65 protein-coding genes are annotated in these 55,182 nt (G+C 57.6%); 53 read left to right on the forward strand and 12 right to left on the reverse strand.

The window, feature by feature from the left end:
* Positions 1–160: 160 nt before the first annotated feature.
* The 43 genes from rpoB to truA all read left to right on the forward strand — a co-directional run bounded on the left by rpoB (position 161) and on the right by truA (position 32,150).
* Complete coding sequence (rpoB, locus tag EH55_RS02310) at positions 161–3,832, forward strand: DNA-directed RNA polymerase subunit beta (protein ID WP_037974436.1); 3,672 nt, start codon at positions 161–163, stop codon at positions 3,830–3,832.
* A 39-nt stretch (positions 3,833–3,871) separates the two neighbouring features.
* Entirely contained in the window at positions 3,872–8,902 is a 5,031-nt protein-coding gene (gene rpoC, locus EH55_RS02315) for a DNA-directed RNA polymerase subunit beta' (RefSeq protein ID WP_456243240.1), read from the forward strand.
* Between the two features lie 104 nt (positions 8,903–9,006).
* On the forward strand, positions 9,007–9,255 hold the full coding sequence (locus EH55_RS02320; RefSeq protein ID WP_037974437.1) for a ribosomal L7Ae/L30e/S12e/Gadd45 family protein: 249 nt from the start codon (positions 9,007–9,009) through the stop codon (positions 9,253–9,255).
* Between the two features lie 31 nt (positions 9,256–9,286).
* Positions 9,287–9,658: a 30S ribosomal protein S12 gene (rpsL, locus tag EH55_RS02325; protein WP_037974438.1), complete on the forward strand. Its 372-nt coding sequence runs from the start codon at positions 9,287–9,289 to the stop codon at positions 9,656–9,658.
* A 20-nt stretch (positions 9,659–9,678) separates the two neighbouring features.
* On the forward strand, positions 9,679–10,149 hold the full coding sequence (rpsG, locus tag EH55_RS02330; RefSeq protein ID WP_037974439.1) for a 30S ribosomal protein S7: 471 nt from the start codon (positions 9,679–9,681) through the stop codon (positions 10,147–10,149).
* Between the two features lie 42 nt (positions 10,150–10,191).
* Positions 10,192–12,258 carry an elongation factor G gene (gene fusA / locus EH55_RS02335; protein ID WP_141730481.1) on the forward strand — a complete coding sequence of 689 codons (2,067 nt, stop codon included), beginning with the start codon at positions 10,192–10,194 and terminating at the stop codon, positions 12,256–12,258.
* Positions 12,259–12,290: 32 nt separating this feature from the next.
* Positions 12,291–13,481 carry an elongation factor Tu gene (tuf, locus tag EH55_RS02340; protein ID WP_037974441.1) on the forward strand — a complete coding sequence of 397 codons (1,191 nt, stop codon included), beginning with the start codon at positions 12,291–12,293 and terminating at the stop codon, positions 13,479–13,481.
* 18 nt (positions 13,482–13,499) lie between these two features.
* Complete coding sequence (gene rpsJ, locus EH55_RS02345; protein ID WP_037974442.1) at positions 13,500–13,805, forward strand: 30S ribosomal protein S10; 306 nt, start codon at positions 13,500–13,502, stop codon at positions 13,803–13,805.
* A 31-nt stretch (positions 13,806–13,836) separates the two neighbouring features.
* Positions 13,837–14,463 carry a 50S ribosomal protein L3 gene (rplC, locus tag EH55_RS02350; RefSeq protein ID WP_037974443.1) on the forward strand — a complete coding sequence of 209 codons (627 nt, stop codon included), beginning with the start codon at positions 13,837–13,839 and terminating at the stop codon, positions 14,461–14,463.
* A gap of 18 nt (positions 14,464–14,481) precedes the next feature.
* Positions 14,482–15,105 carry a 50S ribosomal protein L4 gene (rplD, locus tag EH55_RS02355; protein ID WP_037974444.1) on the forward strand — a complete coding sequence of 208 codons (624 nt, stop codon included), beginning with the start codon at positions 14,482–14,484 and terminating at the stop codon, positions 15,103–15,105.
* Positions 15,105–15,401: a 50S ribosomal protein L23 gene (gene rplW, locus EH55_RS02360; protein ID WP_037974445.1), complete on the forward strand. Its 297-nt coding sequence runs from the start codon at positions 15,105–15,107 to the stop codon at positions 15,399–15,401. The genes rplD and rplW overlap by 1 nt, the downstream gene beginning before the upstream one ends.
* Before the next feature lie 19 nt (positions 15,402–15,420).
* Positions 15,421–16,245, forward strand: coding sequence for a 50S ribosomal protein L2 (gene rplB / locus EH55_RS02365; RefSeq protein ID WP_037974446.1), 825 nt, complete (start codon positions 15,421–15,423; stop codon positions 16,243–16,245).
* A gap of 26 nt (positions 16,246–16,271) precedes the next feature.
* Positions 16,272–16,565 (forward strand): 30S ribosomal protein S19, encoded by a 294-nt coding sequence (gene rpsS / locus EH55_RS02370; RefSeq protein ID WP_037974447.1) that lies wholly within the window; start codon positions 16,272–16,274, stop codon positions 16,563–16,565.
* Between the two features lie 12 nt (positions 16,566–16,577).
* Entirely contained in the window at positions 16,578–16,910 is a 333-nt protein-coding gene (gene rplV / locus EH55_RS02375; RefSeq protein ID WP_037974448.1) for a 50S ribosomal protein L22, read from the forward strand.
* 14 nt (positions 16,911–16,924) lie between these two features.
* Positions 16,925–17,596 carry a 30S ribosomal protein S3 gene (rpsC, locus tag EH55_RS02380; RefSeq protein WP_037974449.1) on the forward strand — a complete coding sequence of 224 codons (672 nt, stop codon included), beginning with the start codon at positions 16,925–16,927 and terminating at the stop codon, positions 17,594–17,596.
* 6 nt (positions 17,597–17,602) lie between these two features.
* Positions 17,603–18,022 carry a 50S ribosomal protein L16 gene (gene rplP / locus EH55_RS02385; RefSeq protein ID WP_037974450.1) on the forward strand — a complete coding sequence of 140 codons (420 nt, stop codon included), beginning with the start codon at positions 17,603–17,605 and terminating at the stop codon, positions 18,020–18,022.
* Between the two features lie 2 nt (positions 18,023–18,024).
* A complete protein-coding gene (gene rpmC, locus EH55_RS02390) occupies positions 18,025–18,240 on the forward strand; it encodes a 50S ribosomal protein L29 (RefSeq protein WP_037974451.1) in 216 nt (71 codons plus the stop codon).
* A gap of 6 nt (positions 18,241–18,246) precedes the next feature.
* Entirely contained in the window at positions 18,247–18,537 is a 291-nt protein-coding gene (rpsQ, locus tag EH55_RS02395; protein ID WP_037974452.1) for a 30S ribosomal protein S17, read from the forward strand.
* Positions 18,538–18,539: 2 nt separating this feature from the next.
* A complete protein-coding gene (gene rplN / locus EH55_RS02400) occupies positions 18,540–18,908 on the forward strand; it encodes a 50S ribosomal protein L14 (protein ID WP_037974453.1) in 369 nt (122 codons plus the stop codon).
* 13 nt (positions 18,909–18,921) lie between these two features.
* A complete protein-coding gene (gene rplX, locus EH55_RS02405) occupies positions 18,922–19,248 on the forward strand; it encodes a 50S ribosomal protein L24 (RefSeq protein WP_037974454.1) in 327 nt (108 codons plus the stop codon).
* Positions 19,249–19,266: 18 nt separating this feature from the next.
* Positions 19,267–19,809: a 50S ribosomal protein L5 gene (gene rplE / locus EH55_RS02410; protein WP_037974455.1), complete on the forward strand. Its 543-nt coding sequence runs from the start codon at positions 19,267–19,269 to the stop codon at positions 19,807–19,809.
* Between the two features lie 13 nt (positions 19,810–19,822).
* On the forward strand, positions 19,823–20,008 hold the full coding sequence (locus EH55_RS02415; RefSeq protein ID WP_037974456.1) for a type Z 30S ribosomal protein S14: 186 nt from the start codon (positions 19,823–19,825) through the stop codon (positions 20,006–20,008).
* 29 nt (positions 20,009–20,037) lie between these two features.
* Entirely contained in the window at positions 20,038–20,442 is a 405-nt protein-coding gene (gene rpsH / locus EH55_RS02420; RefSeq protein WP_037974457.1) for a 30S ribosomal protein S8, read from the forward strand.
* A gap of 15 nt (positions 20,443–20,457) precedes the next feature.
* The gene (gene rplF / locus EH55_RS02425; RefSeq protein ID WP_037974458.1) at positions 20,458–21,000 is read left to right on the forward strand and encodes a 50S ribosomal protein L6; all 543 of its coding nucleotides are present in this window, start codon (positions 20,458–20,460) and stop codon (positions 20,998–21,000) included.
* Between the two features lie 16 nt (positions 21,001–21,016).
* The gene (rplR, locus tag EH55_RS02430) at positions 21,017–21,382 is read left to right on the forward strand and encodes a 50S ribosomal protein L18 (protein WP_037974459.1); all 366 of its coding nucleotides are present in this window, start codon (positions 21,017–21,019) and stop codon (positions 21,380–21,382) included.
* 16 nt (positions 21,383–21,398) lie between these two features.
* Entirely contained in the window at positions 21,399–21,917 is a 519-nt protein-coding gene (gene rpsE / locus EH55_RS02435; RefSeq protein WP_037974460.1) for a 30S ribosomal protein S5, read from the forward strand.
* Positions 21,918–21,930: 13 nt separating this feature from the next.
* Entirely contained in the window at positions 21,931–22,113 is a 183-nt protein-coding gene (gene rpmD, locus EH55_RS02440; RefSeq protein WP_037974461.1) for a 50S ribosomal protein L30, read from the forward strand.
* Between the two features lie 12 nt (positions 22,114–22,125).
* Entirely contained in the window at positions 22,126–22,572 is a 447-nt protein-coding gene (rplO, locus tag EH55_RS02445; protein WP_037974462.1) for a 50S ribosomal protein L15, read from the forward strand.
* Positions 22,572–23,867, forward strand: a complete 1,296-nt coding sequence (gene secY / locus EH55_RS02450; protein WP_037974463.1) for a preprotein translocase subunit SecY — start codon at positions 22,572–22,574, stop codon at positions 23,865–23,867. Before rplO ends, secY begins: the two co-directional genes overlap by 1 nt.
* 17 nt (positions 23,868–23,884) lie before the next feature.
* A complete protein-coding gene (locus EH55_RS02455) occupies positions 23,885–24,520 on the forward strand; it encodes an adenylate kinase (protein ID WP_037974464.1) in 636 nt (211 codons plus the stop codon).
* Positions 24,521–24,541: 21 nt separating this feature from the next.
* Positions 24,542–25,312: a type I methionyl aminopeptidase gene (gene map / locus EH55_RS02460; RefSeq protein ID WP_037974465.1), complete on the forward strand. Its 771-nt coding sequence runs from the start codon at positions 24,542–24,544 to the stop codon at positions 25,310–25,312.
* Positions 25,303–25,629, forward strand: a complete 327-nt coding sequence (locus EH55_RS02465) for a KOW domain-containing RNA-binding protein (RefSeq protein WP_051682563.1) — start codon at positions 25,303–25,305, stop codon at positions 25,627–25,629. Before map ends, EH55_RS02465 begins: the two co-directional genes overlap by 10 nt.
* Positions 25,629–25,847, forward strand: a complete 219-nt coding sequence (infA, locus tag EH55_RS02470) for a translation initiation factor IF-1 (protein WP_037974466.1) — start codon at positions 25,629–25,631, stop codon at positions 25,845–25,847. Before EH55_RS02465 ends, infA begins: the two co-directional genes overlap by 1 nt.
* A gap of 51 nt (positions 25,848–25,898) precedes the next feature.
* On the forward strand, positions 25,899–26,024 hold the full coding sequence (rpmJ, locus tag EH55_RS02475; protein WP_037974467.1) for a 50S ribosomal protein L36: 126 nt from the start codon (positions 25,899–25,901) through the stop codon (positions 26,022–26,024).
* A 6-nt stretch (positions 26,025–26,030) separates the two neighbouring features.
* Positions 26,031–26,408 carry a 30S ribosomal protein S13 gene (gene rpsM / locus EH55_RS02480; protein WP_037974468.1) on the forward strand — a complete coding sequence of 126 codons (378 nt, stop codon included), beginning with the start codon at positions 26,031–26,033 and terminating at the stop codon, positions 26,406–26,408.
* 16 nt (positions 26,409–26,424) lie between these two features.
* On the forward strand, positions 26,425–26,817 hold the full coding sequence (gene rpsK / locus EH55_RS02485; RefSeq protein ID WP_037974469.1) for a 30S ribosomal protein S11: 393 nt from the start codon (positions 26,425–26,427) through the stop codon (positions 26,815–26,817).
* A gap of 24 nt (positions 26,818–26,841) precedes the next feature.
* Entirely contained in the window at positions 26,842–27,468 is a 627-nt protein-coding gene (rpsD, locus tag EH55_RS02490; RefSeq protein WP_037974470.1) for a 30S ribosomal protein S4, read from the forward strand.
* A 24-nt stretch (positions 27,469–27,492) separates the two neighbouring features.
* On the forward strand, positions 27,493–28,563 hold the full coding sequence (locus EH55_RS02495) for a DNA-directed RNA polymerase subunit alpha (RefSeq protein WP_037974471.1): 1,071 nt from the start codon (positions 27,493–27,495) through the stop codon (positions 28,561–28,563).
* Positions 28,564–28,566: 3 nt separating this feature from the next.
* The gene (gene rplQ / locus EH55_RS02500; protein ID WP_037974472.1) at positions 28,567–28,920 is read left to right on the forward strand and encodes a 50S ribosomal protein L17; all 354 of its coding nucleotides are present in this window, start codon (positions 28,567–28,569) and stop codon (positions 28,918–28,920) included.
* Positions 28,921–29,001: 81 nt separating this feature from the next.
* Complete coding sequence (locus EH55_RS02505; RefSeq protein ID WP_160170718.1) at positions 29,002–29,760, forward strand: ATP-binding cassette domain-containing protein; 759 nt, start codon at positions 29,002–29,004, stop codon at positions 29,758–29,760.
* Positions 29,741–30,589, forward strand: coding sequence for an ATP-binding cassette domain-containing protein (locus EH55_RS02510; protein WP_037974473.1), 849 nt, complete (start codon positions 29,741–29,743; stop codon positions 30,587–30,589). The genes EH55_RS02505 and EH55_RS02510 overlap by 20 nt, the downstream gene beginning before the upstream one ends.
* Positions 30,568–31,380: an energy-coupling factor transporter transmembrane component T family protein gene (locus EH55_RS02515; RefSeq protein WP_037974474.1), complete on the forward strand. Its 813-nt coding sequence runs from the start codon at positions 30,568–30,570 to the stop codon at positions 31,378–31,380. The genes EH55_RS02510 and EH55_RS02515 overlap by 22 nt, the downstream gene beginning before the upstream one ends.
* Entirely contained in the window at positions 31,377–32,150 is a 774-nt protein-coding gene (truA, locus tag EH55_RS02520; protein ID WP_037974475.1) for a tRNA pseudouridine(38-40) synthase TruA, read from the forward strand. Before EH55_RS02515 ends, truA begins: the two co-directional genes overlap by 4 nt.
* On the opposite strand, the gene EH55_RS02525 is transcribed toward truA, so the two are convergent.
* From EH55_RS02525 to EH55_RS02545, 5 genes are all read right to left on the reverse strand, one after another.
* On the reverse strand, positions 32,147–33,076 hold the full coding sequence (locus tag EH55_RS02525) for an NAD(P)-dependent oxidoreductase (RefSeq protein WP_037974476.1): 930 nt from the start codon (positions 33,074–33,076) through the stop codon (positions 32,147–32,149). The two genes, truA and EH55_RS02525, sit on opposite strands and share 4 nt — an antisense overlap.
* A 75-nt stretch (positions 33,077–33,151) precedes the next feature.
* Complete coding sequence (locus tag EH55_RS02530) at positions 33,152–33,658, reverse strand: TRAP transporter small permease (RefSeq protein ID WP_037974477.1); 507 nt, start codon at positions 33,656–33,658, stop codon at positions 33,152–33,154.
* Positions 33,659–33,711: 53 nt separating this feature from the next.
* Positions 33,712–34,740: a TRAP transporter substrate-binding protein gene (locus tag EH55_RS02535; protein ID WP_037974478.1), complete on the reverse strand. Its 1,029-nt coding sequence runs from the start codon at positions 34,738–34,740 to the stop codon at positions 33,712–33,714.
* 32 nt (positions 34,741–34,772) lie between these two features.
* Complete coding sequence (locus EH55_RS02540; RefSeq protein WP_037974479.1) at positions 34,773–36,047, reverse strand: TRAP transporter large permease; 1,275 nt, start codon at positions 36,045–36,047, stop codon at positions 34,773–34,775.
* A 28-nt stretch (positions 36,048–36,075) separates the two neighbouring features.
* A complete protein-coding gene (locus EH55_RS02545; RefSeq protein WP_037974480.1) occupies positions 36,076–37,197 on the reverse strand; it encodes a tyramine oxidase subunit B in 1,122 nt (373 codons plus the stop codon).
* Positions 37,198–37,533: 336 nt separating this feature from the next.
* Here EH55_RS02545 and EH55_RS02550 point away from each other — a divergent pair, with 336 nt between their 5' ends.
* The 7 genes from EH55_RS02550 to lat all read left to right on the forward strand — a co-directional run bounded on the left by EH55_RS02550 (position 37,534) and on the right by lat (position 45,907).
* A complete protein-coding gene (locus EH55_RS02550) occupies positions 37,534–38,475 on the forward strand; it encodes an AraC family transcriptional regulator (RefSeq protein ID WP_037974481.1) in 942 nt (313 codons plus the stop codon).
* Between the two features lie 132 nt (positions 38,476–38,607).
* The gene (locus EH55_RS02555) at positions 38,608–40,011 is read left to right on the forward strand and encodes a glycerate kinase type-2 family protein (RefSeq protein ID WP_051682565.1); all 1,404 of its coding nucleotides are present in this window, start codon (positions 38,608–38,610) and stop codon (positions 40,009–40,011) included.
* Between the two features lie 30 nt (positions 40,012–40,041).
* Complete coding sequence (gene eno, locus EH55_RS02560; protein WP_037974482.1) at positions 40,042–41,313, forward strand: phosphopyruvate hydratase; 1,272 nt, start codon at positions 40,042–40,044, stop codon at positions 41,311–41,313.
* 16 nt (positions 41,314–41,329) lie between these two features.
* Positions 41,330–42,622, forward strand: coding sequence for a nickel-dependent lactate racemase family protein (locus EH55_RS02565; RefSeq protein ID WP_051682566.1), 1,293 nt, complete (start codon positions 41,330–41,332; stop codon positions 42,620–42,622).
* A gap of 230 nt (positions 42,623–42,852) precedes the next feature.
* The gene (gene mreB, locus EH55_RS02570; protein ID WP_037974483.1) at positions 42,853–43,896 is read left to right on the forward strand and encodes a rod shape-determining protein; all 1,044 of its coding nucleotides are present in this window, start codon (positions 42,853–42,855) and stop codon (positions 43,894–43,896) included.
* Positions 43,896–44,318, forward strand: a complete 423-nt coding sequence (locus tag EH55_RS02575; protein WP_037974484.1) for a YkgJ family cysteine cluster protein — start codon at positions 43,896–43,898, stop codon at positions 44,316–44,318. Before mreB ends, EH55_RS02575 begins: the two co-directional genes overlap by 1 nt.
* A gap of 221 nt (positions 44,319–44,539) precedes the next feature.
* The gene (gene lat / locus EH55_RS02580) at positions 44,540–45,907 is read left to right on the forward strand and encodes an L-lysine 6-transaminase (RefSeq protein ID WP_037974485.1); all 1,368 of its coding nucleotides are present in this window, start codon (positions 44,540–44,542) and stop codon (positions 45,905–45,907) included.
* A 560-nt stretch (positions 45,908–46,467) separates the two neighbouring features.
* Here lat and EH55_RS13270 read toward each other — a convergent pair.
* The 6 genes from EH55_RS13270 to EH55_RS02610 all read right to left on the reverse strand — a co-directional run bounded on the left by EH55_RS13270 (position 46,468) and on the right by EH55_RS02610 (position 52,343).
* Positions 46,468–47,454 carry a CobW family GTP-binding protein gene (locus EH55_RS13270; protein ID WP_051682567.1) on the reverse strand — a complete coding sequence of 329 codons (987 nt, stop codon included), beginning with the start codon at positions 47,452–47,454 and terminating at the stop codon, positions 46,468–46,470.
* Positions 47,455–47,626: 172 nt separating this feature from the next.
* The gene (locus tag EH55_RS02590) at positions 47,627–48,637 is read right to left on the reverse strand and encodes a GGGtGRT protein (RefSeq protein WP_037974486.1); all 1,011 of its coding nucleotides are present in this window, start codon (positions 48,635–48,637) and stop codon (positions 47,627–47,629) included.
* Between the two features lie 14 nt (positions 48,638–48,651).
* Positions 48,652–49,344 (reverse strand): iron-sulfur cluster assembly scaffold protein, encoded by a 693-nt coding sequence (locus EH55_RS02595; RefSeq protein WP_037974487.1) that lies wholly within the window; start codon positions 49,342–49,344, stop codon positions 48,652–48,654.
* Positions 49,345–49,420: 76 nt separating this feature from the next.
* Positions 49,421–50,809 carry a phosphomannomutase/phosphoglucomutase gene (locus tag EH55_RS02600; RefSeq protein WP_037974488.1) on the reverse strand — a complete coding sequence of 463 codons (1,389 nt, stop codon included), beginning with the start codon at positions 50,807–50,809 and terminating at the stop codon, positions 49,421–49,423.
* A gap of 117 nt (positions 50,810–50,926) precedes the next feature.
* Positions 50,927–51,544 (reverse strand): nitroreductase family protein, encoded by a 618-nt coding sequence (locus EH55_RS02605; RefSeq protein WP_037974489.1) that lies wholly within the window; start codon positions 51,542–51,544, stop codon positions 50,927–50,929.
* Positions 51,545–51,569: 25 nt separating this feature from the next.
* Positions 51,570–52,343 (reverse strand): prepilin peptidase, encoded by a 774-nt coding sequence (locus EH55_RS02610; RefSeq protein WP_037974490.1) that lies wholly within the window; start codon positions 52,341–52,343, stop codon positions 51,570–51,572.
* Here EH55_RS02610 and EH55_RS02615 point away from each other — a divergent pair, their 5' ends adjacent.
* Positions 52,344–52,637 carry a tautomerase family protein gene (locus EH55_RS02615; RefSeq protein WP_081839404.1) on the forward strand — a complete coding sequence of 98 codons (294 nt, stop codon included), beginning with the start codon at positions 52,344–52,346 and terminating at the stop codon, positions 52,635–52,637.
* Positions 52,638–52,698: 61 nt separating this feature from the next.
* Here the strand turns inward: EH55_RS02615 and EH55_RS13275 are convergent, their stop codons facing one another.
* Positions 52,699–53,529, reverse strand: coding sequence for an IclR family transcriptional regulator (locus EH55_RS13275; protein ID WP_051682568.1), 831 nt, complete (start codon positions 53,527–53,529; stop codon positions 52,699–52,701).
* Positions 53,530–53,779: 250 nt separating this feature from the next.
* Between EH55_RS13275 and EH55_RS02625 the strand changes: the two genes are divergently transcribed.
* Positions 53,780–54,292 (forward strand): fumarate hydratase C-terminal domain-containing protein, encoded by a 513-nt coding sequence (locus tag EH55_RS02625; protein ID WP_037974492.1) that lies wholly within the window; start codon positions 53,780–53,782, stop codon positions 54,290–54,292.
* An 18-nt stretch (positions 54,293–54,310) separates the two neighbouring features.
* Positions 54,311–55,171, forward strand: coding sequence for a fumarate hydratase (locus EH55_RS02630; protein WP_037974493.1), 861 nt, complete (start codon positions 54,311–54,313; stop codon positions 55,169–55,171).
* Positions 55,172–55,182 lie beyond the last annotated feature (11 nt).

Below are 55,182 nucleotides of genomic sequence, written 5' to 3' on the forward strand. Positions count from 1 at the left end.
GTGGTACATAATAAAGACAGCGGGCTACCGCGTCAAACGAATATCCCTATAAGTTGAAAACAGGCGATGTCTGTCTATTGACAGTTGTCGCTTTTTTGCTATAATGTCCATTTGTACGACTGTACAATTTTATTAATTCTCAACTGGGGAGGTTGCTCCCGTGCACGTAAAAGAGACTTCGGGCAAGGCATTTGAGCGGCGCAGGGTTTTTGGCAGAGAGAAAAATCTTATCGCGCTGCCGGACCTGGTAGAGGTGCAGCGCAACTCTTACCAGTGGTTTTTTCAGGCTGACAGAGAACCCGCCAGCCGCGAATCACAGGGGTTGCAGGAGCTTTTCGACGAAGTTTTCCCTATCGAGAGCTTCGACGGCAAGTTCGTCCTCGAATTTGTAAAATATTACGTCGATTCCGTTCAGGTCAGCCTGGATGAGGCACGCAGCAGGGACCTTACATGGTCGAGACCGCTTCGTGCGACGATCCGCCTGATCAATAAAACGACCGGCGAAATTAAGGAAGAAGAAATCTATCTCGGCGATTTCCCCGCAATGACGGAGAGGGGGACCTTTATAATCAACGGGACGGAGCGCGTCGTCGTGAACCAGCTGGCGCGCTCGGCAGGCGTCTACTACAGCGCCGACCTTGGCATCCCCGGCCAGGAGAGCTTCCTCGCGAAGCTCATACCGGACCGCGGCGCGTGGATAGAATTCGACCTGGCTCCTGGGAACGTCGTATCCGTAAAGATAGACAACCGCAAAAAGATTCCCGTGACGATGATGCTCCGGGCGTTCGGAGTGCGCTCTACCGACGAGATCATCTCCCTCTTCGACGGCAGGGAAGAGGAGATGGATCTGATCGACGACGACGTGACCGGTATGCTGATAGCCGAGGACGTCGCAGCTAACGACGGCTCGAACGCTATACGCATACGCAGGAATACGCGCCTCACTAAGGAGCATATGGAAGAGCTCTGGAATCAGGGGCGCACAAAGGTCCGCATGTGGAACATAGACCCGGCGATAGCTGCGACGGTAGAAGGCGACAAGACCGATTCCGCCGAGACGGCGCGCCTTGAGATATTCCGCAAGCTGAAGCCGAACGAACCGGCGCGTATGGAGAACGCGAACGAATATTTCGAAAGCATTTTCCTCGACCCGCGCAGATACAACCTTGGGCGCGTCGGCCGCTATAAGATCAACCGCCGCCTGCAGCTCGACATAGCGCAGTCCGAGCGCCTGCTCACGGTAACGGACATAGTCGCGATAATAAAGGGGCTTATCCGCCTTCGCGACGGCAACGAGCATATAGACGACATAGACCACCTCGGCAACCGCCGTGTCCGCGCGGTAGGCGAGTTGCTGCAAAATCAGGTGCGCATCGGGCTGCTGCGCATGGAGCGCATCGCGCGCGAGCGCATGACGACGACGCAGGATCTTTCGACCGCTATGGCGAAGGACCTTATCAACGTGCGCCCGATATCTGCGGCTCTGCGCGAGTTCTTCGGCTCGGGGCAGCTTTCGCAGTTCATGGACCAGACGAACCCGCTCGCCGAGCTCACGCACAGGCGCCGCCTCTCCGCGCTCGGCCCGGGCGGCCTATCCCGCGAGCGCGCGGGGTTTGAAGCGCGCGACGTGCACCATACGCACTACGGCCGCGTCTGTCCGATCGAAACGCCCGAAGGCCCCAACATAGGGCTCGTAACGTCGCTCGCATCCTTCGCGCGCATCAACGAGTACGGATTCCTCGTCTGCCCGCGCAGAAAGGTCGTGAACGGCAAGGCGACGGACGAGATAGTCTACCTATCCGCCGACGAAGAGGACGAATACTACGTCGGGCGCGCCGATCTGCCGATGGACGGTGAGGGCAACGTGCTTCCGTCCGCGACGGGCGGCATCTATGTCCGCCACCAGGACAACACGATAGAGATCGATCCGAAGGATCTGGATTACCTCGACATATCGCCGAAGCAGATCGTTTCGATCTCGACGGCGCTCATCCCCTTCCTCGAACACGACGACGCGAACCGCGCGCTCATGGGCTCCAACATGCAGCGTCAGGCCGTCCCGCTCGTCTTCCCAGACTCGCCGATCGTGGGCACGGGCATAGAGCACCGCATCGCGAAGGACTCGGGCTCCTGCGTCGTTTCGCGCAGCGGTGGCACCGTGGCCTACGTCGATGCGGACAGCATCGTCATCGACGCCGAGGACGGCGCGCGCGACGAATACCGTATGCCGAAGTTCAGGCGTTCCAACCAGGGGACCGTCATACACCAGCGCCCGATCGTACGCACCGGGCAGCACGTCGACGCGGGCGAGATCATAGGCGACGGACAGGCGTGCAATGAAGGCGAGCTCGCGCTCGGGCGCAACGTCCTCGTGGCGTTCGTCTCGTGGGAGGGCTACAACTTCGAAGACGCTATACTGCTTTCGCAGAGGCTCGTAAAAGAAGATTTCTACACGTCGATACATATAGAAGAATATGAGGTCGAGTCGCGCGACACGAAGCTCGGCCCCGAGGAAATTTCCCGCGATATACCGAACGTCGGCGAAGACGCGCTGAAGCAGCTCGACGACGACGGGATCGTCCGCGTCGGCGCAGAGGTCAAGGCCGGCGACATCTTGGTCGGAAAGGTCACGCCTAAGGGCGAGTCCGATCAGTCTCCGGAAGAAAGGCTGCTGCGCGCGATATTTGGCGAGAAGGCGCGCGAGGTGCGCGACACTTCGCTGCGCGTGCCGCACGGCGAAGGCGGGACGGTGGTCGAGATAAAGCGTCTCAGCCGCAAGACCAACAGTGAGGACTTAAGCCCCGGCGTGAACGAAGTGGTAAAGGTATACGTCGCCCAGTTCCGCAAGATCACCGAAGGCGACAAAATGGCGGGACGCCACGGAAACAAGGGCGTCGTCTCCCGCATAATGGCGGAGGAGGATATGCCCTTCCTTTCGGACGGAACGCCGGTCGACGTCGTCCTCAACCCGCTGGGCGTCCCCAGCCGGATGAATCTCGGGCAGGTCCTTGAGACGGTGCTCGGCTTCGTCGCTATGCAGAGAGGATACAAGGTCGTAACGCCTGTATTCGATTCAGCGACCGCCGAGGATATAACGCCGGACATCAAATGGATTCAGGAGACCAAATATCCCGAGATGCGCGACGACTGCAAGATCACCGTTTACGACGGCCGCACGGGCGAGCCTATGGCGAACAAGGTCATGGTGGGCGTCATGTACATGCTCAAGCTGATACACCTTGTCGACGACAAGATTCACGCGCGTTCGATAGGGCCGTACAGCCTCATCACGCAGCAGCCTCTTGGAGGAAAGACGCAGTTCGGCGGCCAGCGCTTCGGAGAGATGGAAGTCTGGGCCCTCGAAGGCTACGGCGCGGCCCATATGCTCCAGGAGATGCTGACCGTTAAGTCGGACGACATCAGGGGACGCTTGAAGACCTACGAGCGCATAGTGAAGGGCGAAAACCTCGCGAAGCCCGGCGTACCGGAATCATTCCGTGTCCTCATCAAGGAGCTGCAGGGACTGGCGCTCGACGTGGAGATCAAGTACGCCGACGGCACCTTCGGCGAGCTCGTCCTGAACGACGACGACGACGAGAAGGGGCAGCGCCACCTCTCCTTCAAGCCGGATTCGACGGTCGACGACCTTGACGCCGACTTCAGCAACGGCGGCGGACAGAAGCCGGCGGAGGCCGACGACCTCTTCCGCGAGGGCTCGGTCGAATACAGCGGCCTCGAGCTGCACGAGACGGACGAAGAGCGGGATGCCGCTATGCTGAGCGACGATCTCTTTGAGAACGAGCCGAAGAGCGATGATCAGGGGGATGAATAATTGATGGCGAATACTGCACATGAAATTGCCGGCGTAAGGATGAAGCTCTCTTCTCCGGAAAGGGTCAGAGAGCTTTCAAGCGGAGAAGTCAAAAAGCCGGAGACTATAAATTACAGGTCGCTCCGCCCGGAGAAGGACGGTCTTTTCTGCGAACGCATATTCGGGCCGATCAGGAGCTACGAGTGCGCCTGCGGCAAATATAAGCGCAGCGGTCCGAAGTTCCGCGGCGTGGTGTGCGAGCGCTGCGGAGTCGAGGTCACCGACAACCGCGTCCGCCGCGAGAGGATGGGGCATATAGAGCTCGCTGCGCCGGTCGTGCATATATGGTATCTGCGCGGCATCCCGAGCCGTCTCAGCCTGCTGCTCGGCGCGTCGACGAAGGACCTTGAAAAGGTCGTCTACTTCGCGCCCACCCGCCGCCGCGAAAGGGTGTATAAGGCCGTGAACGACGGCCGCAGGTTCGACATGGTGCGCAAAGGCGTGCTGCTGACGTCCTCGGAGGAGCGCATCCACCGCTTCTACGACCCGGACAAGTTCAAGGCCGAAGAGGCTTTCCGCATCGTCAAGGCCGACGAGGTGCCGGTGCAGGAGGGAGATATCATAACCTCCCAGCAGTTCTCGCGCCTAAAGAACGACTACGGTGACGGCTTATTCGAAGCCGAGCCGGCTTACCGCATTACAGAGGAGGGGGCGTCCGAAGCCGACGAGGCTAAGATAGTCTCGGAGAGCGAAAAGAACGCGAAGCTGAAACAGAATCCCGACGCCGAATGCAGGCGCGCCGTTATAAACAACCAGGAAGCCTACATTATAACGAGCGTGAAGCCGCTCCCTTTTAAAAAGAACGACGTCATCTCGAAGGGCGAGGAAGAGCTCTGGTCGCAGAAGTTCCCGAAGCGCATGCAGACCGTCGAAGAAGTAGATATGATAGAGGATCCTTGCTATATAGTAATAGACGGCGGAGCCTCTCCCTTCGCGCGGGGCGACATCGTGCTCGAGCGCGAGGCTCAGATATGCGCGGCGTACGATAAGGAATTCCACGCAGGAATCGGAGCGGAAGGCGTCTATGCGCTGCTTTGCCAGATAAACATCGACACGCTCGTCGAATCGCTGCGCGAGGAGATAGCTGAGAGCTCAGGACAGAAAAAGCGCAAATTAGTCAAGCGCCTCCAGGTCGCGGAGGATTTCCGCAAGAGCGATTCGCGCCCCGAATGGATGGTGCTTTCGGTCCTGCCTGTCATCCCGCCCGACCTTCGCCCGATGGTGCAGCTTGACGGCGGACGCTTCGCCACATCCGACCTCAACGACCTTTACCGCCGCGTGATAAACCGCAACAACCGCCTGCGCAAGTTGCAGGAGTTGAAGGCGCCGGAAATTATCATCCGCAACGAGAAGAGGATGCTGCAGGAATCCGTAGACGCCCTAATAGACAACGGACGCCGCGGCAAGGCCGTGCTCGGAGCCGGCAATAGGCCGCTGAAGAGCCTCACCGACCTCCTGCGCGGTAAAAAAGGACGCTTCCGCCAGAATCTGCTCGGCAAGCGCGTCGACTACTCGGGGCGTTCCGTCATCGTCATCGGGCCGCACCTCAAGATATACCAGTGCGGCGTCCCGAAGCAGATGGCGCTTGAGCTCTTCAAGCCCTTCGTCATGCACAAGCTCGTCGAGAGCGGACTTGCGCCGAACGTGAAGAGCGCGCGCCGCTTCATAGAGCGCGGGCGCGACGAAGTATGGGGGATACTCGAGGAGATAATAAAGGACCATCCCGTCATGCTGAACCGCGCGCCTACTCTGCACCGCTTGGGCATTCAGGCCTTTGAGCCGGTGCTCATAGAAGGCAAGGCGATACGCCTGCATCCGCTCGTTTGCACCGCCTTCAACGCCGACTTCGATGGAGACCAGATGGCCATACACGTACCGCTGTCGCTCGAAGCGCAGACGGAAGCGCGCGTTCTGATGCTTTCATCGAACAACCTGCTCTCCCCCGCGAGCGGAAAGCCCGTAGTCACCCCCACTCAAGATATCATACTCGGCGTCTACTACCTGACGAACGTGATGGAGGGCTGCAAGGGCGAGGGGCTGCGCTTCCGCGATATGGACGATGTCCTTTCGGCGCTCGACCACGAGCTCGTCCACGTCAACTCCAAGATATACCTTAAGAAAGATCCGGCGTGGAAATGCGACGCGATCGACGGCAAGTGGATCGAGACCTGCCCGGGGCGCGTGCTCTTCAACTGCGCGCTGCATCCGAGCTTCCGCTATAAAAACGAGCTTATAAATAAGAAGGAAATGGGCAAGCTGCTCGACGACGCCTACGACAGGGTCGGACAGACGGGCATGGTCGATATGCTCGACGCGATAAAGGCCCTCGGCTACCGCTGGTCTACGATCAGCGGGATCAGCCTCGGCGTCGGCGATATAGTAGTCCCGCCGGAGAAGAAGGAGATACTCGGCATCACGCTCGTTCAGGAAGAAGACCTGACGGGCCAATACGAGATGGGCATCCTGACGGAAGATGAATATATGCGCCAGAAGGACATCCTCTGGTCGGACGCCGGACGCCGCATCGCCGACAAGATCATGGACGGCCTCGCGGTGGACAACGCGCTGCGCATAATGGTCGACTCCGGAGCCCGCGGCTCCCGCGGACAGGTCGCCCAGATGGCGGGTATACGCGGGCTGATGGCAGATCCCTCGGGGCGCATCATCCGTTATCCTATCATCGCCAATTTCAAGGAAGGCCTCAATACGCTGGAGTACTTCATTTCAACGCACGGAGCAAGAAAAGGGCTCGCCGACACGGCCCTCCGTACCGCGAAATCCGGCTATCTGACGCGCCGCCTCGTAGACGTCGCCCAGGACCTGATCGTCATGGAAGAGGACTGCGGCACGCACGCAGGCATCGAGATCCGCCCGCTACTCCAGCAGGATGGCCGGGCCACGATCTCTATGTCCGAGCGCCTCACGGGCAGGGTAAGCCTCGAGGACGTGAAGGACCCGCGCAGCGGCGGCGTTCTGCTTGAGAGGAACGAAGAGATAGACGCGGACAAGGCGTCGTACATCGAATCGCTGTACGACGCAGGAGAGATAAAATCCGTCAAGGTCCGCAGCCCGCTGACCTGCGGCTTGCGTCACGGCATCTGTCGTGCGTGCTATGGCCGCGACCTTGCGACGCGCAAGAGGATAGCGATCGGCGAGTCGGTCGGGGTAGTCGCGGCTCAGTCGATAGGCGAGCCCGGCACCCAGCTTACGATGCGTACCTTCCACACCGGAGGCGTACGTCAGTTCACCGGCGAAGATATCACGCAGGGTCTTCCGCGCATCGAGCAGCTCTTTGAAGTGCGCCGCCCGAAGAAAGTCGCGATACTCGCCGAGGAAACCGGCACGATCGTCGAGCTGCGCGAGATGGACGGCAAGCGCAAGATAATCATCGCGAAAGAGGGCGAAGACGGTGCCGAAGAGCGTATATCCTACAATATACCGGCGTCGCAGAACCTTCTTTCGGGAATCGAAGAGGGCGTTCAGATAAAGAAGGGGCAGATACTGACGGAAGGCTACATCGATCCGCAGCAGCTGATCGAGGTGGAGGGACTCGAGGCGGTGCAGCATTACCTCCTCGACGGGATACAGGAGGTTTACCGCTCGCAGGGCGTTTCGATAAACGACAAGCACATCGAGACGATTCTGCGCAAGGTCGCTCCGGTCAACCGAGTGCGCGTCGTCAAAGAGGGCGACAGCCCGTTCGTATCCGGCGAGCTCGTCTGGAAGGAAGACCTCGAGAAGAACGTGCAAGAAATTCGCGGCGAAAACGCAGCCTCCCTCGGAGTGTCGCTAGCGTTTCTCGGCGACTACGAAGTCACCGACGTGGCCGGCGAGGGCATTGCGCCCGGCGCGGCAGGGGGCGAAAGGGAGATACCCTATTCGAACGACGAGGTCGCATCCTTCCTTCAGGCCGGGAGTATGGCCACGGAGCTCACCGCGAAGAACAAATCGGGCTCTGTGCGTGTGTTTATCGGCGACGCGAACTTCAAGCGTTCGATAGAGGGCTTCGAACTCGTCGAAGATTTCACGCCGGCGAAGAGAGGCGACTCAGAAGGAAAAGCGGATGCCGCACCGCTCGTTAAGGCGGGCACGAGGCTTACTTCAGCGGAGCTTTCGGCGATAGCTTCCTGCGCGCCGCAGCCGATATGCGTCTTCGATATGAACACTCTCATCAGCTGCAAGAACAGAGCGTGGTTTGCAAACGCGGTCGAAGCGGACGGAAGCGTAATAATCGACGCGGACGCGCCGCTCGACGACAAGGCCGTCTCGCTTCTTAAGGGGCACGGCGTAGCGCAGATAAAGCTCTGGAAGAATCCCGACGTCCTCGACGTTACAGAGGGCGTGCGCCAGGTGCTGCTGCAGCACTTCTTCGGCAAGACGATCAAGCAGGCCGTCAACGCCGATGGAGAAGTCATGGAAAGCATTCCAAAATTCATCGACGCGTCCGTGATGAACGGCATAGTCGACGAAAGCATTTCGGGAGTGGAATGTGACGGAGACAAGATCATAACGAAGGAAAGCCTCATCAGGCTCCTGCTGCAGGAAAAGGCTCTCGGTAAGATTCTTCTCTCGCCGGTCGCTGATGCGAAAGGAGAGGCCGCCGTCACGGCTCCGCGGGAAATCACTAACGACGTTATAGAAAAGATTGCGGCCGCGTCGCCCGAGAGCGTTACGATGCGTTCCAAGTCGGCGGCTTCTGAATATAGAAAGCTCTTGCAGCGGGTCACGTTCGTTCGGCGCCTGCTTGAGGAGCCGCAGTGGCGCCCCGTCGTCCACGGCGTAACTAAAGCCGCGCTCGCTACGGACAGCTTCCTGTCGGCGGCATCGTTCCAGCAGACCGCCCAGGTGCTTGCGGCGGCCGCGGTGCGCGGAGACGTCGACACGTTGGCCGGGCTTAAGGAGAACGTCATAATCGGGCTTCTCATCCCTGCCGGCACGGGCATCGAACGCCACCGCAAGGTCGAGATAACGGAAGAAAACGAAAACGCCGTCGGCGAAGAAGAAATTCCGGAGCCCTCGTTCGACAAATAAAAATTCAGCCGAAAAAAACTACAGCGGAGGGCGCGCTGTTTATTGACAGCGTCGCCCTCCGCTGTTATTATATTTCGGTGCGACTATGCACGGGAGGTGTTCGTGTGCCTTTAAACGAGTTGGCGCAAAGTACGCGCTGCGCGGGAGCGAACAGCGTGCTGAGGAAGATCGCAAGAGGCGAAGCGGTAAAAATTTTTCTCGCGGCGGATACAGACGCCAAACTGAAAGATAAAATAAACCTCGCGGCGAGAGAGAGTAATATCCCCGTGGAAATCGCGGAGGATTCACAACAACTGGGAAGAGCGTGCGCCGTGCCGAGGAAAACGGCCGTCGCTGCGATTCTTAAATGGTAACCAAACTTTTAACAGGGAAGGAGGAAGTTATTTGCCAACAATTAGCCAGCTTATCCGTAACGGCAGGGAGGAAAAAAGGCATCGTTCGAGCGCCCCTGCTCTTCAGGAAAACCCGCAGCGTCGCGGCGTATGCACCCGCGTTTACACTGTGACCCCGAAGAAGCCGAACTCTGCTCTCCGCAAGGTCGCCCGTGTGCGCCTTACAAACGGAATCGAAGTCACAGCTTATATACCGGGAGTCGGACACAACCTTCAGGAACACTCTGTGGTTCTCGTCCGTGGGGGTCGTGTCAAGGACCTTCCCGGCGTTCGCTACCACATTATTCGTGGTACGCTCGACTGCGGCGGAGTTGAGAACCGCCGCCAGAGCCGTTCGCTCTACGGCGCGCGCAGACCGAAATAACTTAATGGGAGGTAGTTTTTATGCCGCGTAAAGGTCATGTGAAAAAACGTGTTACACCGCCCGATTCGGTCTACGCGAACGCCTCAGTTACAAAGTTCATCAACTGCCTTATGCTCGACGGAAAGAAGAGCACGGCTGAGAAGATTTTGTACGGGGCGCTGAATCTGGCAGGAAGCAGGCTCAACATTGAGCCCGCGGAAGTATTTGAAAAAGCGATGGCAAATGTCAGGCCGCTTGTGGAAGTCCGCCCCCGCCGCGTAGGCGGCGCGACCTATCAAGTGCCCGTCGAGGTTAAGCCCGACAGGGCGCAGGCTTTGGCGATTCGCTGGATCATCAGCTATTCGCGTGCCCGCAAAGGCATCCCGATGGTCGAGCGTCTCGCGAGAGAGTTCGGCGACGCCTGCAAGGGCGAAGGCGGTTCTGTCAAGAAGCGCGAAGATACGCACCGCATGGCGGAAGCGAACCGCGCGTTTGCGCATTACCGCTGGTAGCGGAAAGTTTTTTAATTTTGATTTAGTTTGGTGGTGTTGGCGATGCAGGGCATCGACTTGAGTACAGTGCGCAATATAGGAATAGCTGCGCATATAGATGCAGGCAAAACGACGACGACGGAGCGCATCCTCTTCTATACTGGCCGTAAGCACAAGCTGGGGGAGACCCATGAAGGCGCGGCTACTATGGACTGGATGGAGCAGGAGCGCGAACGCGGCATTACCATCACGTCGGCGGCTACGACCTGTTTCTGGGGCGATTGCCTTATAAACATAATTGATACACCCGGACACGTGGACTTCACAGTCGAGGTGGAACGTTCCATGCGCGTGCTTGACGGCGCGGTATCGGTCTTCTGTGCAGTCGGCGGCGTTGAGCCTCAGTCCGAGACGGTCTGGCGTCAGGCCGACAAATACGGTGTACCGAGGATAGCTTTCGTCAACAAAATGGACAGGGTCGGCGCGGATTTTTCCGCCGTCGTAGCGCAGATGAGAAAGCGCCTCGGCGCGAAGGCCGTGCCCATTCAGATACCGATCGGAGTCGAAGACGGATTCAGCGGAATGGTGGATCTCGTCAACCGTAAGGCGATAATTTACGACGACACGCTCGGCACCGAGTTCCATACGGCCGACATACCGCCTCAGCTCGAAGAAGAAGCGGAAATAGCGCGCCTGGAAATGCTAGAGATGCTTGCCGATTACGACGACGAAATGATGGAGCTTTACCTCGAAGGCTCCGAGATTCCCGTCGAGATGATTAAAAGGGTCATCAGAAAGGCGACCATAGGGCTTGACATCGTTCCGGTCCTCTGCGGTTCGGCGTTCAAAAACAAGGGAGTGCAGCCTCTGCTTGACGCCGTCGTGGCTTATCTGCCAAGTCCTCTCGACATGCCTCATATCGTAGCAGTCGACCCGGACGACACCTCTAATGAGATAGAGGTCAAGGCCGCGGCGAACGAGCCTTTCGCTGCTTTGGCTTTCAAGATAATGGTCGACCCGTTCGTCGGCAGGCTTGCTTTTTGCCGCATTTACTCCGGCCATATCGAAAGCGGCATGTCCGTCTATAACCCGAATACGCGCCGCAGCGAGCGCGTCGGGCGCATACTCCGTATGCACGCCAACAAGCGCGAGGAAATGGACGGCGCCCAGGCGGGACTTATAGTAGCTATCCCGGGGCTTAAGCAGGTACGCACGGGCGACACGCTCTGCGACGAGAAGCGTCCCGTGCTTCTTGAAAACCTCACCTTCCCGGAGCCGGTCATATCGCTATCGGTGGAGCCTATGAGCAAAGCCGACCAAATCAAGCTCGCGAAGGGACTCGAAGCGCTCTCCGAAGAAGACCCGACCTTCCGCGTTTCCGTCAACGAAGACACGGGGCAGACGCTTATCAGCGGTATGGGAGAGCTTCACCTGGAAATCATCGTCGACCGTCTGCGCCGCGAATTCAGCGTAGAGGTCAAGGTCGGGCGTCCGCAGGTGGCCTACCGCGAGGCGATACGCAAGCCAGCGCGCGCTCAGGGCAAATTTGTCAGGCAGACCGGCGGCAAGGGGCAGTACGGCGACGTAGTGCTGGAGATAGAGCCTCTTGCGGGTGGCAGCGGCTTTGAGTGGGAAGACAGAATCGTCGGCGGAGCTGTCCCGAAGGAATACATCCCGGCCGCCCAGAAGGGCGTCGAGGATGCTCTCAACAACGGCGTGCTCGGCGGTTATCCTGTGATCGGCATAAAGGTCGCCATAGTCGACGGAAGCTATCATGAGGTCGACAGCTCCGAAATGGCGTTCCGCATAGCCGGTTCGATGGCCGTAAAAGAGGCCCTTAAAAAGGCTGACCCGGTCCTTATGGAGCCTGTAATGAGCGTTGAGGTCGTAGTTCCCGAAGAGTACATGGGCGACGTGATAGGAGACCTTTCATCGCGTCGCGGTAGGGTGGCCGAGATGGGTATGCGCGCGAACGCAAGAATCGTCAAGGCATTCGTGCCGCTTGCGTCTATGTTCGGGTACGCGACGGATCTCAGAAGCAAAACGTCGGGGCGTGCTTCATACACAATGAGCTTCGACCACTACGAGGAAGTTCCCCGCAGCGTGGCCGAAGAACTGCTTAAGGGTTAATAAAGTATTTACCTCAGGGAGGTTGGAGAAAAATGGCAAAAGAGAAATACGTACGCAGCAAGCCGCATCTAAACATAGGTACGATAGGTCACATAGACCACGGCAAGACGACGTTGACGGCGGCCATCACGAAGACGCTGGCCCGTCATGGAGGGGCGGACTTCACGCCGTTCGAAATGATAGACAAGGCGCCCGAAGAGAGAGAGCGCGGCATAACGATCAACATCTCCCACGTCGAATACGAGACGGATACGCGCCACTATGCGCACATCGACTGCCCTGGTCACGCGGACTACATCAAAAACATGATAACGGGAGCGGCTCAGATGGACGGAGCGATCCTCCTGGTAGCGGCGACGGACGGTCCGATGGCGCAGACGCGCGAGCACGTACTTTTGGCGCGTCAGGTCAACGTTCCGGCGCTGGTAGTATTCATGAACAAATGCGACATGGTAGACGACCCGGAACTTCTCGACCTTGTTGAGATGGAAATAAGGGACCTATTGAACAAATACGAATTCCCTGGAGACGACATCCCGATAATCCGCGGCAGCGCGCTGAAGGCGCTGGAGTCGGAAGAAGACAACGAGTGGACGGAAAAGATAATGGAACTGATGAAGGCGTGCGACGACTACATACCGGCGCCGGAGCGGGAAGTCAACTTCCCCTTCCTGATGCCGATAGAAGACGTTTTCACGATCACAGGTCGCGGCACAGTGGTGACGGGCAGAGTAGAAAAAGGAATAATCAAGCCCGGAGACGAAGTAGAGATAGTAGGAATAAAAGACACGCGCAAGACAGTTGCGACGAGCCTTGAGATGTTCCGTAAAATCCTCGACGACGCGGAAGCGGGAGACAACGTAGGCATCCTTTTGCGCGGCATAGGCAAAGAAGACGTCGAGCGCGGCCAGGTACTTGCGAAGCCGGGAAGCATCCATCCGCACACGCACTTCAAAGGAGAAGTATACGTGCTCAAGAAAGAAGAGGGCGGACGCCATACGCCGTTCTTCAGCGGCTACAAGCCGCAGTTCTACTTCCGCACGACAGACATCACGGGAGAGATCAAACTTGCTGAAGGCGTAGAGATGGTAATGCCGGGAGACAACAGCACATTCGAAGTGACGCTGATAGCGCCGATAGCGATGCAGGAAGGTCTTCGCTTCGCGGTCCGGGAAGGCGGCCGCACGGTAGGAGCCGGCGTCGTCACTCAGATCATCGAATAACCCCAGGAGGGGAATATTTTGGCAAAGAAGATTCGTATCAAACTTAAGGCGTTCGATCACCGCGTGCTTGACGCGTCAGCGACACAGATCGCCGATACCGCGCAGCGCACCGGTGCCAAGGTATCGGGTCCCGTGCCCCTTCCGACAGAGGTAAACCGTTACTGTGTGCTCACCTCGCCGCACGTCGACAAGGATGCCCGCGACCAGTATGAGATCAGGACGCACAAGCGTCTGATAGATATAATCGACCCGACCCAGAAGACGATGGAGGCCCTTATGGAGCTGAACCTGCCTTCCGGTGTGGATATACAGATTAAGCTGTAAGGTTATAATCTGAAAAAGGAGTGAAACGTTAATGAGTATGGGGATTCTGGGCCGCAAGGTAGGGATGACCCAGGTCTTCGACGAAAACGGCAGAGCGGTTCCTGTGACGGTAATTGAAGCAGGTCCGTGCACGATCGTTGAAATCCGGACACCTGAAAAGAACAGCTACAGCGCAGTTCAGCTCGGTCTCGGAGAAGTGAAGCCCGTCAAGGTCACAAAGCCGATGAAGGGTTACTTCGAAAAGCAGGAAGTTGCGCCCAAGCGCTGGCTGAGGGAGTTCCGCGTGGATGACACGTCGGGCTACCAGGTGGGACAGGAGATCACCGTTTCTCTGTTCCAAAATGGCGAATTGGTTGACGTCATCGGCGTCAGCAAAGGCAAGGGATATGCGGGCGTATTGAAGCGCCACGGCTTCGGCGGCACGCCGGCGAGCCACGGACACTCGGTAACGCACCGCCACCCCGGTTCGATTGGATGCAGCAGCTACCCCGGCCGTGTGATGAAGGGCCGGAAGATGGCGGGTCATATGGGCAGCGAGCGCGTAACGACGAAAAACCTCAAGGTCTTCGGCGTTGACGAGGAGAACAACCTGATATTGATAGCAGGTCCCGTTCCCGGCGCGAAAAACGGCCTTGTCATGATCCGCAAGACAGCGTAGTAGGGGAGGCAGAAGACGATGCCTGTAGTAAAGGAAGTAAATTTCAAAGGCGAGGTTATCGGCGACGTTACCCTTTCCGATGCCGTCTTCGGAGCCCCGGTCCATGTGCCGGCCATGCACCAAGTCGTGGTCGCGCATCTGGCTAACTGCCGTGTCGGCACGCATAACACGAAAGACCGCGGCGACGTACGCGGCGGCGGCAAAAAGCCCTGGAGACAGAAACACACGGGACATGCGCGTTCGGGAAGCTCGCGTTCGCCTGTGTGGGTCGGCGGCGGTGTAGCCCATGGTCCGCATCCGCGCGATTATCATCAGAAGGTGAACAAGAAGGTCCGCCGTCTTGCGATACGCAGCGCGCTCACGCTGAAGGCGCAGGCGGAGAACATGATAGTTGTGGACAAGTTCGACATCGACGCCCCGAAGACGAAGAGCATGATTGCCTTCCTCGCGGCGGTGCAGAAGGGCAAAAAACCCCTTCTCGTCCTGCACGAGACGAATATGGCCGTAGTGAAGTCGGCGGCGAATATTCCCGGCGCTTATGTGCAGCATGTCGACAGCGTCAACGTCTACGACCTTTTGAATCATGACCAGCTGATCGCAACTCCAGAAGCGATTAAAAAGCTCGAGGAGGTATTCGGCTAATGAATGCTATTTCGTACGATATAATAGTCCGCCCCATCATAACGGAGAAAACGAGCCGCCAGATGGAGCTGGGACAGTACACGTTTGAAGTTCTTCCGAAGGCCAACAAGATAGAGATTCGCAAAGCGGTCGAGGAAGTTTTCAAGGTCAAGGTTGTCAGGGTAAATACGATCCAGGTCCGTTCCAAACCGAAGCGGATGGGCGCCTTTTTGGGTCGTTCACGCTCGTGGAAGAAGGCGGTCGTCACTCTCGCAAAGGGAGAAAAGATCGCTTTCTTCGAGGGCGCAAGCGCCTAGGCAGAAAGGGGAAGCATCGATGGGAATTAAGAAATACCGTCCCACTACGCCCAGCCGCCGTCAGATGGCGACGCCCGATTTTTCCGAAATCACAAAGGCGAAGCCTGAACGCAGTCTGGTGGTATCGCTCTCACAGTCAGCGGGACGCAACAACAACGGGCGCATCACGTCGAGACATCGCGGCGGACGCGGAAGAATCAAATACCGCATTATCGACTTCAAGCGCGACAAGGCCGGAGTCGCGGGCAAGGTTGCCGCGATCGAATACGATCCCAACCGCTCCGCGCGCATCGCCCTTATCTCCTACAGGGATGGCGAGAAGAGATACATCATAGCCCCTGTCGGACTCAACGTGGGCGATACGATCGTCTCCGGCGAAGGCTCGGACATCCGCCCCGGCAATGCTCTGAAGCTCAGAGACATCCCCGTTGGAACGATAGTCCATAATATTGAGCTTGAGCCCGGCCGCGGCGCGGTAATGGTCCGTTCCGCCGGTACGTCGGCACAGCTTATGGCCAAAGAGGGCAAGTACGCCTTTGTGCGTATGCCTTCCGGCGAGCTTCGCCTCGTTCTTCTCGAGTGTATGGCGACAGTCGGACAGGTTGGCAACGAGGAGCATGAGAACGTGGTCTCAGGTAAGGCCGGAAGAACACGCTGGCTCGGTATCCGTCCGCATATCCGCGGCATGATACAGAACCCTGTCGACCACCCAATGGGCGGCGGCGAGGGAAAGAGCAAGTCGCACAAGCATCCTGTCTCGCCGTGGGGCACTCCGGCAAAGGGTTACCGTACTCGCAAACGTAAGCCGTCGGATAAGTTCATCGTCCGTCGCCGCAAGAAGTAGCCCAGGTTTGTAGGAGGTAAATAATTATGTCTCGTTCACTGAAGAAAGGCCCCTACGTAGATCAGAAACTTCTGCGCAGGATTGAGGATATGAACGAATCAGGCAAAAAAGCGGTTTTAAGGAGCTGGTCGCGCGCCTGCTCGATCACGCCTGAAATGGTCGGACATACTATCGCGGTGCATAACGGTCGCATCCACGTTCCCGTCTACATCAGCGACAACATGATCGGCCACAAGCTCGGGGAGTTCGCTCCGACGCGCAAGTTCGGCGGCCACGCCGGGCAGGAGCGTTCCACGAAGGTAAAGGCAGCGGCGAAGTAGGAGGCCACGGGTATGGAAGTAAAAGCATCTGCAAAAAACCTGCGGGTTTCCGCAAATAAAGTACGCAGAGTACTTGCGCTCGTGCGCGGCAAGAACGCCTCGGACGCTCTGATGATACTCAAGTATACTCCCAATAAGCCGGCACGCTTCGCAGAAAAAGTGCTCAAGAGCGCCGTTGCAAACGCGGAGCACAATCACGGCCTCGACATGGACAAGCTCGTCGTAAAGGCCGCGATGGCCGACCAAGGATCATATATGAAGCGCTTCCGCCCTGTCGCGCAGGGACGTGCGCATGCGTTCAGACATCACACGTGCCATATAACGATGGTCGTGTGCGAGAAGTAAGGAGGGGTTGAACGGTGGGTCAGAAAGTTCACCCGGTAGGTTATAGACTTGGCGTCATCTACGATTGGGAATCTCGCTGGTACGCCGACGGTAAAAAATACGCCAAGAATCTTCATAAAGACCTTGAGCTCAGAGCCTGGATCAAAAAGCGCTGGGAGCAGGCAGGCGTGAGCCGCGTGGAGATCGAGCGTATCGGAGACGTGATGCGTTTCACGGTTTGGACCGCACGGCCTGGTGTCGTAATTGGCAAGCAGGGTGCTGAAATACAGGCGGTCCGCGAGGAACTTCAGGCTATGACGGGCAACCGGGTCATGATTAACATTCAGGAGATGAAAAATCCTGACGTCGAGGCTCAGGTGGTGGCGGAAGGCGTCGCCTCTTCACTGGAGCGCAGAATCAGCTTCCGTCGCGCTATGAAGCAGTCGATATTCCGCGCGATGAAATCGGGCTCCATGGGAATTAAGATTCAGTGCAGCGGCCGCCTCGGCGGCGCCGAAATCGCCCGCACTGAATGGTATCTTGAGGGCCAGCTCCCGCTTTCAACGCTGAGGGCGGATATAGATTACGGCTTCGCGGAAGCCCACACTATATACGGAGTAATAGGCATCAAGGTGTGGATTTATAAAGGCGAGGTCATGGAGCGCAAGCCTCTTGAGGCCGAGCCGGTGACTAAGGACAGGGGGTAGTCGAGGATGCTTGCTCCTAAGAGAGTTAAATACCGCAAACCCCATCTGACTGCCCTTCGCGGCTACAGCAAAGGCGCTACGGAGATAGATTTCGGCGAATACGGCCTTCAGGCCTGCGAAAACGGCTGGATATCGGCCCGCCAGATTGAAGCCGTCCGCGTCGCGATAAGCCGTAAGATGAAAAAGGGCGGAAAAATTTGGATCAGAATCTTTCCGGATCGTCCCGTTACCGAGAAGCCTCTTGAAACTCGTATGGGTAAAGGAAAAGGCAACGTGGAATATTGGACCGCAGCCGTAAAACGCGGACGGATCATGTTTGAAATTGCCGGAGTACCGCGTGAAGTAGCCGAGCAGGCATTTCGCACAGCTGCGTTCAAACTGCCCATCAAGGTAAAGATGTTGGCCCGAGAGGGAGCAGGTGAATAAAGATGGATCCTAAGGAACTTCGAGAGCTCAGCATATCTGAGCTCAGGGATAAGCACAAGGAATATAAAGAAGAGCTCTTCAACCTCCGTTTTCAGAATGCGATCGGACAGTTGAGCAACTCAGGGAGAATCAGAGAAGTAAAGAAGACCATCGCCCGTATTCTTACCATCATCACAGAAAAAGAAGCGGGCATGGAACGTGCAGAGGCAAGGAGGTAATCGACGATGGAAGAACGCACAGCGCATCGTAAGGTTCGTGCAGGAGTCGTGGTGAGCGACAAGATGGAAAAGACCATCGTCGTGCGTGTTGACCGTATGGCAAAGCACTCGCTTTATGGGAAACCCGTTCTCCGTTCAAAGAAATTTATGGCACACGACGAGAATAACGACTGCCGCATCGGCGACACCGTGAAGATCGGCGAGACCCGTCCCCTTAGCGCCAGAAAGCGCTGGGAGGTCCTTGAGATAATCAAGAGGGCGCCTGTACTGGGTGCGACGGAAGAGGAGGCTGAATAATTATGATTCAGCTGCGTACTGTTCTTAACGTGGCGGACAATTCCGGCGCTAAGAAAATCCTCTGCGTTCAGGTAAAGGGAGGCAGCTTCCGTAAGACCGGAACGATAGGCGACGTCATCGTCGCCGCGGTGCGCGAGGCTTCGCCGAACGGCAACATCAAAAAAGGCGATGTCGTAAAGGCCGTAATCGTCAGGACGAAGAAAGAGATACGCCGCAGGGATGGTTCCTATGTGCGCTTTGACGACAACGCCGCGGTCGTCATAGACGCCAACGGCGACCCCAGAGGAACGCGTATTTTTGGTCCTGTAGCAAGGGAACTGAGAGAAAAGAAATATATGCGTATAGTCTCTCTGGCGCCCGAGGTTGTGTAGGGGGTAACCTGCCATGTCTAAAATGAGAATCAAAAAGGGAGACCGCGTTCGCGTGATTTCGGGAAAAGACGCCGGCAAAGAGGGAAAAATCCTCAGCAGAAACATCGATAAGGATACCGTCGTCGTGGAAAACATAAATATGGTTACAAAGGCGGTCCGTCCCTCTCAGAAGGATCCGCGCGGCGGGCTCGTCAAGAAGGAAGCCGCCCTTTCGGCGTCAAAGGTGATGCTCGTATGCCCGAAGTGCGGCAAAGCGACGCGCGTAGGACGCGCTTTCCTCGACAGCGGACAGAAAGTCCGCATCTGCAAGCAGTGCGGCGAGATAATCGATAAGGCTTAATGAGGAGGGACAACTGATATGACTCCGCGTCTTTTGACAAAATATACAGAAGAAGTCCGCCCTCGTCTGAACGAACAGTTCCAGTACAAGAACGTCATGCAGATACCGCGCCTCGTCAAAGTCGTCATCAATATCGGCGTAAACGAAGCGAAGCTCGACCAGAAATATATGGATGCCTCGATGAACGAGCTAACGATTATTTCCGGACAGAAGCCGGTGCTGAAACGCGCAAAGAAATCCATAGCAGGATTCAAAGTTCGCGAAGGGATGCCCGTGGCTTGCTCGGTCACGCTGAGAAGCGGCAGAATGTGGGAATTCGTCGACCGCCTCTTCAGCATTGCGCTTCCCCGCATCAAGGACTTCCAGGGAATTTCGAAGAAGGGCTTCGACGGCAGAGGGAATTTCAACCTCGGGCTCAAAGAGCAGCTTCTCTTCCCGGAGATAGACTTTGACAAGGTCATCCGCCAGCGCGGCATGAACATCACGTTTGTGACAACGGCGCAGACAGATGAGGAAGCCCAGCTGCTTTTGAAAGAGCTTGGGATGCCCTTCGCCCGTTAGGAAGGAGAAGCAAATGGCTCGTAAATGTATGGTGAACAAGGCTAAAGAAGAGCCGAAGTTCAAAGTCAGAAAATACAACCGCTGCCCGATTTGTGGGCGCCCCCACGGCTACATGCGCAAATTCGACATGTGCCGCTGCTGCTTCCGCAAGCTTGCGCGCGAGGGCAAGATCCCTGGCGTCGTCAAGGCGAGCTGGTAGCAGGTGGGCGTAGAAGGGAGGATCCTTTAATGCATATTACCGATCCTGTCGCGGATATGCTCACACGCATCAGAAATGCGAATGTGGTCTACCATGAAATGGTGGATATGCCTCTTTCAAAGCTCCGCCTCGAGATGGCGAGAATACTCAAAGAGGAAGGCTATATCCGTAACTATAAGACAATAACAGACGCGAAGCAGCCGATGCCGATCCTCAGGCTGACCATGAACTACGGTCCGCAGAAGGAAAGGGTCATCCAGGGACTTCGCAGGATAAGCAAGCCGGGACGCCGCATCTATGTCGGCAAGGACGAACTCCCCAAAGTCATGGGCGGGCTCGGCATCGCTCTCATCTCAACGTCAGCCGGACTCATGACCGACGCCAACGCCCGCAAGCTTGGCCTCGGCGGAGAAGTCGTCTGCTACGTCTGGTAACGGAGGAGCTTCGCTATGTCAAGGATAGGACGCAAAGCCATCGCTCTTCCGAAGGGCGTTGAAGTAAAGGTCGACGGACGGCGCGTGACTGTAAAGGGCGCGAAGGGTACCCTTGAGATGGACGTAATGCCCGAAATCTCCGTGGCCGTCGAGGACGGAAACGTCACAGTGGCCCGCGGGAACGACGACAAGGCGACGCGCGCGGCTCACGGCATGACGAGAGCCCTCATCAGTAACATGGTTCAGGGCGTCAACGAAGGTTTCCAGAAAACCCTCGAAATCGTAGGCGTAGGTTATCGTGCGCAGATGCAAGGAAAGAACCTCGTCATGAGCCTCGGCTTCTCGCATCAGGTCGAAGTCGCTCCCCCTGCGGGCATCGAATTCGTCTGCGAGAGCCCGATCAAGATCATCGTGCGCGGCATCGATAAGCAGCTCGTCGGACAGGTCGCGTCGGACGTTCGTGCCCACCGTCCGCCCGAGCCCTACAAAGGCAAGGGAATCAGATACGCCGGCGAATACGTGATCCGCAAAGCCGGTAAGGCCGGCGCCAAAAAGTAAGGAGAGGTGAAGGACGTTGATCAATAATCGCAGCCGCAACGAAATGCGGGAAGTGCGCCACCGTCGCCTCAGGAGACATCTCTCCGGCACCGGCGAGCGCCCGCGTCTTGCAGTCTTCGGCAGCCTGAAGCATATATTTGCCCAGGTCATCGACGACGAAAAGGGACATACTCTTGTATCGGCATCGACGGTACAGGATAAATTTGAAAATCTTAAGAGCACTGGGAACCAGGAAGCGGCAAAGGCAGTAGGAAAGCTTATCGCCGAACGCGCCCTTGCTAACGGAATCACCGAAGTCGTCTTCGACAGAGGCGGGCATCTCTACCACGGCAGAATCAAAGCCTTTGCGGAAGCGGCCCGTGAAGCCGGTCTGAAGTTCTAAGAGGGGGGCGACTAAAGTGGCGAAAGAGACACAGAATGTAAAATCCTACAGCAGCAGGGGGCTCGAGCTCACGGAGCGCGTCGTATCGATCAACCGCGTAAGCAAGGTCGTTAAAGGCGGAAAGCGTTTCCGCTTCAGCGTTCTCGTGGTGGTAGGCGACGGCGTGAGCCAGGTCGGCCTCGGGATGGGCAAAGCCAAGGAAATCTCCGTTGCGATGAAGAAGGGTATAGAACACGCGAAGAAGAACCTGATAGACCTTAAGAAGACAGGGCAGACCCTTCCTCATCCGATCATCGGGAAGTTCGGCGCGGCCGAAGTCCTTATGCGTCCCGCGGCGCCCGGTACCGGAGTTCTTGCAGGCTCGTCGGTCCGTCCGATAATGGAGCTCGGCGGCATCAAAGACGTTATCGCAAAGGTCACCGGCAGAACGTCGAACCCGATCAACATAGCGTATGCTACGATGGATGCGGTAAAGCGCCTGCGCACGCCGGAAGAGATCTACAGGCTCCGCGGCAAAGAGCGCAAGGAAGCGTAGGAGGTATCGCGCTATGGCTAAACTTCGTATTACATGGAAAAGGAGCACGATAGGGCGTCCTCCTATTCAGGAGAGAATCATAAAGGCTCTCGGCTTTCACAGGCTCAACGAGACCGTATATCATGACGACACTCCGCAGATTCGCGGCATGGTCGACAAGATCAGCCACCTGCTCGAGTGGTCTGTCGAGGATTAGGGGGGATAAGCCATGGAACTTCATGAACTTTCACCGATGCCCGGTTCGCGCAGGAAGAAGAAACGCCTCGGAATGGGGCTTGGCAGCGGAAAGGGAAAGACGGCCGGCAAAGGACACAAGGGACAGAAGGCCCGCAAGAGCCCCGGCATTGGGGCGAACTTCGAAGGCGGACAGATGCCGCTTGCACGCCGCATACCAAAGCGCGGCTTCAGCAATTTCCGCTTTACCGTCAGATACCAGACGGTGAATCTTGAGGAACTTGAAAATCGCTTCGAGGCTGGAGCGGAAGTTTCCGCGGAAGAATTAGCCGGACTTCGTCTCATTAAATGCGCCTGCGGGCCGGTCAAGATACTCGGCGAAGGCGAACTCACAAAAAACCTCACTGTAAAGGCAAACGCCTTCAGCGCATCGGCCGCTAAGAAGATCGAAGCGGCCGGCGGCAAGGCAGAGGTGATATAATGCTGGATTCCTTCCGGGATACCTTTAGGCTGCCTGACCTGAAGCGCCGCATACTCTTCACCCTTGCAGCGCTCTTCGTCTACCGTCTCGGCGCGCATGTGCCGACTCCCGGAGTGGATGCTGCCGCTCTTGGAAAGCTTTTCGACCAGGGCACCCTGCTCGGCTTCCTCGACCTTTTTGCCGGCGGTGCGCTCAGCCGTTTTTCAATATTTGCGCTGGGCGTAACGCCTTATATCAACTCAAGCATCGTCATGCAGCTTCTTGCCGTAGTTATGCCGAGCCTTGAAAAGATGCAGAAGGAAGGGGAAGAAGGGCGCAAAAAGATCGTTCAGTGGACCCGCTACGGAACGATCGCCTTCGCGCTCATACAGGCGGTCGGCATGACAGGCTGGCTGAAAGGTCTTGGAATTTACTCCGGCGGCGTACTGGATATCATCCTCGTATCGCTTACGCTCACGACGGGAGCTGTCGCCGTCATGTGGCTCGGCGAAATAATGTCCGATCATGGGATAGGAAACGGGATATCGCTGCTCATCTTCGCGGGCATCGTCGTGAGGATCCCCGAAGCCATCGTGCGCACGGCTTCGCTCGTGCGCCTTGGCGAAATGAACGTCCTCGTGCTGCTGCTCGCCGTCGTGATCATGGTAGCGGTCGTCGCGGGATGCGTGCTCCTTCAGGAAGGCCAGCGCCGCCTCCCAGTTCAGTACGCGAAGCGCATGATCGGAAACAAAATGTACGGCGGGCAGTCGAGCTTCATTCCTCTGCGCGTCAACACGGCTGGAGTCATCCCGATAATCTTCGCCTCGTCGATACTGCTCTTCCCCTATACTATAGCCGGACTCTTCCAGCACGGCATAGCGAGGGCGATTCAGCAGGCGATGAGCCCGAGCAGCCCGATATATATGATTCTCTACGTGCTCCTCATCATATTTTTCTCGTATTTCTATACGGCGGTCGTCTTCAAGCCCGAGGATATATCGACGAATATGAAGAAGAACGGCGGGTTCATCCTGGGCATCCGCCCGGGCAAGCCCACGACCGACTACATAGAGAAGGTAATGGGGCGCATTACGCTCGGCGGTTCGATAGCCCTTGCGGTGATAGCGATAGTCCCGACCCTTATGACGGGGCTGATGAATATCAATACCTTCTATTTCGGCGGCACGGCCGTGATAATCGTCGTCGGCGTCGCGCTCGACACGGTGCATCAAATCGAAGGCCAGCTCCTCATGCGCCATTATGAAGGCATAATCAAACGCCGCGGCGGCAAGGGCGGCAGCCTTTTAAAGCTGTAATCCAAGGAGGCTGAAAAATGAGAATAATTCTTCTCGGAGCCCCGGGAGCGGGGAAGGGAACTCAGGCGGACAGCATTAAAAGCAAATATCCCATAGCGCACATTTCGACCGGCGACATCCTCCGCGCTAACGTCAAAGCGGGCACAGAACTTGGAAAAAACGCGAAGGTCTATATGGACGCCGGAAAGCTTGTGCCCGACGAAGTGATCGTCGGAATGATGGAGAAGCGTCTGACGGAGGCCGACTGCAAGGAAGGCTTCATGCTCGACGGCTTCCCGCGCACGATAGCTCAGGCTGAGGCGCTCGACAAGATGCTTGCGAAGCACGCGATCAAGCTGGACGCAGTAGTCAGCCTTGAGATAGACGACGATACGGTCGTTTCGAGGCTCACGTCGAGGCGGGTATGCAAACGCTGCGGCGAGATATACAATACCGCGTTCAAGCCCGCGGTAAAAGAGGGCGTATGCGACAAGTGCGGAGGAGAAGTGATTCAGCGCGACGACGACAAAGAGAGCGTTATCAGGAACCGCCTCTCCGTCTTCCACACGCAGACGGCTCCCCTTATCGACTATTACACCCGAAAGGGTCTTCTGATTACGGTCGACGCGACCGGCGGCAGGGATGCCGTGCTGAAGATTCTTGAGAAGAAATAGGAATCGGGGCAGCTCTCTATTATGATCACCTTCAAAAGCGACCGCGACATAGCCAAGATGCGCAGGGCTGGGCGGGTCGTTGCCGATATTCTCAATTTAATGAGAGATATGGTCAGGCCGGGAATCGATACCCTGACGCTGGACGAAGCCGCCGAAAATCTCGTCCTCAGGGAGGGTGCAAAGCCCGCCTTCAAAGGCTATAAGACCTCGTGGGCGTCGATCCCCTTTCCCGGCACGATATGCGCTTCGATAAACGAAGAAGTCGTGCACGGGATACCCTCGCGGGAGAGAGTCCTCGAAGAGGGAGATATAATCAGTATAGACACCGGCGCCTCGCTGGAGGGTTTCTTTGGGGACGCCGCATGTACGTTTGCTGTCGGGGAGATCAGCGAAGAGCGGGAGCGGCTGCTTGCTCTTACGCACGAGTCCCTGCGCAGCGGCGTCGCTGCGGTCAAACCCGGGGCAACGCTCGGAGACATCGGTCACGCGGTTGAAAACGTCGTAATTCCCGCAGGCTACGGCCTCGTAAGAGACTACGCGGGTCACGGCATCGGACGCAGGATGCATGAAGCTCCTCAGGTCCCGAATTTTGGGAAGCCGGGAAGCGGCATAACCGTCAAGCCGCGCATGACATTCTGCGTTGAACCGATGGTGATGACCGGAGCCGAGGAAGTCAAGACGCGGCCGGACGGCTGGACTGTAGTAACGAGGGACGGCAGCGACGCCGCCCACTTTGAATACAGCCTTCTCGTTACGGATGACGGTGTGGAGATTTTAACGCCATGGGAGTGACATCCCCCATCCAAGATGAGAGATACCGCGCCGGGGAGATCGTCATCGTGCGCCGCGGAAAGTACGCAGGCAAGCCCTTTGCCGTAGTAGGGCGCGACGACGGCCGGATATTGATAGCTAACGGGGCTGAGTACAAGGCGGCTAAGCCTAAGAGGAAAAATGTTATTCACCTGCAACAGACGCACTATTATCTCGAAGATGTGGCCGGGCGTGTCGCTGGCGGGAAACCTCTGGACAACGGCTGGTTGATGCAGAAAATTTCCCACGTTTTGGAAAACAGTGGCACATCTTGCAGACAGGAGGATGAAACTGCCTAATGGCCAAAGAGGAAGTAATTGAGGTAAAAGGCAGGGTAGTTGAGCCGCTGCCAAACGCCATGTTCCGAGTAGAGTTGGAAAATGGCCACAAAATACTGGCTCATGTCTCGGGCAAAATGCGGATGCATTTCATCAGGATACTGCCGGGCGACAGAGTTTTGCTACAGCTATCGCCCTACGACCTGACACGCGGCAGGATAACATACAGATACAAGTAGGCGGATAGCCCGCCACTGACGAATTAATATAGCCAAGGAGGTCTGCATTTAATGAAAGTAAGACCGTCGGTCAAACCTATATGTGAATATTGCAGAATTATCAAGCGCCACGGCGTCGTGCGCGTCATCTGCAGCAAAAATCCGCGCCATAAGCAGCGCCAGGGAGCAAGGAGGTAGCAGGGGATGGCTCGTTTAGCCGGTGTTGACCTGCCGCGTGAAAAGAGAATCGAAATAGCCCTTACCTATATTTTCGGCATAGGGCCGGCAGTTGCTGACGACATCATAAAGGTCACGGGAATCAATCCCAACACCCGTGTGAAAGACCTCTCTGAGGAAGAGGAACAGAAGCTTCGCGCCGAAATTGAGAACAATCGTTTGGTCGAAGGCGACCTTCGCCGCGATATAGCAATGAACATCAAACGTCTGATGGATATAGGCTGCTACCGCGGTCTCAGGCACCGCCTGGGGCTCCCCGCCAGAGGCCAGAGGACGAAGACCAACGCCCGCACCTGCAAAGGACCGAAGAGGACCGTCGCGGGCAAGAAGAAAGCCACAAAATAGCAGGAGGGATTGACAGTTGGCCAAACGTGTACAGCGCAGCCGCAAGCGTAAAGAAAAAAAGAATGTAAGCTACGGCGTAGCGCACATTTACTCGACATTCAACAACACGATCGTGACCCTTACGGACAAGCAGGGCAACGCGCTTTCATGGGCGTCGGGCGGAAACGTCGGCTTCAAAGGCGCGAGAAAGTCTACGCCCTACGCGGCGCAGATGTCGGCGGCCCAGGCCGCTAAGGCCGCCCAGGACCACGGGGTAGTCGAAATAGACGTTGTGGTAAAGGGCCCCGGGCCGGGACGCGAGTCCGCGATTCGTTCACTTCAGGCGGCAGGCCTGCAGGTCAACGTTATCCGCGACGCCACGCCCATCCCGCACAACGGATGCCGTCCGCCAAAGCGGCGCCGCGTGTAGTCCTAAAAGGAGGTACATACTGATATGAGCAGATATACAGGACCTGTTTGCCGGCTTTGCCGCGCAGAAGGCGCCAAGCTCTTTCTGAAAGGTGACCGCTGCTATACGGAGAAATGTGGTTTCGCAAAGCGTAACTCGAAGCCTGGGCAGCATGGTACGCGCCGTGGCAAACTCAGCGAATACGGCATCCGTCTCCGCGAGAAGCAGAAACTTCGCCGTTTCTACGGAATCCACGAGACGCAGTTCGCTGAGATATTCGACAAGGCCAGCGGCATGGAGGGGCAGACGGGGCACAACTTCCTCCAGCTGCTTGAGCGCCGTCTCGACAACGTCGTCTATCGCCTCGGCTTCGGCGTGAGCCGCCGTCAGGCGCGCCAGCTCGTATGCCACGGACATTTCACGGTCAATGGGCGCAAGCTCGACATTCCGAGCGCGCTGCTCAAGGTTGGGGACGTCGTAGCGGTAGCGGAGGGCAGCCGCGATGTGGCGACCCTTAAAGAAAACGCCGAGGCGTCGGCGGCCCGCAGCATCCCTGCGTGGCTTTCCTTCAACGTAGAGGCAATGTCCGGAACAGTCGTTTCCGCACCTGTCCGCGAGCAGATTGACGTACCGGTGAACGAGCAATTCGTTGTCGAATTCTATGCACGTTAACGTGACGAGAAGGTGGGGGAGAATATGGATCACGACCGCCATGAGATCATAGTACAGGAATCAACCCCTTCATACGGCAAGATCACGATCGAGCCACTTGAGAGAGGATACGGGGTCACGCTTGGCAATTCGCTGCGCCGTGTCCTGCTTTCCTCAATAAGCGGAGCCGCGGTGGTCGCCGTCCGTATCGACGGCGTGCTGCATGAATTCAGTACGATCGCCGGAGTGAAGGAAGACGTTATCGAAATTCTGGTCAACCTGAAGCATATTCCCGTCCGCTGCCATTCGACGTCGGTGCGCACGCTGCATCTGGAAGCGAAGGGGCCGAAAGCCGTCACGGCTTCAGACATCGACCCGGACAGCGAGATCGAGTTCCCTGACCCTGACGCGTACATATGCACTCTTGAAGAGGGGCACTCGGTCTCGATGGACATTTACGTCTCCATCGGCACCGGATACGCGCCTATCGACCGTCCGCGTGCGACGTACCTTCCGATCGACGCACTTCAGACGGACGCGCTCTTCTCTCCCGTCCAGCGCGTAAAGTACGATATACAGGACAAACGCATGGGACAGCGCACGGACTACGACAGCCTTACGCTGGAGATCTGGACGAACGGCGTCGTCACGCCCGAGGACGCCGTCATACAGGCGGGGCTTATCCTCAAGGGATACTACGCTTCGATCGTCGACGCGCTGGCTGGGCCCGGGACGAGCGCTCTCTCCGAGATCATCAAGAGCGACGAGGCTCAGCAGCGAGCCGCGGGCGGCAAGCAAAGCTTCGATTCGCGCGCTCTCGGCGGCTTCCCGATGGGAGAAAATTCCATATACGCGCGCCCCGTCAGAGACCTTGAGCTTTCAGTGCGCAGCGAGAACTGCCTGCTGAGGGGCGGCGTCCATATGATAGGCGAACTTGTAACGAAGACGAGGGACGACCTTCTAAAAATACGCAACCTCGGCAAAATCTCCCTTCGTGAGATAGAGGAAAAACTGGCCAAGTTCGATCTTCACCTGAGCGGCGATATAAGCGCGCCGATCGGCGACGACGAAGAAGAAGACAAGGCCGACAGTGAACAGAACCCAAAGGAGGAATAAACAATGAGACACCGCATGAGTAAAAGGCGGTTGGGGCGCTGCAGCTCCCATAGACGCGCCATGTTGGGCAACATGGCCGCAAGTCTCTTCATCGAGGGCAGCATAGTGACGACCGAGACGAGGGCGAAAGAGCTCCGAAGCGTCGCCGAAAAGCTCATCACAAAGGCCAAGTCCGGCACGATCAACGACCGCCGCCTGGTGATCGCCCGCATCCCTCATAAAGAGGCCGTATTGAAACTCTTTAACGAAATAGGGCCGAAGTACGCGGAGCGCAACGGCGGCTACACTAGAATCGTGAAAATGGGCGCGAGAGTCGGCGACGCGTCGCCGATGGCGGTAATACAGCTGGTAGATTAATTAATGCCCGGCGCGGCACAATTTATACTCAGCGGAGCGGAGTTTTCCTATCCGGGCTCTTCCCGAAAGATACTTTCGGGAGTGGATTTGGAGATACGCGCGGGAGAGTGGGTTGCGCTCCTCGGCTCTAACGGCTCCGGAAAGACGACGCTCCTAAAAATATTAAGCGCCCTGCTTGCTCCAACGCAGGGCTCTTCTTTTATTTGCGGCGGGGGCTCGGAGCGCCCCGCCGCAAATAGGAGCGCGCGCTGCGCGATCGTCTTTCAGAACCCCGAGGATCAGATAGTCGCCTCGACGCTGGAGGAGGAGGCCGCCTTCGGTCCGGAGAACCTCGGCTGCCCGACTGAGGAGATTCGCGGAAGAGTCTCCGAGTCTCTTGCTGCGTGCGGCCTTGCCGGCATGGAGACGCGCCTCGTCTCGTCGCTCTCCGGAGGGCAGAAGCAGCGCCTCGCGCTTGCCGGCGCTCTTGCGATGCACCCGGCTGCGATACTGCTCGACGAGGCCCTTTCGATGCTCGACCCGCAGTCGAGGCGGGCCTTTACGGAAATAATAGCGGCGGAGCACGCGAAGGGGAAAACAATTGTCCAGGTCACGCACAGGCTCGAAGAGATTCGCGGCGCGGAGCGCGTGCTGATGCTCAAAGAGGGAAAAATCGCGCTCGATATGAGACGCGAAGACTTCTTTAAAATGAAGGGCTCCGAGCTATCGGAGCTCGGGCTGGATCTGCCTCCGCTGGAAAGGCTCTGCGAAGGGCTGAAGGGGGACGGCCTGCTGCCGGAAGGGTGCGCGCCGGAAATATGCGCCGTGGAGAAGTGTTTGAATGACGCTTTCGGTAGATAACATATCGTACAGCTACAACAAAGGGCTGCCTACGGAGTGCGAGGCGCTGCGCGGCGTCAGTTTCCGCGCGGAAAGCGGGATACTGTCGGTCATCGGCCACACCGGAAGCGGCAAATCGACGCTCGCCCAGCACCTCAACGCTCTGATAATACCGCAGTCGGGCAGCGTGACCGTCGACGGCGCGGATACTTCTGGTTCCCCGGCCGAGGTGCGCTCCGTGCGCAAAAAAGTCGGTCTCGTCTTTCAGTACCCTGAGCAGCAGATATTCGCCGAAAGCGTCGAAGAGGAAATATCCTTCGCGCCGAAGAATTGGGGGCTCGACGAAGAAGGCGTCAAAAAAAGCGTCGCGGAAGCGTTGGCCGCCGTCTCCCTTTCCGCGGAATTTCTGCCGCTGCAGCCCCATAACCTCTCCGGCGGGCAGAAGAGAAAAATCGCGATAGCCTCCGTCATAGCGGCGAAGCCCTCCTACCTCGTCCTCGACGAGCCGACCGCGGGGCTTGACTGCGTTTCCGCGCGCGAGCTGGAAGCGCTGCTCGCGAAATTCGCCGCGGAGGGGATGGGGATAATCCACATCACGCACGACGTAGAGCTAGCGCTGAGGATAAGCTCGGAAATATTGATTCTCGAAGAGGGGCGCGTCGTCTTTTGCGGCGCGCCGGAGGAGTGCGCGAAATTCCTCTGCTCCGCTCCGGTAAAGGGGCTCGTGCTGCCGGACGTCCTTGAGCTTTCAAAGAGGCTCGCGTCGTCGGGCGTCGTCGATAAGCTCGAATGGAGTGCCGAAGCTCTTCTTGAAAGGCTGAAAGAAAAATGGCGCGCGCGGACAAAGTAGCCTTTGGGCAGTTCATCCCCGCCGACACGCCCGTGCACGCGCTCGACCCGCGCGCAAAGATACTCATGACGGCGGCGGTCATCGTTCTCCTGTTCGTGACCCGCAGCGCCGCCTCCTTCCTGCTCTGGCTGCTGCTGCTCCTCTTCCTCTCGCGCCTCTCGAAAATTCCCGCCCGTACGCTCTTTTCCAGCGCGAAGCCCGTCTTTATACTGATCATATTCACCTCTTTGCTTCATATCTTCGCCACGCCTGGGGAGCTTCTTTTCAGAATTTTCGGCTTCAGCGCGACGAAAGAGGGATTTATGCTGGCCTTCCTGATTTCGCTGCGCTTAGCGCTGCTCGTGATGTATGCCTCGCTGCTGACTCTGACGACCTCCCCGGCGCGCATATCCGACGGGCTCGAAGGGCTCATGTCGCCCCTCGCGCACATAGGGGTGCCGGCGCACGACATAGCGATGATGATAACAATAGCGCTGCGCTTCATACCGACCCTCTTCGAAGAGACCTCGCGCATAATAAAGGCGCAGAAGTCGCGCGGCGCCGATTTCGAAACGGGAGGCCCGATAAAGAGGGCGCGCGCCTACATACCGGTGCTCGTCCCGCTCTTCGTGATAATATTCAGGCGCGCCGAAAACCTCGCGGTCGCCATGGAGGCGCGCGGCTACAACGGAGGAAGCGGAAGGACGAAGCTGAAGCCGCTGCACTGGCGCAGGAGCGACAGCGCAGCGATAGCGCTGCTCTCGGCGCTGTCGGCTCTGATAATATTCGGCGAAAGGTTCCTCGCGAAATGACGCGCTACGCGGCCGAGATCTCTTACGACGGCGGAAAATTCTTCGGCTGGCAGGTGCAGCCGGGGCTTCCCACCGTGCAGCTCGCGCTCGAAAACGCGCTTTCGCTCATCAACGGCTCGGCCGTCGCGGTTGCCGGCGCCGGACGCACGGACGCCGGAGTACACGCCCGGGCGCAGGTCTGCTCATTCGACATGGCGCGCGAATGGGAGCCGCGCCGCCTCGTCCTTGCGGTCAACGCGCATCTGCCGGAGGGTGTCAGCGTAATGCGCGCGGCCACGGCGCCGGAGGATTTTCACGCGAGATTCTGCGCGAAGGAGCGCGAATACAGATATTTCATATGGAACGAAAGCACCATATATCCGCACCTTGAGGGGCGCGTCTTCTGGCTCAAACAGAAACGCTTCGACTGGGGCAGAGCGGCCGAGGCGGCGAAATATCTGGCGGGCACGCACGACTTCGCGAACTTCTCCCACGCCGAGGAAAACGTGAAGGACACGTTCCGTACCGTCACGAGAATCCGCCTCTATCGGAGGCCGCCGCTGATAGTCTTTCAGATAAGGGGCGACGGCTTCCTGCACAACATGGTGCGGATAACGCTCGGCAACATGGAACTCGCCGCGTCGGGGCTGATAGAGCCGCACGAAATAACGGGGCTGCTCGACAGATCGAAGGCAAGGTCCGACGGCGGCAGGACCTACCCGGCCTGCGGCCTTTATCTGTGGAAGATAGGCTACCGCGGCGACATCTGGAAAAAGGCCGCGCCGCGTTAACCGGCGTTGAGATAGCTTTCCAGTCTCCTCAGGATCTGGCTTATATAGACCTCCCTCGCGCGCAGCGTCTGAGTGCCTGTGTGCGGCGTGCATACGACGCGGGGCGATTTATAAAAATCGAAGCGCGACGGCGCGCAGTCGTCGCAGGCGCCGCCCCCTCCCTCGGGGTAGCTCGCCGGATACTCGTACCACGGGTCGGCGGCGAAGCCCTTCAGCAAGCAGTTTTTTACCGCGAAGTCGAGGGCCTCCTCGTCGACGAGCCCGGCGCGCGCTATGTTGATCAGGTAAGCGCCCTTCATGAGCTCCAATTCCTCTTTTCCTATTATATGAAAGGTTTCGTCGTTCAGCTCGAGCGCCGCGAATATGACCTCTGCTCCGCTTATCGCCTCGCGCAGGTCGTCCGTCGTCCTGTCGAATAATCCGCCGCATTCCCTGCTGCGCTTGTCGAAGGCCGTGATATCGCATTTGAACGGGCGCAGGTACGACGCTATCATGCCGCCTATCCGCCCGGCGCCGAGAATCGCCGCCTTCGCGCCGAAGAGCGAATCCCAGTAGCTGTCGTCGAAGCTCCAGCTGTCGCGTTCCTTCATGTTCCTGTCGTGCAGCGCTATCTTCCCCATCACGGCGAGGGCGAGCGCGAGCGCGTGCTCGGCTACGATTTCCGGCGTGCCTTCGATGAAAAAGGTTTTTATCTCTCTCCTTTCGAGCTCTTTGACCGCGAATTTGTTTTTGCCGACTATCGGCGCGAATACGGCCTTAAGCTTCGGGTAGAGCCCTATCTCCTCCGTGGAAAGTTCCTCCGTGAGAACGACGTCGGCGTTCCTCTCCTCCTTCGACGTGAAGCGGTGGCGCGGGTTCGCTTTTGCGAATTCCTTTATGTGGCGCATGTAGATGTCGTTGTCCATGCCCTTTGCGTAAACGATCATAGGACGTCCTCCTTAAAAAAAGACGCGGGCCGAAGGCGGTCCGCGTCCATCAGTGCCGGCTGAAAGCGCGGCTTTTTAATTCTCGTTCACCTTGACTGCCGTCTTCGGCCCTTTCAGCAGGTCCGCCAGAGTGTTGCGCAGCTCGTAGAGGGAAAGGATCGCGAAGGAGGCCGGAATCGCCGCGAAAGCGTAGCGGTAGGGCATCCTAAGCGCGGGCGTCAGCCTGACTCCGGCGGCGGCTACGAATTGCATCCCTATCCCCAGGACCACGAGCGACGCGAGGAACATCAGCAGCTGAGCGACGAACGTTACGAATTTGTTGACGCTCTTCGGCATCATTTCCTTGAAGACGACGATGCTGACGTGTCCCCTCTGTGCCGCTATGATCGTGGTGCTCAGCAGGCAGAACCAGACCAGCATGATTTTCAGAAGCTCCTCCGACCATGTGAGCGAATCGTTCAGCACGTAGCGGTAGAATACGTGGGCCCACGCGATGACCAGCATCACGAGTCCGAGGAGGATCAGTATATACAGTATGACCTTGTACATACGGTTTATAAGTTTGTCAAATGCTGCCAGCATATGTCATTAACCTCTTTCTTAGCTTCCGCGCGGCGCCCGGCCGCGCGGCGGGGCTACTTCAGCCCTTTCAGCGTATCGGCCTTGACGGCGTTTACGTCTTTGAGGAACTTGTCGACGTATTCCTTGCTCGTCTCCTTCTTTACCTTTTCGATCACCACGGGCTGAGACTTCTTTTTAATCTCGTTCATCGCGGCGGCCGTCGGCGTGTTGATTTTCATGCCCTTTTGCTTGAGCTTCGCGAGTATCGCGTCTTCGCGTCCGGCGTTGACGAAGCGGCTGTAGTTCTGTCCGAGTATCGCTCCGACCATTATCGCCTCCTGATACTCCTTCGGTAGCTTGTTGAACCATTTCAGGTTGGCCACCAGCGGCATCCCGTCGTAGATGTGGCGCGTGAGGGAGACGTACTTCTGGACTTCGTACATGTTGAGGTCCCACATGTTGGCGATGGGGTTCTCTTCGCCGTCGACTATCTTCTGCTGCATCGAGAGGTAGAGCTCCGACCAGGGGACAGGCGTAGGGTTAGCGCCGAGGGCCGCGAAGTTCGCCATGTGCATCGGCGCCTGCATCGTTCTGATTTTCAGCCCCTTGAAGTCGGCTATCGTGTTTATCGGTTTGACCGAAGAGGTGACGTGTCTGAAGCCGTTCTCCATGAAGCAGAGCCCCTTGAGCCCGCTCTGTTCGAGCGAGTCGAGGAGGTCTCTGCCGACCTTGCTGTCCATTACCATCCAGGCCTCATTGTACGAATTGAAAAGGAAAGGGATGTCGAGGACGAAGAATTTCTTCTGGAAAGTCGTTACCGGTCCGATTGAGGCTGTAGCCATCTCCAGCGAGCCCGTCTGCACCTGTGAGAGCGATTCCTCCTCCGAGCCGAGCTGACTGTTCGGGAATATCTTTATCACGACGTTGCCGCCGGTCTTCGCTTCGACATAGCGCTTCATCACGTCGAGCCCTATCGTCTGCGGGTGGGTAAGCGAGTTGCAGGCGGAGATACGCACGTTGACCTTCTGTGCGGCCAGCGCACCTGACACCGAGAGCATAAGGGCCAAGATCGAGATGATTGCCGCCGTTGTTACTTTTTTCATTTTTGTTTCTCCTTCCGAGTGTTAGTTTATTTTTAATATCCGGCCAGTCTGGGCAGGAACAGTGAAACCTGTGGGACGAAAGTCACGAGCAGAAGCACGGCCATAGTCGCCGCCACGAAGGGTATGGCCTCCTTGACCGTGTCCTCTATCTTCACCCCGGCTATAGGGCTGGTGACGAAGAGCGTTATCCCGAACGGCGGGGTCGCGAGCCCCACTACGAGGTTGACGCAGATGACGAGTCCGATATGTATAGGGTCGATGCCGAGCTCCCACGCTATAGGAGCGATTATCGGCGCGAGTATGACTATCGACGCGTAGTCGTCCATGAAGCAGCCTACGACGAGCAGCACTACGTTCACGCAGAGCAGGAAGAGCCACCACGGCATCGCCGACATCGGCCCTATCAGGCTGTCTAAGACGCGCTCATTCGCAATAGCCCACGCCATCACGCTGCCGGCTCCTGAAAGTAGCAGCACGAGCCCGGTGGTGGAAGCCGCGTCGAGGAACATCTCCGGTATGTCCTTCAGCTTGACGGCCCTGTTGACGAAAAAGGCGAGGATGCCGCTGTAAAGCACCGCGACGGCCGACGCCTCCGTTATCGTGAATATCCCGCTGAAAATTCCTCCCAGGATGATCACAGGGAGCATCAGCGCCGGGAGGGCCTTCTTCGTCGCCCGCATCTTCTCTTCCCACGTCGTCCTGCGGTAAGGCTTGTAGCCGCGCTTCGCCGCGATCCTGTTCGCGATGATTATCTGAGCGCCTGAAATAAGTATGGCCGGCACGACGGCGGCCATGAAGAGCCCCGCTATCGACGTTCGCCCTACTGCCATACAGTAGAGAATCATCAGCACGCTCGGCGGCATTATCGGTCCCAAGAGCGACGCGGAGGACATTACGCCCGCCGAGAAGGCCGGAGAATAGCCCTCCTTCTTCATCATCGGTATCAGGAATACGCCGAGCGACGCGGCGGCCGCGACCGCCAGCCCGACTATCGAGCCCATCAGAAGGCTCGCGCCGATCGTCACCATCGCGATCGCGCCGTGGTAGCGGCCGAAGAGCGCGTTCACGAAATCAATGAGAGTTTCCAGAAGCTTGCCCTTGAGCATAAGCTGCCCGGTCAGCACGAAAAAAGGCACAGCCAGAAAAGAAAAGCTGTTCATCCCTTCGTACATTTTCTGCGCTATTACGATGATCGGGTATCCGGCTGCCAGCATGTATGCGAGCGAACTGATGATAAGGTTATAGGCTATCGGCACTCCTATGACCATCATGCAGAGAAAACAGATTACCAGTGTAAATAACTCCATTTAAATGCCTCCGGTGCGGCTTCAGTTTTTATTTTAGGTAAGGCTCGTTCCACAGCAGGAGTTTCTGTCCCACACCCTGCTTCAGCGCGCGCTGATAGAGCTCGAAGCCGCAGGCCACGTCGAAGACGGCCATGCCGCAGGCGACGAAGACGATGTTTTCCTCGTCGTTCGTCCTGCCGGGCTTTTTGCCGAGTATCACGTTGCCGATGTCGGTAGAATCTTCCAGCTTCGCGAGCTTGCCCTGATCGATCAGCGTGTATAGGGGGCCTCCGATGACCCCGGCGTAATAGCCGGCGACGTCTCCCGACGCGTAGGCCTCTTCGACGTAGGCTTCGTGAAGTTTGATGTTGTCATATACTATTTTGCTCTCCGTCCAAAGCTTGTCGTCGCCCTTCGCCGGGCCCGTCAGCATCAGCAGGACGCCCTTCTTGAGCCACGAGCTTTCGATGTGCAGTGGCTTGATGCGCGACGCCGCGACCGTCACTATGTCCGCGTCTTTGAGCGCGTCGGGAAGCTCGGATGCGGCTTCGGCTTTGATCCCGTATTCCTTCTTTATCCATTCGGCCAGAGCCTGCGCCTTCTCTATGAAGAGGTCGTAGCAGAAGACCTTTTCAACCTGCGGAGCCTGAGTGATGAGGTGGCGGAAGCAGGACTTGTTTATCGGTCCGCAGCCCACTACGGCGACGGCTTTAGAATCCTTGCGCGCGAGATGGCGCACCGCGACGCCGGGGATCGCGCCGGTCCTCGTCGCGCTCAGCAGGTTTGCGGACATATGGCAGAGCGGCGCGCCGGTCTCTTTGTCGTTTATAAGGACTGTGAGGATGGAGCGCGGAAGCCCTCTCTTGGTATTCGCGGCGTTTGAGCCGTACCATTTGTTTCCGCAGACGTCGAAGCGCCCGCCGAGGTAGGCCGGCATAGCGAAGAACCTTCTGTCCGGCCCGGCGACCGGCATATTCGGGAAAGGCGACTCCTTGGGGAAGATAATGCCCATGCCATGGCTGTTGTGGTTGCTGCCGCCCATCAGATAGTCACCCTTCGCAAGGAGAGTGAACACCTCCTCGCATACGTCGACCCAGCCTGGAGCGTCCATGATCCCGAGCTTTATCGTGTCCGGTTCGGACAGATAGATAAACTCGATCCTGTTATCCATTTGGCATCTCTCCTTAGACTTTATGAAAGATTTTGATTCGGCAAACGCCGAACACCGCTCATGCGGCACACAACAGAAACAGAGCCGCACGACGGTCTGTAGTCAAACTCCTAACATGCAACTCTGGCTCTGCTTCGCCTAATATAGGCACTGAACGTTTATTTTTCTATTAGATTCTTATTCTCTTTTATCAATATATTAACCGTGTAAGCACCGCAGCTTTGTAATGTATAATGTATAATAATCGCAATAGTGAAAGCAATAACAGATTTTCCGGAGCGCGTAGGGGGGCGCTTTGAGAAACGCGGCAGGGCATTGTGCAGAGGAGTGGTTTGTTTGAAATCGCGCCCGATACTTGTGGACGGAACGCTTCAGGAGCTCACGGAGCACGGGAACGACAGCTTTGCGATGTCGATGGACGAGCAGCATGTGAACGCCGAAGACTTCGAGGGCGTGCTCCACTGGCATTACGAGATACAGATAACGATAGTCGTCAGCGGCTCGGTCCTTTTCAAGACGCAGGACAAGGAATTCCTTATACACACAGGAGAGGGGATAGTCTTCAACAGCGGCTGCCTGCATGAGCCGGTCCCCGCCGAGGAGGGCGACTGCGCTTACGTATGCGTCAATTTCCATCCGAAGATAGTTTATGGCTATCCCGAAAGCCTGCTGCGGCACGCCTACGTCGATCCAGTGCTTTTTTCCGGCGAGCTGCAGGCGATCCCCCTGCGCGAAAAGCCGTGGCATATGGAGATTTGTACGATAATGAGGGAGCTGGCACGCGTCGATATGTCGCAGGCCTTCGGCTACGAGATTCGCATGTACTCGCTCGTGCTCCAGATGTGGTATCTTATAGTGCACAACAACGAAAGGCTTCTATGCAAGTCGACGCCGGTCAGCTTCTCCGAAAGGCAGCGCATAAAGGCGCTGACCGGCTTCATCCACAACAACTATATGGATGCGATATCCTTGGCAGACATAGCGGCATCGGACCACATAAGCAAGGGGGAATGCTGCCGCATATTCAAGCGCGTGACCGGCACCACGCCCTTTTCCTATCTTGTGAGCTACAGGATACGCCAGAGCATAAAGCTGCTCGCCATGACCGATCTGAACATCTCCGAAATAGCTCAGAACGTCGGCTTCGGCTCCGGCAGCTACTTTACGGAGTGCTTCAAAAGGGAAATGAAATGCCCGCCGCTGGCCTACAGGAAGAAGCTGGAGAAGAGCCGGGGCGACTCGCCGACGTCCATCACGTTTTCGGCAAAATCATCGTAATATTATCATTTTCTATCAAAATATTTATATTCGATTGACTTTTTGTCCTGCTATATATACTTTATCGACAGCTATATCAGATACGGCAAAGTATGTCCTTTTTTACTCTTAATTTTCTGGAGGGAATCGGCAATGCGGGAGAAGATCAGAAACAAAGACGTTCTGTTGTCGCACGGCGACAGGGAATCAAGGCGCATCGTCCTCGATATCACGGAAAAAACGCTGCGGCGCCTGGATGCGAAAGAGCGCATCAAAAGTATAATGACGCTCGACGGAGACACGCTCCGCATCGGGATAAAAGAATGGGACCTTTCTAAAAAAAAGAATATCTACCTGCTCGGCGGCGGCAAGGCGTGCAACCACATGGCGATGGCCGTCGACGAAATACTCGGCGACAGGCTCACGCGCGGCGTAGCGATCGTCAAGATCGCCGAGGATACGGACGTCTTCAACAAGACCGAAGTATACGTCGGCGGGCACCCTCTGCCCAACGAGGAGGGCTACCGCGCGAGCCGCATAATGCTCGACATCGTCGACCGCGCCGGCCCCGACGACCTCTTCATCGTAGTCATAAGCGGCGGGAGCTCGGCCCTTATGAGCTGCCCGATAGACGGCATATCGCTTGCCGACGAGATAGCGGTGACGGACGTCATGCTGAAATCCGGCGCGAATATATTCGAGATAAACGCGATCCGCCGCCACATCTCCCAGATGAACGGCGGGATGCTCGCAAAGCGCATAGAGGCCCGCGGCGCGGAGCTCATAGGCTTCGGTATAAGCGACGCCGTCGCCTCCCCGCCCACCGGCGACATAGGAGTCCCCTACGCGAAATACCGCGCTACGCCTATGGGCCCCGACCAGACTACGCTGGACGATGCGAGGCGCGTGATACGCGATTACGACGTCGCGGATAAGCTGCCGAAAAATGTCGTCGACTATCTGATGAGCGCGGGGTCGGAGCGTGAGACCCCGAAGGCCTTCCCGAACAACACATACTTCCTTATAAACACGCTGCCGGATTCGTGCCGCTACGCGAAGGAGGCGGCGGAGGAGATGGGGCTCGAAGCCCACATCCTGACCTCCTTCCTCGAAGGGGAGGCGAGGGACGTAGGCTCCGTCTTCGCGTCGATAGCGCACGAGATTCAGAGCTACGGCAATCCCTTCAAAGCGCCGTGCGTGCTGCTCGCGTCGGGCGAAGCGACGACGAAGATACCGGACAGCGGCGTCATAACAGGACACGGCGGCCCCTCGCAGGAGGAGACGCTGAGCTTTGCGATAGCGGCGCAAAAGATGAAGGGCGCCTGCCTGCTCTCGATTGACTCCGAAGGCACGGACGGCACGACGCCGGTCGCGGGAGGAATCACAGACTCCCAGAGCTACGCCGCGGCGCAGAAAAGCGGCGCGGACGTCTACGCGGCGCTCAGGGGGCACGCTGCGTACGAGGCGCTGCTGAAGATGGGCGACGTCGTCTTCACCGGCAACACCGGCACGAATCTCTGCGACTTCAACGTGATGTACGTACCCAAGGCAGAATAGTAGAATTTAGAATTCCGGAAGGAGAACGCCATGTCTAAAATAACCGAAGTAAAGGCGAGGCAACTCATAGACTGTAAATGTCGCCCGATGGTTGAGGTCGACGTGATCACCGAGAAGGGCTCTTTAGGGCGCGGCAGCGCTCCTACGGGAAGCTCCGTCGGCATGTACGAATCGTTCGTGCTCAGGGACGGCGACCCGAAAGAATACGACGGGCTAAGCGTCCACAACGCCGTTCGGAACGTGAACGAGATAATCGCCCCCGCGCTGATAGGAAAAGAAGTGAAGGACCAGGCGGGGTTAGACCGGATAATGATCGACCTCGACGGCACGTCCGACAAGCGCCGGCTCGGGGGCAACGCGATATACAGCGCCTCGATAGCCGCCTTCCGCGCAGCCGCGGAGGATGAAAAAACGCCGCTCTACGAATATATCGCGGAAGGGCCGGTCAAAAGCGTCCCCATCCCGTCGTTCAACGTGATAAACGGCGGGCGCAACCCCGGCGCGACTCAGGCCTTCAACGAATTCATCGTCATGCCTTACAGGGCCGATTCGATATACGAGGCGGTCGAAATAGCGGTGAAAGTCTTCCAGAAGCTCGGCGGCGTGATCAAGAAACACACTGGCAAGGCTCCCGGCGTCGGCGGCTCCTACGGCTGGATAGCCCCGTCGGAGGACCCGGACGAGGTGCTTTCGCTGATGCAGGAAGCGATAGACGAATGCGGCTACACCAAGAAGTGCGCCTTCGCGCTCGACTGCGCGGCGAGCGAGATGTACGACGCCGAAACGAAGAGCTATTATCTCAATGGCGGAAGAATCTCTTCCGGCGAGATGATCGGTTACATAAAGCGCCTCACCGAAAAATGGAATTTCGTCTTTATCGAGGACATGCTCGACGAAAACGATTGGGAGGGGTACGCCGCGGCGCATAAGGCGATAGACAGGACGCTGATCATCGCCGACGACCTCACCGCGAGTAACAGGGCGAGGATAGAGCGCGCCTACAACGACGGCTCGATAGACGGCTTCATCTTAAAGCCGAACCAGGTGGGTACGATAAGCGAGGCTTTGGAGTCCCACCGATACGCCAAGGAGCGCGGCCTGCTTTCGATAACCTCTGGGCGCTCGGGCGGCGTGATCGGCGACGTCGTCATGGATATGGCGGTCGGGCTTGGCATAGGCTTCATCAAGAACGGCTGCCCACGCTCGGGCGAAAGAATCGACAAACTCAACTTCCTGATGAGGGTGGCGGATTTGAGCGAAGGCTGCCGCATGGCCGACATATCCGACCTTGTGCGTTTTTAGCGGGGAGGGAACGGCGATGTCCGCCGAATACGGCTTTGAAAAAAACGCCGGAGGGGCCTTCTACCGCGATGGCGTCGAGGGCGTGCTGCTGAGAGTGCCGGACGCGCTGGCCGGCGTGGAATTCATATACCCTGAAGAGCCAGAGCCTGAGGAGAGCGGCGTGCTCATCGGCCGCGCGCTGGAAACCCCGATAGGTTCTTTGCGCCTCAGCGAGCTCGCAGCCGGCAAAAAGGACGCCGTGATTCTGGTATCCGACGCGACCCGCGCCGTCGCTACGGCCGCCGTCCTTCCTTACGTGATGAAGGAGCTCGCGGCCGGCGGCATAGCGGAGGAAAACGTCCTGCTCGTCGTAGCGACGGGAGTGCACCGCGGCGCGACGGAGGAAGAGATGAAGGAAATCGCGGGCGGATATTACGGCCGCGTGCGCATAGAAAACCACGACCCCTACGACCCTGAAAAGCTCGTGACGATCGGCAGGACCTCCTTCGGCAACAGCGTCGAGCTCAACAAAAAAGTCTGCGGCGCCGCGCTGCGCGTATCGATAGGAAAAATAGAGGCGCACGAGTTCGCCGGCTTTTCTGGCGGGCGCAAGTCGGTGCTGCCCGGCGTCGCGAGCGAACGCTGCATCGTTTACAACCACAGGCCCGAAATGATACTCGACCCGCGCGCCGTCTCCGGCAACCTCGACGGCAACCCGGTGCATCTCGATATGTTGGAAACGGCGAAGGCGCTGGGGATAGACTTCTGCGTCAACACCGTGCAGAACGCGAAAGGCGCGCCCCTCGGAGTATTCGCCGGAGATATGGAAGCCGCGCATCTGAAGGGCGTGGAATTCCTGCGCTCGCTTTTCGGAATCAAACTCGGCGGCGCCGACATATACCTCGTCACGCCGGGGCTCCCGCTGAACATCGACCTCTATCAGTCGATGAAGGCCCTGATCGCCCTTACCCCGGCGGTGAAAAGGGGCGACACGATAATTTTTTACAGCAGATGCTCCGAGGGCATAAATTCGGAGGACATGATGTCCTCCTTCAGGGGCGCCGCCTCGCTCGAAGGCGTGCTGAAAGACGTGACGGAAAACTACCGCATACAGAAAGACCACGCGCTGCTGCTCTGCAAGCTCTATCAAAAAGGCGCGGGTGTGATAGCGCTGTCGCCGAACGTCGGCGCCGCGGACTTCTCGGCCCTTATGATGACGCCGGCGAAAAACCTCGCGGACGCCCTTGAGACGGCGATTCAAAGACATTCGTCGGGGAAACGCCCGCGCCTTGCGATAATCCCCATGCCCCAGCGCCTAGTGCTCAACTGAACGCCGCCGCGGCGGCAACTTACAAAGGCAGAGGTCCGGCTACGAGCCGGCCTCTGCCTGTCCTTTGCCGCCGCGATTATTTTGCCGCGCATCTTCCCTCATATAGGGCGCGAAAGTATATCACAAATATCCCGATATGATAAAATAAATAACCGGCATAAAAGGAGATTGAATCCCGCGGCGGCGGGAGGCGAATCGAGAGGCTTGACCAAGATTGGAGGCTGGCGGATTTGTTCAGCAGAGACATTGGAATAGATTTGGGCACCGCGACCGTGCTCGTGTTCGTCAAGGGGAAAGGCGTGGTGCTGCGCGAGCCCTCAGTCGTCGCGATGGACGAAAACAGCGGGAAAATACTTTCCGTCGGAGAAGACGCGAAAATAATGATCGGAAAAACTCCCGGCAACGTGGTGGCGATACGCCCTCTGCGCGACGGTGTGATAGCCGACTACACGATGACGGAGGTAATGCTCCGCGAATTCATCAAGAAAGCCACTAGCGGCATAGAGCGCTTCGTGCGCCACCGCCTGATGATAGGGGTGCCGGCGGGGGCGACCGACGTTGAGCGCAGAGCGGTGCTTGAGGCCGCACTCGAAGTCGGGGCGAAAGAAGCCTATCTGATCGAAGAGCCGATGGCCGCCGCCATAGGCGCGAACATGCCGGTAGGCGACCCCGTCGGCAACATGGTCGTCGACATAGGCGGCGGGACGTCCGACATAGCGATAGTCTCCCTCGGCGGGCTCGTCGTTTTCGAATCGCTGCGCGTCGGCGGAGATAAATTCGACGAAGCCATCGTGCGCTACATGAGAAAGCAGTACAACTTAGCTATAGGCGAACAGACCGCCGAAGAGGCGAAAAAGCAGATCGGCGCCTGCGATCCGAAGAAAGCGTCGCAGGAAAAAGTCATGGACATCCGCGGGCGCGACCTCGTGCAGGGGCTGCCACGCCAGGTGACGATAAGCAGCTACGACATAGCGCAGGCGATAGACGACCCCGTGAGCGGCATCATCACGGCGATAAAGCGCGTGCTTGAAAAGACGCCGCCGGAACTCTCGGCCGACGTCATGGACCGCGGGATAATCCTCACGGGCGGCGGCGCGTATCTGCGCGGCCTCGCCGAGCTTATAATGGAAGAGACCGAGATAAACGCCGTCATCGCCGAATCGGCGGGGGAATGCGTGGCGCTCGGCACCGGCATCGCGCTCGAATCGCTCGATAAATTGAAAGAGACAGGCGCGGTCTGCCTTGCGACGAAGAGAGGCATGAAAAGCAAATAATGCCCCTCTGGTGGGAAAAAAGCGGGCTGCGCTTCCAGTGCGCCGCCTGCGGACGCTGCTGCGGCGGCGAGCCTGGGATCGTAAACGCGACGCTGCGGGAGCGCGTCGCGATAGCCGCGGAACTCAAAATCGACGAAGAAACGTTAGAAAACGAATACATGACGCTGAAAGAGGGCGTTTTGACCTTTAGAGAGCTTGAAAACTACGATTGTATATTCGTAGAACGAAACTCACGACGCTGTAAAATTTACAAAATCCGTCCTCTTCAATGCCGACTCTTCCCGTTTTGGCCTTCCATGCTGAGGAACAAAGATATCTGGGATTTTTACGCCGGTTTATGCGTTGGAATGAACAGGGGAAAACTCTACCCGCCCGAACTGCTTAAAAAATTCCTTGAACTGCCCTCCGCGCGGCGCCTTTAGCTTAATACATTCACGTGAAATCAGCGCTTTTTTAAAAAACAGGCGAAAACGGAAAAATAAAAATGAAAAATCGCCTTGGATTATCAGCCGAATCGCTTAAATTCGCTGAAATTCGCACTTGAATTTTCAGTCATAAAAATGTACACTATTAGGTGTAGGGATTTAATAATTGAACTTACTCAGATACATAGTTCAAAAAATTTTACGAGGAGGTTGTTCTCATGCCGTCAAAATGCTCAGTAGCACCGAAAGACGTATTCCCGACAATCGAAAAGCTCCTTCTTCGCGATGGCTTCGACATAGTCATCGACATGGAGAATTCGAAAGGAAGCCACATCATCGATCTGGCGAGCGGTAAAAAATGGCTCGATTTCTACACGTTCTTTGCTTCATCGCCGTTCGGAATGAACCATCCGAAGCTCGACAACCCCGAATTCAAAGAAAAAATATTCCGCGCGGCGATCAACAAAGTCGCCAACTCGGACATCTACACGCAGGAAATGGCCGAATTCATCAAAACCTTCGGCGAAGTAGCGGTCCCCGAAGGCTACAATCACGTATTCTTCATCGACTACGGCACGCTGGCGGTCGAAAACACATTCAAGGTCGCGATGGACTGGAAAGTCCAGAAGCTCATGCAGAAGGGCAAAATCACCCCCGGAGAAGCCTACAACGGGCGCAAGGGCACGAAGATCATGCACTTCAACGAAGCCTTCCACGGGCGTTCCGGCTACACCCTTTCCGTGACTAACACGAACGACCCGAACAAGCACCAGCGTTTCGCGAAATTCACGGAATGGCCGCGCATCATCAACCCGAAAATCACCTTCCCGCTCGAAGACAACATCGGGCAGGTAGAATGGCTCGAGGCTCAGGCCATCAAGCAGATCAAACAGGCGATCATGGACGACCCGGACGGAATAGCGGCCGTCATCATCGAGACGATCCAGGGCGAAGGCGGAGACAACCACTTCCGCACCGAATTCTTCCAGAAGCTGCGCCAGATCTGCGACGAGAGCGAAATGCTGCTCATCTTCGACGAAGTGCAGTGTGGCATGGGCATCACCGGCAAGATGTGGGCCTGGCAGCACCATGCGCCGGTCAAGCCGGACCTCTTCTCCTTCGGCAAAAAGGCTCAGATATGCGGGCTCATCGCCGGACCGCGCGTCGACGAAATCGAAAACAACTGCTTCAAAGTCTCCAGCCGCATCAACTCGACGTGGGGAGGCACGGTCGTCGACATGGTCCGCGCGCAGAGATACCTCGAAATCTACCGCGACGAAAAAATTCTCGACTACGTCGCCAACCAGGCCGGCCCGGCGCTCTACAAAGGCTTGAAGCAGCTTGAAGCCGAATTCCCTGGATACATCCGCAACGTGCGCGGCAAAGGGCTTATGTGCGCCTACGACATCTGCTGCCCCGAACTCCGCGACAAATTCCTCAAGGCCTGCCACGCGAACAACATGCTCATCCTTGGCTGCGGCAGCAACACCGTCCGCTTCCGTCCGGCGCTCAACGTGCCCCTCGAAGACATCCAGCTCGGCATCGACATCTCGCGCAAAGCCGCGAAGGAAGTATTCACGAAATAGCAAAACATTCTGCGATAAAAAAGGGCGGCCTCCGGCCGCCCTTTTTTATCGTATAAGAAAACCCCGCGATCGCGGGGTTTTTTGTTTGATAACTTAACGCGCGCCGAGCCGATTTTTTAAAGATTCCTGCGGCGTCTGCGAAAAATTCGTCTTTGCGCCCATAGCGAGGCGGTCGAGCCGTGCCGGAAGCGCGAATGTGCGATTTACGTTTTATTTCTCAGCCTGTCGCGGACGGCCGGCATCCAGACGTCTACGAGTATCGTCGCCTGATTGTCTTCAAGTTTAATATCCATGATTTTGTGGACAGTGTTGGCCGCGAACAAATCCGTGTGACGTTTTTAAGTAACTGGAGCGGAGACAGCTATACTTGTTTATTGTTTTATACGTTTGCCCTTATGGCCCACGCAGTATAGAGTGAGTTCCCAGTGAAAGCACCTGCGGGAGCTTGCGGACGATGTTCCGCTGTCGGCCCTGCCCACTACTGTTTTTGTAATATGTGATGTGCAATTTTTAATGTGTATAGTTAATGGACGATACTATACAGATAGCAGGCGGCGGTGTCAGAAGCGCAGTTCGAGGAGCTTCAGCCCGGCTTCCTGCAGCAGGGCGGGAATCTCTCTTCTCGCCCTCTTCCTTCTGATGAAGATAGCCAGGTTGCGCGGCTGGCTGAAGCCCGGCGCCGCGTCCGCGTAGGTCGGCCTACCACCCTCGACTATGTCGAAGAGCTTCCACTCGCCGTCGGAGTCGAGGAAGTAGCCCTTCGAGCGCACGAGGTCGTCCGGCAGCTTTTCAAGGGCCGCTTTGAATTTTTCCGGATCTCCCTCCCAGAAGGCGCTGAGCGAGGCGAGGCTGTCCGGCGGAGCCATGTGCGGCGTCATGTTCGAGAGCGTGTCTTCTATGAATCTTTCCCACGCTTCGGCGCCGGGGATTTCTTTCATTTTTTCCTGGGAGCCGCCGTCGGCGAGGAATTCCCACGGTATGCCGCCGAATTCCGCGCGCGCTATCTTCGCCGAGGGGTTGAGGCTTCTGAGGTGTTCTTCAAGCGCGTCGGCTTCTTCTTTCGTAACAAGGTCCGTCTTGTTTATCAGCAGATGCGTCGCGGACTCCGTCTGCCGCGACACGGCGTTGAAGAGGTCGAGCCAATCTTCGAAGCGCTGCGCGTCGATGACGCAGACGTTGCCGGCGAAGCGGTAGTAGTCGTGAAGCATGCCGTGGCTCAGGTCTTTTTTCATGTCCGTCGTGTCGGCGACCCCGCTTGCTTCGACGAGCAGCACCGTCGGCCTGTAGTCTTTCAGTATCGTGTAGAGCCCGCGCAGGAAGTCGCCCTTCGCGCACGCGCAGAAGATGGAGCCGCGGCTTATCTCTATCACTTCGAGGCCGTCCCTGCGCACCACGTCGCCGTCGACTCCGGCTTTGCCGAATTCGTTCATCAGCACCGCGATGCGCTCCCCTTCGGGATGTTTTTCCAGCAGATGTTTCAGCAGAGTGGTCTTCCCGCTGCCCAGGAAGCCGGAGAGGAGAAAGACTTTGCATTTGTTCCCGTTCATTTTTTATGCCTCCGGTTCGGGATGAAAGTATGCTTCGCCTCGCTTAGATTAGCATATCTATCAGGCGTTATCAACTACTTCGCCGCCGTTTGTACGCCGCAGAAAGCGCGGCGCCGCATCGGGCGATTTTTTCGCCGGGCGGCGCTGCGCTTCGTTTTATTTTTCCCGGGGTTTAGAATTTTCCGGCCTTCGCCGCCTCTTCGACCGCGACGGCGACGGCGACCGACGCGCCGACCATCGGGTTGTTGCCCATTCCGATGAGCCCCATCATGTCGACGTGAGCCGGGACCGACGAGCTGCCGGCGAACTGCGCGTCGCTGTGCATGCGCCCCATCGTGTCCGTCATGCCGTAGCTCGCGGGGCCGGCCGCCATGTTGTCGGGATGCAGCGTGCGGCCGGTGCCGCCGCCGGAGGCGACGGAGAAGTATTTCCTGCCGTTCTCCACGGCCCATTTTTTATAGGTGCCGGCTACGGGATGCTGGAAGCGCGTCGGGTTCGTCGAGTTGCCGGTTATCGAGACGTCGACTCCTTCGTGCCTCATTATCGCGACGCCTTCGCTGACGTCGTTCGCGCCGTAGCATTTGACCTTCGCCCTGTCGCCGCCGGAGAAGGCTTTTTCCATCGTCACCGCGAGCTCGTCGGTGTACTGGTCGTATTTAGTCTCGACGAAGGTGAAGCCGTTTATGCGCGAGATGATGTAGGCGGCGTCTTTGCCGAGCCCGTTCAATATGACGCGCAGCGGCTCTTTGCGGACTTTGTTCGCGGTGCGCGCGATGCCTATCGCACCCTCGGCGGCCGCGAAGGATTCGTGTCCGGCGAGGAAGCAGAAGCACTTCGTCCCCTCGTCGAGCAGCATCGCCGCCAAGTTGCCGTGCCCGAGCCCGACTTTGCGCTGGTCCGCGACGGAGCCCGGCACGCAGAAGGCCTGCAGCCCCTCGCCGATTTTCTCCGCCGCTTCGGCGGCGCATGCAGCGCCGCTTTTTATCGCGTTCGCCGCGCCGAGCGTGTAGGCCCATACCGCGTTGTCGAACGCTATCGGCTGGATGCCGCGCACAATGGCCGCCGCGTCCACGCCCTTTTCGAGGCAGAGGGCGCGCGCTTCGTCGAGCGACCCTAAGCCCTTTTCTTTGAGAAATGCGTTTATCTTTTCTATCCTGCGTTCGTAGCCTTCGAAGTTTGCCATTTCGCGTACCTCCCCTACTGCCTGCGCGGGTCGATTATTTTGTCGGCCTCCGCGTAGCGTCCGTAAGTGGCCGTGTTCTTTTCGAAGGCCTCTTTGGGATCCGTGCCTTTGCGGATAGCTTCCATCATCTTCCCCAGCGAGACGTAGCGGTAGCCTATTATTTCGCCGTTCTTGTCGAGCGCCTGGTCGAGGACGTAGCCTTCGGCCATTTCCAGATAGCGCGGCCCCTTTGCGAGAGTGCCGTACATCGTGCCGATCTGCGAGCGGAGCCCCTTGCCGAGGTCTTCGAGCCCGGCGCCGATCGTCAGCCCGTCGTCGGAGAAGGCGCTCTGCGTCCTGCCGTAGGCTATCTGAAGGAAGAGTTCGCGCATCGCGGTGTTTATCGCGTCGCATACGAGGTCCGTATTCAGCGCTTCGAGAATCGTCTTTCCTGGGAGAATCTCCGAGGCCATGGCCGCGGAGTGCGTCATGCCGGAGCAGCCGATAGTTTCAACGAGGGCTTCCTGTATCACGCCGTTCTTGACGTTCAGCGACAGCTTGCAGGCCCCCTGCTGCGGCGCGCACCAGCCGATGCCGTGCGTGAAGCCGGAGATGTCTCCTATCTGCCGTGATTCTACCCATTTCCCTTCTTCTGGAATGGGCGCCGGGCCGTGCTTAGCGCCCCGCGCCACGCATACCATTTCTTCAACTTCGCGAGAGTATTGCATTTGCAGGTCTCCTCCTTAAAGTAAATGGAACTTTACGCTTTGTAGCCTTATAAAAATTTGCAAGCCTTTCGCGGCGTTAATATCCCCACTCGAAATCGGGGCTTCCGGCTTCCAGCAGGCGCCGCTTCATATCCTTCGTTATTTCGTCGAGCGCTTCTTTTGTGCGCCCCTCGCAGCGCGCGACGAGGACCGGCTGTGTGTTGGAGACGCGCACGAGTCCCCAGCCGTTTTCATATACGATTCTCACGCCGTCTATCGTGATGACGTTCAGCTTTTCCGCTGCGGCCTTTTCCTTCACGCGCTCGACGACGCCGGCTTTTTTGTCGTCCGGGCAGTCGTAGCGCGTCTCTATCGTCGAAGGATAGATTGGAATAGCCTTCATCATTTCCGAAAGCGGCTTATCCGTGTTCGACAGAATACGCGCCATGCGCCCGGCTGCGTAAAAGGCGTCGTCGTAGCCGAAGTATTCGTCGGCGAAGAACATGTGCCCCGAGACTTCGCCGGAGAAGAGCGCGCCCTCTTCGCGCATCTTCGCCTTGACGAGCGAGTGTCCCGCCTTCCACCATAGCGGCCTGCCGCCAAGCCTCTCGACCGTCTCCGGCAGGGCCATCGAGCTTTTTATCTCGCAGATGGCGAGCGCACCCGGGTGCTTTGGCAATATCTCGCTCCAGTAGAAGGCCATCAGGCGGTCTCCCCAGATCACCTCGCCGCGGTCGTCGACGACGCCGATTCTGTCGGAGTCCCCGTCGAAGCCGGCGCCGAAGTCGGCGCCCGTTTTGCGCACGGTATCTATGAGCGCGCTCAGGTTTTCGCGCTTCGTCGGGTCTGGATGGTGGTTGGGGAAGTTCCCGTCCGGTTCGCTGAAGAGCTCCGTCACGTCGCAGCCGATGCGGCGCAGGAACTCCGGCGCGTAGAGCCCGCCGGTGCCGTTGCCGCAGTCGCAGACGACCTTCGGCCTGCGCGGGCCGAGCTTTATCTTCGATACGAGCATGTCGACGTATTCCGCGTTGATATCCGCCGCCGCGTATCCGCCCTGCTTTTCCGCCTCCGGCATGTCGCCGGCGGCTATCATCCTGTAGATTTCCTGGATGTCGTCGCCCCAGAGCGTCGCTTTTTGGTAGGCGAGCTTGAGCCCGTTGAACTCCCTGGGGTTGTGGCTCCCCGTCACCATGACGCCGCCGCGGGCGTCGAAGCGGTATAGGCTCCAGTAAAAGGCCGGAGAGGATACCATCCCGAGGTCGACGACGCCGACGCCGGAGCTCCTTAGCCCGCGCGCGGCCGCGGCCTTTATGCGAGCGGTGGAGAGCCTCGCGTCTCCGCCGAGCGTGGCGCGGGCGACGCCTCGGCGCATGAGCCACGCGCCGTAAGCCCGCCCGATCAGATAGACTTTCTCGTCGGCGAGCTCCGTATCGGCGATGCCCCTTATGTCATATTCGCGGAAAATGTGCGCGGGGACTAAACTCATAGTACTTCCTCCATTCTGTGCGGCGTCTGCTCTTGCTAAGAATAAAGCTTTCGCGCGCCTTTTGCAACAGACGAAAGGTTCAAAAAAACCGGCCCGATGCGAGGGCCGGCCGTCGCCTCACTGTCTGCCGACGAGCATTACGCCGGTTATTTTCGCGACGGGGCTCAAATTCAGCGAGGATTCGATCTTCAACCTATTGAATGATTCGACGAAGCGCGCCTTGAGCCCGAGCGCCTGCGCCGCGAGATAGACGTTCTGCGACATCGCGCCCGTCGCTATGTAGCTGAAGTTCTCCATGTTCATCATGCCGCTGCTGACGAAGACGAGGACGCAGGGCGCCGTTTTTGCGAAGTCCTGGGTGACGGCGCCGGAGGGCAGTCTTTTCTCGTCGCTCTGCTCGATTAGCGCGTGCTTCTCCCAGCTGTAAAGGAAACCGCCCTTCCTGAGAAGGACGTAGATCGAGACGTAAGGCTCGCGCCCCATCGCCATCGGCACCGTCCAGCCCTTCGGCTCCCTGTTTTTGCCACTCGCGGCCCAGAGGATCGTCGAAAGCTCCTCCTGCGTGAGCTCGTCCTTTGCAAAAATCTTCTGCTCCGCCGACGCGCGCAGCGCTATCGCCTCAAGCACCGAGGGACCGCCGCCCCTGTCAGGCTCCGGCAGCAGAACGCTCGCCGCGAAGGCCGCCGAAGAGGCCGCGAGAATGAGCGCCGCAGTCAAAAGTACCAGTTTTTTCATATAGTTTTCCTCCTGTTTTTTCAGTTTAAATCCACGGCCATGAGGCCGCATAACCCAGAAAATAGAGCATAGCCCCGCCGAAGAGCATCGAGAAGAACATGCCGGCGCAGAGGAACGGCCCGAGCGGAATCGCGCTCTTGCGCGTCACCCTTTTGGCGGCGAGCAGCGGCAGCACGACCGCGCCGCCGGCGAGGAAGCCGAGATAGAGCGAGATCAGCGTCATCTTCAGCCCCATGAAGGCGCCTATGCCGAGCATCAGCATCGCGTCGCCGACGCCCATCTTGCCGCGGCTGACGATGATTATAGCGCCGATCACCGCGAAGCCGGCCGCCGCGCCGAGCGCCCCGTCGACGACGGCGCTCAGGCCGTGCGGCAGGCGCATTACTAACCCGCAGACCGCCATCGCTATCGCCCACGAATCGTAAATGTAGCCGGTGTAGAGGTCGGTCAGCGAGTGAAAGGCCGCGAATGGCAGCGCCGCCGCAGCGAAGAGAAAGGCCGGAGCCGGGCCGAAGCGCCATGCGAGCAGCGAAAGCAGCGCGGCGCCGACGATTTCCGCGAAAAAATGGCGCGGCGGGATCTTCGCGCCACAGCTGCGGCACCTGCCGCCGAGTGCAACGAAGGAGAGAAGCGGTACAAGGTCGCGCGCCGAAAGCGCGCGCCCGCAGGCGTCGCATACCGAGCGCTCTTTCCCCCACCATTTCTTCCCCACGTCGGCGCGCATCGCGGCCGCGTTCGCGAAGGAGCCGAGCGCGGCGCCGAGCCAGAAAGCGAAAAACGTAAGAATCGCCTTTTCCATATGCTCCCCCCAGCCGCAAAGCGTGTAAAATATAAAGCATATTTTACACGCAACGCGTATTTTTTCATAACGGAGGCTGCTGCAATGCCGATAGTAATGGTGAACATCAAAGAGGGGCGCACTGTCGAACAGAAGCGCGCGATGGTGACGAAGATGACGGACGTCCTTTGCGAGACGATGAACGTTAAGCCGGCGTCGGTGCGCATCATCATCAACGAGATGAAGAACGACAACTTCGCGATAGCGGGGACTCTCGTCTGCGACGATCCGTCAAAGCAGATAAAGAAAAATTAATCCGGCGTTTGCGAAAAGAGCAGGAAAGGTCGCGCGTAAAACCGCGCGGCCGCTTGTCGGCCTACATGTTTTCGATGATATGTTCGAGCGAAGGGCTCCTGAAGAGGAAGCCCGAGCCTTCGTCGCGGCTCCAGCCGAAGGTGGACGATATCTCCATGCAGTATTCCGGAATGCGCTTTTTGAGCCCGAGCGCAACCCCGTCGGTAAATCTCGCGCTCGGTCCGGTCACCGCTACCGTGCAGAGGATATTGTCCCCTCTTTCCACGACCGGCCCTGCGATCGAGGAGAAGCCCTCCTGGTACTCGTTTACGCAGTAGCTGTATCCATCCCTGCAGAAATTGTAAAGCGCCCTCATCAGCCTGCGCCTGTCGGTCGTCGTGAACGCGGTTAGGCTGTGCGCATCCTTAATAAAGGCATCCTGTTCTTCCGGCGAGGCGTAAGCAAGAAACCCCCTGCCGCCCGCGCCGCCCCATAACACGTAGCGGGAGCCGACGGTCGGCGAGAATTTGAAGTTGTGGAATGCCGGGACCTTTTCAAAGCATACGCGGTGATTGCCGTCCCTTACGTAAATCAGCGCCGTCTCTCCGAACTCGTCCCTCAGCTTTACAAGGTACGGATAGATCACCTTCCTCAGAAAATCGCTTTGCTTTGCGCAGTAGCCGAGTCCGTAAACGCGCCTGCCGAGGCCGTAGCGCTTCGTGCGCTTATCCCTTACCAGAAAAGATTCCTGCTCCAAAATTCCCGCGATTCTCGAAGCCGTGGAGTAGGGGATCTGTACGATCTTTGATATTTGCATGAGCGAAAGATCGTCGGTGCCCCTTGTAAAGCAGTTCAATATATCAAGCGCCCTGCGAATTGCCTGGGTGCCGGTTTCGGCATGTTTTTCATCCATGTGAATTCCTCCGTATGCAAAGCCGTCCGAGCTATAATTATGCAACATGTTTGCAATATATAACTTAACTTTTACGATAGATTTTAACAAAAAACCTCGCTGAAGAACAGCTTTCATTCTCTTTATCCGCCGTTAGCGATTTTTTGCACTTGACAGCTGTTATAATTTTCAGTATGATTATTTCACCACATATAAGATATTATATCCATAATATGGATATTGCGGCAATTTCAGATGAGGTGGTGCGGTAATGAAGATACAGATGCCTGTCGACGACGAGAGGATAAGGGAACTGCGCGTTTACGACATGGTGGAAATTTACGGGCCGATTTTCACGGGACGCGACGCCGTTTTGCCGAAGGTCGTGAAATGCATTGAAGAGGGGACGTGCGAGAAGAGGGGAATCTTCCTGAGGGGATCGGCGGTGTTCCACACCGCGGTCAGCCCTGCCGGAATAGGGCCGACTTCGAGCAACAAGCTCGATATAGAGGGGAGCATCCCGGCGCTATCGGCAGCGGGAGTGAGGATGCATATAGGGAAAGGCAGCCTGAAAAGGGAAACGGTGGAAGCGTTGAAGAAATATAATTCGATTTTCCTCGTTACTCCCCCGAGCACTGCGCTGCTCACGTCGACGATTAAGAAGAAACGCGTCGTCGCATTCCCCGAAGAGGGCATGGAAGCGCTTTATGAAGTGGAAGTAGAGAAGTTTCCCGCGATAGTCGCCGTCGCAGGCGGCGTGTCGATTTACGACGAGCGTGATTAAGTGTGAGAGGTACATGTGATGATAGACTGCACAGAAGTAAGCGAAAAGACGGCTCAGACGCTGGTCAGAGCCAGCACGGTATTCCGCCCCGACCAGATAGCGGCTTATAAGCGCGCGGTCGAAAAGGAAGAGAGCCCCCACGCAAAATGGGTGCTGAACAACATCCTTGAGAACGCCGAAATAGCTGAGCAGAAATCTTTCCCGCTCTGCGACGATACCGGCATCCCGCATCTCTTCCTCGAAATCGGCGACGAGTGCGCGGTGCCCGCAGGCTTTTACAGGGCGGTAGAAGAGGGTGTCGCCAAGGGGCTTAAGATGCTGCCGGGGCGCCCGATGGCCGTTAAGGGAAACGACGAAGAGCGCATCAGCCAGTGTAAAGGGCTTTATGAAAATCCTGACGCTCTGTCGATGGCCCCAGTCCAGACAAGGCGCGTCCCGGGAAAGGACATACGCCTTACCGTGATGATGTACGGCGGCGGCCCTGAGATCCGCGGGAAAACGCTGCGCGTCTTCCACAAGCACTCCCTTGATACCGTGATAAACGAGATGATCGCATGGGGCGCGGAGGGCGCGAAGCTTCTCGGCTGCCTGCCGTGCGTGCTCGTCTTCGGCATCGGGCGTTCGAATTACGAAGCCGCGTCGCTGGGGATGGAGGCGATGGCGAAGGGCAATTTCCTCGTCCAGTCCGACATCGAAAAGAGAATAACCGACGCGGTGAACGAATCTGGCTGCGGAGCCCTCGGCCTCGGCGGCAAAACGACCGTATTGGGTACCTTCGTCAAGGTCGGGCCGCAGCGGGCGAGCGGGATAAGGGTTGTCTCAATGAGGCTTGGCTGCTGCTTTGACCCACGCCGCGCCGAGTGCCTCTTTGAAGGATAAAGGTTAATTTA

It is taken from the genome of Synergistes jonesii, from assembly GCF_000712295.1.
GTDB lineage: Bacteria > Synergistota > Synergistia > Synergistales > Synergistaceae > Synergistes > Synergistes jonesii.

Coding starts and splice junctions, on each gene's coding strand:
- rpoC (WP_456243240.1), top strand. CDS start 3,872: ATGAAGCTCTCTTCTCCGGAAAGGGTCAGAGAGCTTTCAAGCGGAGAA.
- rpsG (WP_037974439.1), top strand. CDS start 9,679: ATGCCGCGTAAAGGTCATGTGAAAAAACGTGTTACACCGCCCGATTCG.
- fusA (WP_141730481.1), top strand. CDS start 10,192: ATGCAGGGCATCGACTTGAGTACAGTGCGCAATATAGGAATAGCTGCG.
- tuf (WP_037974441.1), top strand. CDS start 12,291: ATGGCAAAAGAGAAATACGTACGCAGCAAGCCGCATCTAAACATAGGT.
- rplC (WP_037974443.1), top strand. CDS start 13,837: ATGAGTATGGGGATTCTGGGCCGCAAGGTAGGGATGACCCAGGTCTTC.
- rplD (WP_037974444.1), top strand. CDS start 14,482: ATGCCTGTAGTAAAGGAAGTAAATTTCAAAGGCGAGGTTATCGGCGAC.
- rplW (WP_037974445.1), top strand. CDS start 15,105: ATGAATGCTATTTCGTACGATATAATAGTCCGCCCCATCATAACGGAG.
- rplB (WP_037974446.1), top strand. CDS start 15,421: ATGGGAATTAAGAAATACCGTCCCACTACGCCCAGCCGCCGTCAGATG.
- rpsS (WP_037974447.1), top strand. CDS start 16,272: ATGTCTCGTTCACTGAAGAAAGGCCCCTACGTAGATCAGAAACTTCTG.
- rplV (WP_037974448.1), top strand. CDS start 16,578: ATGGAAGTAAAAGCATCTGCAAAAAACCTGCGGGTTTCCGCAAATAAA.
- rplP (WP_037974450.1), top strand. CDS start 17,603: ATGCTTGCTCCTAAGAGAGTTAAATACCGCAAACCCCATCTGACTGCC.
- rpmC (WP_037974451.1), top strand. CDS start 18,025: ATGGATCCTAAGGAACTTCGAGAGCTCAGCATATCTGAGCTCAGGGAT.
- rpsQ (WP_037974452.1), top strand. CDS start 18,247: ATGGAAGAACGCACAGCGCATCGTAAGGTTCGTGCAGGAGTCGTGGTG.
- rplN (WP_037974453.1), top strand. CDS start 18,540: ATGATTCAGCTGCGTACTGTTCTTAACGTGGCGGACAATTCCGGCGCT.
- rplX (WP_037974454.1), top strand. CDS start 18,922: ATGTCTAAAATGAGAATCAAAAAGGGAGACCGCGTTCGCGTGATTTCG.
- rplE (WP_037974455.1), top strand. CDS start 19,267: ATGACTCCGCGTCTTTTGACAAAATATACAGAAGAAGTCCGCCCTCGT.
- EH55_RS02415 (WP_037974456.1), top strand. CDS start 19,823: ATGGCTCGTAAATGTATGGTGAACAAGGCTAAAGAAGAGCCGAAGTTC.
- rpsH (WP_037974457.1), top strand. CDS start 20,038: ATGCATATTACCGATCCTGTCGCGGATATGCTCACACGCATCAGAAAT.
- rplF (WP_037974458.1), top strand. CDS start 20,458: ATGTCAAGGATAGGACGCAAAGCCATCGCTCTTCCGAAGGGCGTTGAA.
- rpmD (WP_037974461.1), top strand. CDS start 21,931: ATGGCTAAACTTCGTATTACATGGAAAAGGAGCACGATAGGGCGTCCT.
- rplO (WP_037974462.1), top strand. CDS start 22,126: ATGGAACTTCATGAACTTTCACCGATGCCCGGTTCGCGCAGGAAGAAG.
- secY (WP_037974463.1), top strand. CDS start 22,572: ATGCTGGATTCCTTCCGGGATACCTTTAGGCTGCCTGACCTGAAGCGC.
- EH55_RS02455 (WP_037974464.1), top strand. CDS start 23,885: ATGAGAATAATTCTTCTCGGAGCCCCGGGAGCGGGGAAGGGAACTCAG.
- map (WP_037974465.1), top strand. CDS start 24,542: ATGATCACCTTCAAAAGCGACCGCGACATAGCCAAGATGCGCAGGGCT.
- EH55_RS02465 (WP_051682563.1), top strand. CDS start 25,303: ATGGGAGTGACATCCCCCATCCAAGATGAGAGATACCGCGCCGGGGAG.
- infA (WP_037974466.1), top strand. CDS start 25,629: ATGGCCAAAGAGGAAGTAATTGAGGTAAAAGGCAGGGTAGTTGAGCCG.
- rpmJ (WP_037974467.1), top strand. CDS start 25,899: ATGAAAGTAAGACCGTCGGTCAAACCTATATGTGAATATTGCAGAATT.
- rpsM (WP_037974468.1), top strand. CDS start 26,031: ATGGCTCGTTTAGCCGGTGTTGACCTGCCGCGTGAAAAGAGAATCGAA.
- rpsD (WP_037974470.1), top strand. CDS start 26,842: ATGAGCAGATATACAGGACCTGTTTGCCGGCTTTGCCGCGCAGAAGGC.
- EH55_RS02495 (WP_037974471.1), top strand. CDS start 27,493: ATGGATCACGACCGCCATGAGATCATAGTACAGGAATCAACCCCTTCA.
- rplQ (WP_037974472.1), top strand. CDS start 28,567: ATGAGACACCGCATGAGTAAAAGGCGGTTGGGGCGCTGCAGCTCCCAT.
- EH55_RS02510 (WP_037974473.1), top strand. CDS start 29,741: ATGACGCTTTCGGTAGATAACATATCGTACAGCTACAACAAAGGGCTG.
- EH55_RS02515 (WP_037974474.1), top strand. CDS start 30,568: ATGGCGCGCGCGGACAAAGTAGCCTTTGGGCAGTTCATCCCCGCCGAC.
- truA (WP_037974475.1), top strand. CDS start 31,377: ATGACGCGCTACGCGGCCGAGATCTCTTACGACGGCGGAAAATTCTTC.
- EH55_RS02525 (WP_037974476.1), bottom strand. CDS start 33,076: ATGATCGTTTACGCAAAGGGCATGGACAACGACATCTACATGCGCCAC.
- EH55_RS02530 (WP_037974477.1), bottom strand. CDS start 33,658: ATGCTGGCAGCATTTGACAAACTTATAAACCGTATGTACAAGGTCATA.
- EH55_RS02535 (WP_037974478.1), bottom strand. CDS start 34,740: ATGAAAAAAGTAACAACGGCGGCAATCATCTCGATCTTGGCCCTTATG.
- EH55_RS02540 (WP_037974479.1), bottom strand. CDS start 36,047: ATGGAGTTATTTACACTGGTAATCTGTTTTCTCTGCATGATGGTCATA.
- EH55_RS02545 (WP_037974480.1), bottom strand. CDS start 37,197: ATGGATAACAGGATCGAGTTTATCTATCTGTCCGAACCGGACACGATA.
- EH55_RS02555 (WP_051682565.1), top strand. CDS start 38,608: ATGCGGGAGAAGATCAGAAACAAAGACGTTCTGTTGTCGCACGGCGAC.
- eno (WP_037974482.1), top strand. CDS start 40,042: ATGTCTAAAATAACCGAAGTAAAGGCGAGGCAACTCATAGACTGTAAA.
- EH55_RS02565 (WP_051682566.1), top strand. CDS start 41,330: ATGTCCGCCGAATACGGCTTTGAAAAAAACGCCGGAGGGGCCTTCTAC.
- EH55_RS02575 (WP_037974484.1), top strand. CDS start 43,896: ATGCCCCTCTGGTGGGAAAAAAGCGGGCTGCGCTTCCAGTGCGCCGCC.
- lat (WP_037974485.1), top strand. CDS start 44,540: ATGCCGTCAAAATGCTCAGTAGCACCGAAAGACGTATTCCCGACAATC.
- EH55_RS13270 (WP_051682567.1), bottom strand. CDS start 47,454: ATGAACGGGAACAAATGCAAAGTCTTTCTCCTCTCCGGCTTCCTGGGC.
- EH55_RS02590 (WP_037974486.1), bottom strand. CDS start 48,637: ATGGCAAACTTCGAAGGCTACGAACGCAGGATAGAAAAGATAAACGCA.
- EH55_RS02595 (WP_037974487.1), bottom strand. CDS start 49,344: ATGCAATACTCTCGCGAAGTTGAAGAAATGGTATGCGTGGCGCGGGGC.
- EH55_RS02600 (WP_037974488.1), bottom strand. CDS start 50,809: ATGAGTTTAGTCCCCGCGCACATTTTCCGCGAATATGACATAAGGGGC.
- EH55_RS02605 (WP_037974489.1), bottom strand. CDS start 51,544: ATGAAAAAACTGGTACTTTTGACTGCGGCGCTCATTCTCGCGGCCTCT.
- EH55_RS02610 (WP_037974490.1), bottom strand. CDS start 52,343: ATGGAAAAGGCGATTCTTACGTTTTTCGCTTTCTGGCTCGGCGCCGCG.
- EH55_RS02615 (WP_081839404.1), top strand. CDS start 52,344: ATGCTCCCCCCAGCCGCAAAGCGTGTAAAATATAAAGCATATTTTACA.
- EH55_RS13275 (WP_051682568.1), bottom strand. CDS start 53,529: ATGGATGAAAAACATGCCGAAACCGGCACCCAGGCAATTCGCAGGGCG.
- EH55_RS02625 (WP_037974492.1), top strand. CDS start 53,780: ATGAAGATACAGATGCCTGTCGACGACGAGAGGATAAGGGAACTGCGC.
- EH55_RS02630 (WP_037974493.1), top strand. CDS start 54,311: ATGATAGACTGCACAGAAGTAAGCGAAAAGACGGCTCAGACGCTGGTC.